At 31.8% G+C, this 48,438-nt stretch carries 42 protein-coding genes and 2 riboswitches; of the genes, 11 read left to right on the forward strand and 31 right to left on the reverse strand.

Annotated features, from left to right (window positions below; all coding sequences use genetic code 11):
- Nucleotides 1-5: 5 nt before the first annotated feature.
- Nucleotides 6-118: riboswitch (SAM riboswitch) on the forward strand.
- Nucleotides 119-208: 90 nt separating this feature from the next.
- The 3 genes from metH to IAI10_RS03225 all read left to right on the forward strand — a co-directional run bounded on the left by metH (nt 209) and on the right by IAI10_RS03225 (nt 5,543).
- Nucleotides 209-3,856 carry a methionine synthase gene (gene metH / locus IAI10_RS03215; RefSeq protein WP_315671853.1) on the forward strand — a complete coding sequence of 1,216 codons (3,648 nt, stop codon included), beginning with the start codon at nt 209-211 and terminating at the stop codon, nt 3,854-3,856.
- Nucleotides 3,857-4,004: 148 nt separating this feature from the next.
- Nucleotides 4,005-4,694: a DUF624 domain-containing protein gene (locus IAI10_RS03220; RefSeq protein WP_315671854.1), complete on the forward strand. Its 690-nt coding sequence runs from the start codon at nt 4,005-4,007 to the stop codon at nt 4,692-4,694.
- Between the two features lie 24 nt (nt 4,695-4,718).
- Nucleotides 4,719-5,543: an AraC family transcriptional regulator gene (locus tag IAI10_RS03225; RefSeq protein ID WP_315671855.1), complete on the forward strand. Its 825-nt coding sequence runs from the start codon at nt 4,719-4,721 to the stop codon at nt 5,541-5,543.
- Between the two features lie 29 nt (nt 5,544-5,572).
- On the opposite strand, the gene IAI10_RS03230 is transcribed toward IAI10_RS03225, so the two are convergent.
- The 9 genes from IAI10_RS03230 to IAI10_RS03270 all read right to left on the reverse strand — a co-directional run bounded on the left by IAI10_RS03230 (nt 5,573) and on the right by IAI10_RS03270 (nt 18,185).
- Nucleotides 5,573-7,855 (reverse strand): glycoside hydrolase family 95 protein, encoded by a 2,283-nt coding sequence (locus IAI10_RS03230; RefSeq protein ID WP_315671856.1) that lies wholly within the window; start codon nt 7,853-7,855, stop codon nt 5,573-5,575.
- 26 nt (nt 7,856-7,881) lie between these two features.
- On the reverse strand, nt 7,882-9,429 hold the full coding sequence (locus tag IAI10_RS03235) for a response regulator transcription factor (protein WP_315671857.1): 1,548 nt from the start codon (nt 9,427-9,429) through the stop codon (nt 7,882-7,884).
- Nucleotides 9,404-11,218: a histidine kinase gene (locus tag IAI10_RS03240; RefSeq protein ID WP_315671858.1), complete on the reverse strand. Its 1,815-nt coding sequence runs from the start codon at nt 11,216-11,218 to the stop codon at nt 9,404-9,406. Before IAI10_RS03240 ends, IAI10_RS03235 begins: the two co-directional genes overlap by 26 nt.
- An 88-nt stretch (nt 11,219-11,306) precedes the next feature.
- Nucleotides 11,307-12,980 (reverse strand): ABC transporter substrate-binding protein, encoded by a 1,674-nt coding sequence (locus IAI10_RS03245; protein ID WP_315671859.1) that lies wholly within the window; start codon nt 12,978-12,980, stop codon nt 11,307-11,309.
- A 62-nt stretch (nt 12,981-13,042) separates the two neighbouring features.
- A complete protein-coding gene (locus tag IAI10_RS03250) occupies nt 13,043-13,873 on the reverse strand; it encodes a carbohydrate ABC transporter permease (RefSeq protein ID WP_315671898.1) in 831 nt (276 codons plus the stop codon).
- A 67-nt stretch (nt 13,874-13,940) separates the two neighbouring features.
- On the reverse strand, nt 13,941-14,894 hold the full coding sequence (locus IAI10_RS03255) for an ABC transporter permease subunit (protein ID WP_315671860.1): 954 nt from the start codon (nt 14,892-14,894) through the stop codon (nt 13,941-13,943).
- A gap of 307 nt (nt 14,895-15,201) precedes the next feature.
- Entirely contained in the window at nt 15,202-16,260 is a 1,059-nt protein-coding gene (locus IAI10_RS03260; protein WP_315671861.1) for a type I phosphomannose isomerase catalytic subunit, read from the reverse strand.
- Nucleotides 16,261-16,387: 127 nt separating this feature from the next.
- Nucleotides 16,388-17,398 (reverse strand): aldose 1-epimerase, encoded by a 1,011-nt coding sequence (locus IAI10_RS03265; protein WP_315671862.1) that lies wholly within the window; start codon nt 17,396-17,398, stop codon nt 16,388-16,390.
- A 37-nt stretch (nt 17,399-17,435) separates the two neighbouring features.
- Complete coding sequence (locus IAI10_RS03270) at nt 17,436-18,185, reverse strand: DUF1189 domain-containing protein (protein WP_315671863.1); 750 nt, start codon at nt 18,183-18,185, stop codon at nt 17,436-17,438.
- 363 nt (nt 18,186-18,548) lie between these two features.
- On the opposite strand from IAI10_RS03270, the gene IAI10_RS03275 reads away from it, so the two are divergent.
- The gene (locus IAI10_RS03275) at nt 18,549-19,286 is read left to right on the forward strand and encodes an NADPH-dependent oxidoreductase (protein WP_315671864.1); all 738 of its coding nucleotides are present in this window, start codon (nt 18,549-18,551) and stop codon (nt 19,284-19,286) included.
- A gap of 64 nt (nt 19,287-19,350) precedes the next feature.
- Entirely contained in the window at nt 19,351-20,139 is a 789-nt protein-coding gene (locus IAI10_RS03280; RefSeq protein ID WP_315671865.1) for a Cof-type HAD-IIB family hydrolase, read from the forward strand.
- 5 nt (nt 20,140-20,144) lie between these two features.
- On the opposite strand, the gene IAI10_RS03285 is transcribed toward IAI10_RS03280, so the two are convergent.
- The gene (locus tag IAI10_RS03285) at nt 20,145-21,002 is read right to left on the reverse strand and encodes a helix-turn-helix transcriptional regulator (protein WP_315671866.1); all 858 of its coding nucleotides are present in this window, start codon (nt 21,000-21,002) and stop codon (nt 20,145-20,147) included.
- A gap of 222 nt (nt 21,003-21,224) precedes the next feature.
- Between IAI10_RS03285 and IAI10_RS03290 the strand changes: the two genes are divergently transcribed.
- On the forward strand, nt 21,225-23,681 hold the full coding sequence (locus tag IAI10_RS03290) for a glycosyl hydrolase 2 galactose-binding domain-containing protein (protein ID WP_315671867.1): 2,457 nt from the start codon (nt 21,225-21,227) through the stop codon (nt 23,679-23,681).
- Nucleotides 23,682-23,776: 95 nt separating this feature from the next.
- A complete protein-coding gene (locus tag IAI10_RS03295; protein ID WP_315671868.1) occupies nt 23,777-24,166 on the forward strand; it encodes a GtrA family protein in 390 nt (129 codons plus the stop codon).
- Between the two features lie 49 nt (nt 24,167-24,215).
- Here IAI10_RS03295 and rpoN read toward each other — a convergent pair whose 3' ends face one another.
- From rpoN to IAI10_RS03310, 3 genes are all read right to left on the reverse strand, one after another.
- Nucleotides 24,216-25,598 (reverse strand): RNA polymerase factor sigma-54, encoded by a 1,383-nt coding sequence (gene rpoN, locus IAI10_RS03300; RefSeq protein WP_315671869.1) that lies wholly within the window; start codon nt 25,596-25,598, stop codon nt 24,216-24,218.
- A gap of 175 nt (nt 25,599-25,773) precedes the next feature.
- A complete protein-coding gene (ptsP, locus tag IAI10_RS03305; RefSeq protein ID WP_315671870.1) occupies nt 25,774-27,390 on the reverse strand; it encodes a phosphoenolpyruvate--protein phosphotransferase in 1,617 nt (538 codons plus the stop codon).
- 23 nt (nt 27,391-27,413) lie between these two features.
- Nucleotides 27,414-27,680 carry an HPr family phosphocarrier protein gene (locus IAI10_RS03310; RefSeq protein WP_315671871.1) on the reverse strand — a complete coding sequence of 89 codons (267 nt, stop codon included), beginning with the start codon at nt 27,678-27,680 and terminating at the stop codon, nt 27,414-27,416.
- Nucleotides 27,681-27,966: 286 nt separating this feature from the next.
- Between IAI10_RS03310 and IAI10_RS03315 the strand changes: the two genes are divergently transcribed.
- Complete coding sequence (locus IAI10_RS03315) at nt 27,967-29,967, forward strand: sigma 54-interacting transcriptional regulator (RefSeq protein ID WP_315671872.1); 2,001 nt, start codon at nt 27,967-27,969, stop codon at nt 29,965-29,967.
- A gap of 56 nt (nt 29,968-30,023) precedes the next feature.
- Nucleotides 30,024-30,123, forward strand: a riboswitch (THF riboswitch).
- A gap of 60 nt (nt 30,124-30,183) precedes the next feature.
- On the forward strand, nt 30,184-30,693 hold the full coding sequence (locus IAI10_RS03320; RefSeq protein ID WP_315671873.1) for a folate family ECF transporter S component: 510 nt from the start codon (nt 30,184-30,186) through the stop codon (nt 30,691-30,693).
- A 19-nt stretch (nt 30,694-30,712) separates the two neighbouring features.
- Here IAI10_RS03320 and IAI10_RS03325 read toward each other — a convergent pair whose 3' ends face one another.
- The 15 genes from IAI10_RS03325 to IAI10_RS03395 all read right to left on the reverse strand — a co-directional run bounded on the left by IAI10_RS03325 (nt 30,713) and on the right by IAI10_RS03395 (nt 43,722).
- Nucleotides 30,713-31,219, reverse strand: coding sequence for an HDIG domain-containing metalloprotein (locus IAI10_RS03325; RefSeq protein ID WP_315671874.1), 507 nt, complete (start codon nt 31,217-31,219; stop codon nt 30,713-30,715).
- Entirely contained in the window at nt 31,212-33,386 is a 2,175-nt protein-coding gene (locus IAI10_RS03330) for a HAMP domain-containing sensor histidine kinase (protein WP_315671875.1), read from the reverse strand. Before IAI10_RS03330 ends, IAI10_RS03325 begins: the two co-directional genes overlap by 8 nt.
- Nucleotides 33,364-34,053, reverse strand: a complete 690-nt coding sequence (locus tag IAI10_RS03335) for a response regulator transcription factor (protein WP_315671876.1) — start codon at nt 34,051-34,053, stop codon at nt 33,364-33,366. The genes IAI10_RS03330 and IAI10_RS03335 overlap by 23 nt, the downstream gene beginning before the upstream one ends.
- 17 nt (nt 34,054-34,070) lie before the next feature.
- Nucleotides 34,071-34,646, reverse strand: a complete 576-nt coding sequence (locus tag IAI10_RS03340) for a hypothetical protein (protein ID WP_315671877.1) — start codon at nt 34,644-34,646, stop codon at nt 34,071-34,073.
- 183 nt (nt 34,647-34,829) lie between these two features.
- Complete coding sequence (locus tag IAI10_RS03345; protein ID WP_315671878.1) at nt 34,830-35,507, reverse strand: LysE family transporter; 678 nt, start codon at nt 35,505-35,507, stop codon at nt 34,830-34,832.
- A gap of 31 nt (nt 35,508-35,538) precedes the next feature.
- Nucleotides 35,539-36,183: an HAD family hydrolase gene (locus IAI10_RS03350; RefSeq protein ID WP_315671879.1), complete on the reverse strand. Its 645-nt coding sequence runs from the start codon at nt 36,181-36,183 to the stop codon at nt 35,539-35,541.
- An 18-nt stretch (nt 36,184-36,201) separates the two neighbouring features.
- Nucleotides 36,202-36,714, reverse strand: coding sequence for a GNAT family N-acetyltransferase (locus tag IAI10_RS03355; protein WP_315671880.1), 513 nt, complete (start codon nt 36,712-36,714; stop codon nt 36,202-36,204).
- A 175-nt stretch (nt 36,715-36,889) separates the two neighbouring features.
- Entirely contained in the window at nt 36,890-37,870 is a 981-nt protein-coding gene (locus IAI10_RS03360) for an ABC transporter permease subunit (protein ID WP_315671881.1), read from the reverse strand.
- Nucleotides 37,871-37,872: 2 nt separating this feature from the next.
- On the reverse strand, nt 37,873-38,796 hold the full coding sequence (locus IAI10_RS03365) for an ABC transporter ATP-binding protein (RefSeq protein WP_315671882.1): 924 nt from the start codon (nt 38,794-38,796) through the stop codon (nt 37,873-37,875).
- Between the two features lie 156 nt (nt 38,797-38,952).
- A complete protein-coding gene (locus IAI10_RS03370; protein WP_315671883.1) occupies nt 38,953-39,945 on the reverse strand; it encodes an ABC transporter permease subunit in 993 nt (330 codons plus the stop codon).
- Between the two features lies 1 nt (nt 39,946).
- On the reverse strand, nt 39,947-40,870 hold the full coding sequence (locus IAI10_RS03375) for an ABC transporter ATP-binding protein (RefSeq protein ID WP_315671884.1): 924 nt from the start codon (nt 40,868-40,870) through the stop codon (nt 39,947-39,949).
- Between the two features lie 33 nt (nt 40,871-40,903).
- Nucleotides 40,904-41,632: a hypothetical protein gene (locus tag IAI10_RS03380; protein WP_315671885.1), complete on the reverse strand. Its 729-nt coding sequence runs from the start codon at nt 41,630-41,632 to the stop codon at nt 40,904-40,906.
- On the reverse strand, nt 41,623-42,324 hold the full coding sequence (locus IAI10_RS03385; protein WP_315671886.1) for an ABC transporter ATP-binding protein: 702 nt from the start codon (nt 42,322-42,324) through the stop codon (nt 41,623-41,625). Before IAI10_RS03385 ends, IAI10_RS03380 begins: the two co-directional genes overlap by 10 nt.
- Nucleotides 42,317-42,691, reverse strand: coding sequence for a GntR family transcriptional regulator (locus tag IAI10_RS03390; RefSeq protein WP_396334335.1), 375 nt, complete (start codon nt 42,689-42,691; stop codon nt 42,317-42,319). The genes IAI10_RS03385 and IAI10_RS03390 overlap by 8 nt, the downstream gene beginning before the upstream one ends.
- Nucleotides 42,692-42,852: 161 nt before the next feature.
- A complete protein-coding gene (locus tag IAI10_RS03395) occupies nt 42,853-43,722 on the reverse strand; it encodes an AraC family transcriptional regulator (RefSeq protein WP_315671888.1) in 870 nt (289 codons plus the stop codon).
- A gap of 162 nt (nt 43,723-43,884) precedes the next feature.
- On the opposite strand from IAI10_RS03395, the gene IAI10_RS03400 reads away from it, so the two are divergent.
- Nucleotides 43,885-44,673 (forward strand): gluconate 5-dehydrogenase, encoded by a 789-nt coding sequence (locus IAI10_RS03400; protein WP_315671889.1) that lies wholly within the window; start codon nt 43,885-43,887, stop codon nt 44,671-44,673.
- A gap of 50 nt (nt 44,674-44,723) precedes the next feature.
- Here IAI10_RS03400 and IAI10_RS03405 read toward each other — a convergent pair whose 3' ends face one another.
- Nucleotides 44,724-45,725 (reverse strand): NADH:flavin oxidoreductase, encoded by a 1,002-nt coding sequence (locus IAI10_RS03405; RefSeq protein WP_315671890.1) that lies wholly within the window; start codon nt 45,723-45,725, stop codon nt 44,724-44,726.
- Between the two features lie 136 nt (nt 45,726-45,861).
- On the opposite strand from IAI10_RS03405, the gene IAI10_RS03410 reads away from it, so the two are divergent.
- Nucleotides 45,862-46,173, forward strand: coding sequence for a helix-turn-helix transcriptional regulator (locus IAI10_RS03410; protein ID WP_315671891.1), 312 nt, complete (start codon nt 45,862-45,864; stop codon nt 46,171-46,173).
- Between the two features lie 598 nt (nt 46,174-46,771).
- On the opposite strand, the gene IAI10_RS03415 is transcribed toward IAI10_RS03410, so the two are convergent.
- Nucleotides 46,772-46,927 carry a hypothetical protein gene (locus IAI10_RS03415; protein WP_315671892.1) on the reverse strand — a complete coding sequence of 52 codons (156 nt, stop codon included), beginning with the start codon at nt 46,925-46,927 and terminating at the stop codon, nt 46,772-46,774.
- A 126-nt stretch (nt 46,928-47,053) separates the two neighbouring features.
- The gene (locus IAI10_RS03420) at nt 47,054-48,235 is read right to left on the reverse strand and encodes a papain-like cysteine protease family protein (protein ID WP_315671893.1); all 1,182 of its coding nucleotides are present in this window, start codon (nt 48,233-48,235) and stop codon (nt 47,054-47,056) included.
- Between the last annotated feature and the right edge of the window lie 203 nt (nt 48,236-48,438).

The following is a 48,438-nucleotide window of genomic DNA, read 5'->3' on the forward strand; positions in this document are numbered from 1 at the left end:
TAATATTCTTATCTAGAGAGGTGGAGGGACTGGCCCTTTGAAGCCCAACAACCTATATTCTTTAAATAGAATAAAAGGTGTTAATTCCAGCAGAAATAATATTTCTGGCAGATAAGAAGAATAGTGTAATATCCGCTATTTTTCTTTTGAAAAATAGCGTTTTTATTTTTATAAATAATTTTTTAACAATTATAAGGGGGCAAATAATTTGAGATATGATATATTTAAACATTTAAATAAAAGGATACTTGTACTAGATGGAGCTATGGGAACCAGTATCCAAAAGCATAATTTAGATGAAATAACCTTTAGAGGAAGCTGTCACTGCCACTCCAATCAAAAAGGCAATAATGATCTCCTTAACATAACAAAACCTGAAATAATAAAGCAAATTCATATTAAATATCTAGAAGCAGGTGCAGATATAATTGAAACTAATACCTTTAATTCCACTAGAATATCTCAAGCAGATTATAATATGGAGGATAAAGTTTACGAGTTAAACTTTCAAGGTGGAAAATTAGCTAGAGAAGCTGCAGATGAGTTTACCCTAAAAACTCCTGATAAACCACGCTTTGTAGCAGGTTCTATTGGTCCTACTAACAAAACTGCTTCTATGTCACCAGACGTAGAAAATCCAGGCTTCAGAAATGTAAGTTTTAATGATCTGGTTGTTAGCTATGAAGAACAGATTAACGGACTTATTGACGGCGGAGTAGATCTTTTACTTATTGAAACCATATTTGATTCTCTTAATGCAAGAGCTGCTATATTTGCGGCAGACACTATTCTTACTGATAGAAATCTAGATATTCCTGTTATGATTTCCGGAACTATTGCTGATAAAAGCGGAAGAATTTTATCTGGTCAAACCTTAGAGGCTTTTGCAGAAAGCATGAAGAATCATAGAGTTGTAAGTATCGGATTGAATTGTTCCTTTGGTGCTGAAGATTTGATTCCATTCATCAAAACTCTTTCTAAAACACAAAACCTCTATATAAGCTTTCATCCTAACGCAGGACTCCCAAATTCCTTAGGTGAATATGATGAACTTCCGGAAATAACGGCTGGTATAGTAAAAAATTTGGCTCATGAGGGTGACTTAAATATTGTTGGAGGATGCTGCGGTACCACTCCAGATCACATAAAAGCTATAGCTGCTGCAGTTTCAAAGGTACAACCCAGAAAGCTTCCAGAAATAGAAAGAGAAAGTGTTTTCTGCGGACTTGAAGTAACTAGAATAAATAAAAGTTCTAATTTTGTGAATGTTGGAGAGAGAACAAACGTAGCAGGTTCAGCTAAATTTGCCAGACTTATAAGAGAAAAAAAATACGAAGAAGCCTTATCAATCGCTAAAGACCAGGTAGAAAATGGTGCTCAAATCATAGATGTAAATTTTGATGACGCCCTTCTGGATGCAAAAGTTGAAATGGACACATTCCTAAAATTGCTGGCCAGTGAGCCCGAAATTTCAAAAGTTCCAGTGATGATTGATTCTTCTAAATTTGAAGTTCTAGAAACAGGTCTTAAAGCAATTCAAGGCAAAGCTATAGTAAATTCAATATCCTTAAAAAATGGAGAAGAAGAATTCATAAGAGAAGCAAAGTTAATAAATAAATATGGAGCAGGTATAATAGTTATGGCCTTTGACGAAAAAGGTCAGGCGGACAATTTTCAAAGAAAAATTCACATATGTAAAAGAGCTTATGACATTCTAGTTAATGAGGTTAAATTCTCACCAGAGAATATAATTTTTGATCCTAACATATTGGCTATAGCCACAGGCATGGAAGAACATAATAACTATGCTGTAGATTTTATAAATGCAACAAAGTGGATAAAGGAAAACCTCCCCTATGCAAAGGTAAGCGGAGGAGTAAGCAACCTTTCCTTCTCCTTTAGAGGGAATAATGCCATAAGAGAAGCTATGCACTCTGCTTTTCTATATCATGCAATCTCTGCTGGAATGGACATGGGAATAGTTAATCCGGGAATGATTCAAATATATGATGAAATTGATAAGGTCTTGCTTGAAAAAGTGGAAGCAGTAATTTTAAATAAGAATGAAAATGCAGCTGAAGAACTAATTGAATTAGCTGAAAAATACAAAAATAAAGAAAATGCTCATGAAGAAAATAAATTAGCCTGGAGGAACACCTCTGCTGAGGAAAGATTGAAATATGCTTTGGTAAAAGGTGTTACTGATTACATTGAAGAGGATGTTGAGGAAGTTAGAAAAAATGTAAGCAGAGCTTTAGAAGTTATAGAAGGGCCTCTAATGTCTGGAATGAATGTGGTTGGCGAACTTTTTAGTGAAGGAAAAATGTTTCTTCCTCAAGTAGTAAAAAGTGCAAGAGTCATGAAAAAGGCAGTAAGCTTCCTTCTTCCATATATTGAGGCTGAAAAGTCTGGAGAAGGTAGAAGCAGTGCTGGTAAAGTGGTTTTTGCTACCGTGAAAGGCGACGTTCATGATATTGGTAAAAATATTGTCTCAGTGGTATTATCCTGTAATAATTTTGAAGTAATAGATTTAGGAGTCATGGTACCCTGTGAAACTATATTAGAGGCGGCAAAACGAGAAAATGCAGATATAATTGCTTTGAGTGGTCTCATCACTCCTTCTTTGGAAGAAATGTGCTATGTAGCTGAAGAGATGGAGAGACAAGGCTTTAATATTCCTTTGATGGTTGGAGGAGCTACCACTTCTAAAACTCATACTGCATTAAAAATAGCTCCGAAATATTCAAGAGGTGTGGTGCATACTACAGATGCTTCCAAGGCAGTAGAAGCTGCTAAAAAACTAGCTAATAAAGATTTAAGAGATATTTATCTTAAAGGAATAAATGAAGAATATGCTAAGGTTAGAGAAAACTATTCTAAGATAGAAAGAAAGTTTCTCCCTTTGAATGAAGCTAGAGCAAAATCTTTTAAAATAGATTGGGAGAAGGTAAAAATAGTAAAACCAAACTTCCTAGGCATAAAAGAATTTGATAGTTATCCTATCAGTGAGCTTAGAAAATATATAGACTGGACTTTCTTCTTTATTGCCTGGGATATGAAAGGCACTTATCCAAAGATAATGGATGATCCAAAATATGGAGAAGAAGCTAAAAAGATTTATGAAGATGCAAACAAAATGCTGGATTTCATTGAGAAAAATAATATACTTACAGCAAAAGGATTGCTTGGAATCTTCCCTGCAAATTCTTCTGGAGATGACATAAAAGTATATGATGCAGATAAAAAAGAACTGCTCACTACCTTCAATCTTTTAAGGCAGCAAGAGATTAATAAGCTCGGTGAATACAGATGCTTAAGTGATTATATTGCTCCAGAAGCTTCTGCTGTAAATGATTATATAGGTGCTTTCATAGTTACCGGAGGCATAGGTGCAAATGAATACAGCCTAAAATTAAAGGAAGCTGGAGATGATTATGGAGCTATAATGGTAAAAATATTAGCTGATAGGTTGGCTGAGGCTTTCTCTGAACTGCTTCATCTTAAATTAAGAAAAGAGTATTGGGCATATGCTGCGGAGGAAGACATTTCTATGCAGGACTTATTAAAGGGTGCTTATAGAAGCATACGTCCAGCTTTTGGTTATCCTTCCTTGAGAGATCACAGCGAAAAGGAAAAACTTTTCAAGCTTATGAATGGAAACAAAATAGGTGTGAATCTCACCGAAAGCTTTATGATGGAGCCTACTGCCAGCGTATGTGGTTTATATTTCGCTTCAGAACATGCAAAATACTTCGATATATACAAAATTGATAATGATCAATTGTCAGATTATACAAATAGATGTAAAAAAAACAATGAAACTGTTAAGAGAAATTTGAAAAACATTTTAATATAGCCATATATAAGGATAATAAGATTTTAAACTTATTATCCTTTTGTTCATACTTTATTAACACCACCTTATATTGCTATTATTGATTATTTAGGCAAAATAAGTTAGAATAGTACTGTAAACATAATTCTATATTATTGGAGGCTTTTATATGTCAAAAGGCAATTTTTTCGACAGTCCGTTGTATACGATAACAAACTATATCTATTATTTTCTTATGACAAATTTAATATTTGTTTTTACAAACATATTGTTTTTTATATTACTTTTATTCGGTACTCCAGGCTTTCTTACATACCTTTTATTATTTATAACTGCAATTCCTTTAGGACCTTCTTTTGCAGCTATATTGTCTGTAATGCATAAGCTTTTAAGACAAAAGGAATTGTCTGTAGCGAAAGACTATTTTTCTGCTTTTAAGCAAAATTTTAAACAAGCTATAAAAATATGGTTATTCCAGTTAGTTGCAGTCACCGTACTTCTTGTAGATTTAAATTCTACCCATCAGAATGCAGGATTTGCTATACTTTATCCTTTCTTTTTGGTAGCTTTTGCATTAGTGGTTCTATTAGGACTTCATGCCTTCCCTATACTTACTAGATTTTACATGAAGACCACAGATATTATAAAAACTTCTTTTTATTTTACTATAAGAAAGTTTAATATCACTATCTTAAATTTGTCCATAATAGTAGTGGTTTTCTTTCTAATAAAGTACTTAAAGATGATAGGCATATTATTCTTTGCCAGCGTAATAGCTTATTTAATAATGTTCTATGAAAAAGATATATTAGCACAGCTAGAAGAGAAAATTAATTCCAATTCTGATAATACTAAATAACATATATGAATTAGGGTGATGGAAATGGGTATGATATTTCCTTTAATTACTGACTTTGAACAAAAGTTGCCGCTTTTTCTTGCGGGAGTTGGATGTAAACATTCTCAAGAAAATGTTTATAGACCCAACGGCTACCCTTATCTGCAATGGATTCAGTGTAGAAAAGGTACAGGTAAATTGATTGTAGACGGCTATACCTACAATGTAAATGAAAATCAAGGTTTCCTACTATTTCCCAATATAGCTCATGAATACTACAGCACATCAGAGCATTGGGAGGTAGATTGGCTTACTATTGGCGGTTACTTATCCTCAGAAATGTTTAAAAAGGCGGGCATGGATAAATCTCAAGTGTTTTATGTTTCTGAACCAGAACTTATTCTTCTCAGAACTGAGAAAATGTTGGACATTTGTACATCCTATAATACATTAAAGAGTCTTGATTGTTCAAAAATACTTTACAGCTTAATAATAGATATCATAGCTTATGCTTCTAAAGATAAATCAGACTTCATAGTTGGGCACTATTCTAAGCTTAAAAATATTTTTGACTATATAGATTCTCATTTTAATAAAGTGATAACTTTAGAGGAGCTTTCTTCTATAGCTGATATAACTCCTCAATATCTCTGTGCCCTCTTCAAAAAGACTACTGGTATGAGAATATTTGAATATATAAACAGCATCAGAATAAAAAACAGTAAAGAAATGATATTAAAGCAGAGGGATATGTCCATAAAAAATATATCTTTGAATTGCGGCTATGACGATGTAAGTTATTTCTGCTCTATATTCAAAAGACTGGAAAAGGTTACTCCTGGTGAATTCAAAAAACTTCATGGAGTTTAATCAATAAAAAAGTGGCTCAAGCCACTTTTTTAATTTTCAGGTATCAACTTGTATTCTTGTCCTATTTCTGTCTCAAATTCTATTATATTTTTCTGATTTGAACGCTTTATAAATATAACTTCATCACCTTTAAGAACAGTTAATTTATCTTCACTGTATAATCTGAAAAGTTTTCCCGCCTTTGATCTTATAGCAGCTTCAGCCAGCTTATTTGAAGCCCAATTTATATCTACCTCGAAGCCTCCTTTTGCACAAAGGCCCGTAACGCTGCCATTTTCCCAAAGCTTAGGAAGTGCTGGCAGAAGATGAATATAGCCTGTATGGCTTTGAAGAAGAATTTCTGCAATTCCTGCTGTACCTCCAAAGTTTCCATCTATCTGAAATGGAGGATGAGTGTCAAACATATTAGGCAATGTAGATTTTCCAAGTAAAGCTATTATGTTATCATAAGCAAGCTCGCTCTCTTCTAGTCTTGCCCACATATTTATTATCCACGCCCTGCTCCAGCCTGTATGACCTCCTCCATAGGATAGTCTTCTTTTTAGAGTATTTTTAGCAGCTTCTGCAAGTTCAGGTGTTTCTCTCACAGTTATTTGATTGGATGGGTGAAGAGCAAATAATTGAGAGATATGTCTGTGACCTGGCTCTACCTCATCATAATCCTCTGCCCATTCCTGAATCTGACCATATTTCCCTATTTGAGGTTTAGGTAGAAGTTCTCTCATAGCAGTTATTTTTTCTTTAAATTCTTTCTCTATGTTAAGTATAGCCGCACCATCAATGCAGGCGGAAAAAAGAGCATATATTATCTGACTATCCATGGATGGTCCCATACAAAGTGAACCTTTTTCCCCATTTGGCAGCATATATGTATTCTCTGGAGAAACAGATGGACATGTAACTAACTGTCCTTTATCATTTTTTATAAGAAAATCCACAAAAAATTCTGCTGCTTCCTTCATAGTATCATAGTATTTTGCTAAAAAGGCTCTGTCCTGAGTAAATTCATAATGCTCCCATAAGTGAAGACATAGCCATGCAGCTCCCATAGGCCATTGAGTGCCAGGCCTCCAAAGATCCTGAGGCGCAGTATCCCCCCATATATCTGTATTATGATGACACATAAATCCATTGCAATCATACATTTTTTTTGCGGTTATCCTTCCTGGCGCCCTCATTCTCTGCAAATGATCAAACAAAGGTTCATGACACTCTGAAAGATTGCAAACCTCTGCTGGCCAGTAATTCATTTCAGTGTTTATATTTATAGTGAACTTTCCTCCCCAAGGCGCCACCATTTCCTCATTCCATATACCCTGTAAATTAGCAGGAAGAGTACCTGGTCTGCTGCAGCTTATAAGAAGATATCTTCCAAATTGAAAGTATAGCTGTACAATTCCCAAATCCTTCTCACCATTACGTATTTTCTCTAATCGTACATCAGTAGGTATATTTTCTTTATAATCCTCATCTATTAAATTTAATTTTACTCTATCAAATAATTTTTTATAATCGGCTATATGCTCTGCTTTTATATCTTCATATTCCAGCTTAAATGCTGAATCTAAATTTTCTCTGCACCACTGCTCAGGATTTTCCTTCCAATAATCTGTTCTAGCAGTAAACAGCAAAGTTACTTCAGTAGCCTTCTCTACTACTAGCTTATTGCCAATAGTATACATGCTGCCATCCTTTACCTTACCCTTTAGAAGTGCGCAAAACTCTATTCCGTATTTGCTGCTGCTTTTTCCATTAAGAATAAGAGTATCTTCTCCCTCTGCTTCCTGCCTATCATAATATCTTTCTCTGGACAATCTCATAATAAAAGATATTTTATTTTTTTCACTGGCAGTTAATTTCATTACCATAACATTTCTGGGATTGCTAGTAAATATTTCTCTGCGGTAATTAATGTCACCTATGGAATATTTAATTCTTACCAAGGCTTTGTCCAAATCTAGTTCTCTTTCATAATTTATGGCTTCTTCTTGATGATTGAAGTCTATGTATATATCACCTAGGGTCTGGTAATGTCTTTGATCTTCAGAGGTGCCAGACATAGCTAGTTCTGTTAATCTTTCTGCCTCACTAATATTACCTTTTGCAAGAAGTTCCCTTATTATAGGTAAGTATTTAAGAGCATCCTTATTGTTTCTATCCCTAGGTCCTCCATCCCAAACAGTATCTTCATTTAGCTGAATATGCTCATTTTTAACTCCACCATAAACCATTCCTCCTATTCTTCCATTGCCTATAGGAAGAGCCTCATTCCAGTCATCTGCCTTAGCCGCCTTATCATACCATAGCCTCATAGTCACATCTCCTTTATTATATTTGATTATAATACCTTATCAATTTTTTTATATTCTTTTGGACTCACACCTACGTACTTCTTAAATTTTTCGTAAAAATAATCTATATTTTTATATCCTACTTTTTCTGACACTTGATAAACTTTTATGTCACTCTCCATTAATAAATGCTTAGCATTTTCAATTCTTATTTTGTCTAGGTATGAGTTAAAATTTTCTCCTGTATGACTTTTAAATAATTTTCCCAAATAAGCGCTGTTATAATTGAAAAGCTCCGCTAGACTTTCAAGTCTTAGTGGCTTATAATAATTTTTCTGTATATATGCTATCATTCTCTTTATTATATTATCCGTAGTGGTATCGCATATATTTTTAGATATATTAATAAGCTCCTGTTTTAAATATTCCATGAGTTTTGAAAGGTTTTCCTTACCATATATATCTTTTATAATATCTTCATAATCACAAATAACGTACTTATCAGTATAATTGGCAGCTATTTTTTTAATTATTCCTATATGAATATTGGAACATATTGTTTTAACCATGGCTTCAGTATCTATATATTCTAACAAATACAGCCTTAAAATCTCTATATTTTCATTTATTTTCTCTTCTTCATACACTTCTATATAGGTATATACTTCTTCTATAAAATCAGATATAATCAATTGACTATTATCATTTATCAAAAGCTCTTTCTCTAAATATTCGCCGCTTATTATATTTTTATCCTCAAAGAAAAATTTTCTTTTTGCAAGGTCTAACGCATTTTTATAGGATTCACTTATTTCTTCCACTGTACATACTTCCATACCCTTTGTTATAAGAACATTTTTAAATAATTTTGCAAAAAGTCTTTCATAAAGCTTTTCTAATATATCCATAGTATCCTCATAATCCAAGCCTTCAAATAAAATAACCATCTTATCAGCAATATAGGCTACTTCTACATCTGATTTATTAGGAATAAAATCATATATTCTTTCTATAAAGCCATCACTTATGTCCACTATTTCTTGCTGATAAAATTCTATGGTTGCTACAGAATACTTGGATACGGATTTACTAAAGCCTAATGCAGCTTTATCCATACTTAAGCCTATGGAGTCTCCTGTACCAGTAATTATATTTTTTAACGCTTTTTCCTTTACATATTTATTGCTTTTTTCAAGCTGTCTATTTATTTCTTCTTCCTTTTCAAATTCATTGTGTATTTTATCTACTATTTCTTCCAGTTCCGTATCATCAATTGGCTTAAGAATATAGGAGCTTACCCCTAAGGAAATAGAACTTTTAGCATATTCAAAATCAGAATATCCTGTAAGAATTATATATTTCCCACTATACCCCATAGAATTTGCATTTTTTATTACATCTAGTCCAGTTATTCCTGGCATTTTAATATCCATTAATACTAGATTAGGATTTAAATTAATTATTTTATTAAGAGCATCCTTACCATCTGATGCTTCACCGCAAACCTGAAAGCCATATTTTCCCCAATCGATAATGCTTTTAAGTCCTTCTCTTACCAATGGCTCATCATCAACAATAAGTACCTTTAATATCATAAAAACCCTCCTCACTTACTGGGATACTGATCCTAACTTTTGTTCCCTGCTTAACTTTACTTACTATGCTCACTCCATAGCTTTCTCCATAATATATCTTTATTCTTTGATTAACATTTCTTATTCCTATACTTTCACCATCATCACTGCCGGAATCACTTAACTTTTCCTTTATATCCTTCAATTTCTCTTCCGAAATTCCAATGCCGTTATCGATTACATCTATATTAAGTATACCATTTTCATTTTCTATTACAATATCTATAGTTCCTCTATCTTCTTTGTTCTCAAGTCCATGTATAAAAGCATTTTCAACAATTGGCTGAAGAAGCAGTGGCAATATCTTATATTCTTCCACAGAACACAATATTTCTATATTGTAATTCACTTTATCTCCAAATCTCAATTTTTGAATAGCTAAATAGCTTTTAGTAAGTTCAATTTCTGATTCTAAAGAAACCAATTTATTTTTTACTTCCAAATTTCTTCTCATTATTTTACCAAGCATCTTAACTATATCCGCAATCTCCTTCTGACCATTACAAAAGGCTTTCATTCTTATAGTCTCAAGAGTATTATATAAAAAATGTGGATTTATCTGACTGGAAAGCATTTTAAACTGAGCTTCCTTTTGTTTATTTACCAGCTGCTCTTTTTGTATTCTTACTACATAGACCTCTTGTATAAGCTGTTCTATGCTTCTCATCATAGCATATAAATCATCATATAGCTCCTTTATTTCATCATTCCCGCCTATATCGGCACTGATATTAAAGTCTCCAGATACTACTTTATGCATTTCTTTTCTAAGAAGCTCTACTCTTCTTGTAAAAATATGAGAAAACACTAATATTAAGATTATAGATAGAATCAAACTTATTCCAGTAATTGCAAAGCCTTTATTTTGTATCTGCACTGATTTTTGAGTTATGTCATCAATAGACATTACTGTGCTTATTTCAAATGTATTATTCAATGCCTTATCGGGCTGAAATTCTTTTAAAATCACATTGGATTTTTCTCCTTTGTAATATATTTTCTTAATGTAATTTTCTTTTTCACCTAAGTATTTCTCATCCTCAAAATTTATTTTTATTAATTCTGCATCGCTTTTATTGCTCATCACCATATTGCTTTTGTCTAAGCTTATAATGGTAGTATAAGGTTCATTATTGATTATTGATCTAATGCTGTCTTGGTTAATATTTATTACCAATACTCCTAAATTAACATTATTAGAATCTTTTACCAGCCTTATTAAGCTTAAATAATTATCATTAGCTATATCATCATGCTTATACATCCAAATTATAGCTCCATTGTTACTATAAGCCTTCTTATACCAAGGCGAGTTTTTAATATTTTCTGTAGCTCTTATAAATGTAGAATTATCAAGCATGGTATCATTATCTACATAAAATCTTATGCTCTTTATTTCGTTGTAAAAATTTAAATATTGATCAAATAAATCTATGGAATCATAGGTTTCAACAATTTGAGATGTACTCTTATATTTTGTTAAAACAATATTGCTAAGAGTACTATTAAAATATAATCTATCAGAAACATAGTTTGCTATCTTAACTATATCGTTAAATCTATCTGATATTCTATCAGTATTTACAGAAGCTTCCTTCACGGCATTTTCAACAACAATATTCTTCATTCCGTTTGTAAGATAAATTCCAACTATTAAAACAGGAAGCACAGCTATTATATATATTCCTATGAGCTTTTTTCTAATCTTCATATTATTGATGATACAATTTGCTTTTTTTAACAGCTTCATATTGTTACCTTCTCACACAAATATTGCTATCTTAGTAAAAATGCTTGACTAAAAAGCATTTGCTTTCAGTCAAGCATTTATTCTTTTATTACTTACTATTCCAAAGTGATATTCTGTCTTTAGTTAACTGTGTCATAGCATCATCAGCCTTCTGAATTCCCATTGACTTTAAGTCACTCTGAATCTTATTCCAAGCAGAATCAAAATCAGCTGGTTTTCCAAGTATAGTCTGTGTTATAGCTTTTTGTACGTAGTCATCAGCTTTTTTCTGTATGATTGAAAGATCACTAGAGCTGTCTATGCTGAATTCCCAAGCTTGTCCATGCTTAGACTGTCCGCCAAGATCTTTTGCTGTTGGGAACAAATCAGTCCAAAGCTTTGCATTATATGCTTTTAAAGTTTCTTTTTCAGCAGTATTGTAGCTTGCTGCAATGTTTTCTTCACTGTTAGTTGTGTAGTAGTTTCCTGTTGAATCCTTAGCTCCATCTCCTTGTTCTGGGAATGGATAAGGGTAAAGACCAACGCCTGTTTTCTTGCTGTAATCTTTGTCTGAGTTCTTCTTAGCAAGTTCATCTGCTGGTATAACTCTCTTGCCATTTTCAACCTTATAGTTAGTTCCTTCAATTCCCCAGTTAGTAAGTACCTGTGCTTCATCAGATGCCATCCAATCTAAGAATTGGAATGCTCTCTCTTTGTTTTTAGAGTTCTTAGCAATTGCAACTCCCCAACCACCGCTGTAACCATAATCCTTAAGACTTGGATCTTTTTTGCTATCATCTACAGTTACTGCTAGAGGAGCATAAGTTCTTTCTGCTTTGTTAGCTGCTATAAGAGCTTTAGTTGCATCACCATAATCCCAGTTAGCATCAGATATTCCCAAAACTCTTCCAGAGGAAAGCTTTGAAATATAAGTATCATACTTTTGTGTAAATGCTTCTGGATCTAATATTCCATCTGCATTCATCTGATTCATCCATTTAAAATAAGTCTTTACTTCTGGAAGCTCAAACTTATAAGTAGCTTTTTGAGTTGAATCATCTATATACCACTGACCATCATCTGGCAATCCTGCTGCATATCCTGCTGGATTACCTACTGTTATAAGCCATCTGAAGGATTCACTTCCAACAAGAGACATACCAATGGTTTTCTGACCATCAATAGTAGGGTTTTTTGCAAGATAGCTCTTGAGAGCGTTTTCATAATCAGCAATAGTTTTTATCTTAGGATAATTCAAATCCTTTAGAACAGCATTTTGAAGCTGCAGTGTACCACTTGTGCTCCAAGTAGCTGTATGAACACCATTTGTTCCTACTGTATATATGGATTTGTCATTCAAGCTATATCTCAGTTTCTTTAACTGATCGCCATATAGCTTCTTTATGTTGTCTCCATCTTTGTTAATGTAATCATCTAATTTTTCAAGAGCTCCAGCATCCACAAGTTTACTTGTATCTCCCTTTGCATAAATCATGTCTGGATAGGTTCCACTGGCAATCATAAGTGGAATTGCTTGAGTATCTCCACCAACTGGATGAGTATACTTTAAGGTTACTCCAGTTTTTTCTGTAATCTTTTTTGCTACTGGATCGGTAAAATCAATGTCTGTAGATAAGTCGGCATCAAAAATTGTCAAAGTAACCGGACTCTTGTCTTTAGATCCCTTAGTGTCTGTGTCTTTGGACTTACTTGAACATCCAACCATTGCAGTTGAAATAAGTGCCACTGAAATCAATAAACTAATAATTTTGACTTTTTTCATGATTTTCCCCCTATAATTTATTTTTATATAAAATAGGATATAAAAATTTATATCCTAAATTATCAACTTTTAACTGCTCCTAAAGTCATACCAGAAACAAAGTATTTCTGCAGGAACGGATATACTATAAGAATTGGAACCGTAGCCACTATTGTAATAGCCATCTTAATAGACTCTGGGTTTGTATTCATCTTATTCGTAGGAGAATTTGGATCCACTTTGTTAAGAGTATTCGCATTATCCAAAATCTTCATAAGTTCATATTGAAGTGTGCTAAGTGAACTCTCCTGTCTGGCATATAAATAAGTATCAAACCAAGCATTCCACTGTCCAACTGCAACGAATAAAGCTACTGTAGCAATAACTGGTAAGCAAAGAGGCAATATTATTTTATAAAATATTACAAAATCATTTGCTCCATCAATCATAGCAGATTCTTGAAGAGCTTCTGGTAAAGCATCCATGAAAGATCTTATTATGATTACATTAAATATGCTTATAAGACCTGGAATTATATAGACCCAAAAGCTATTTATGAGCCCTACATTTTTTATAAGCATGAACTCTGGTATAAGTCCGCCGCTTATATACATGGTGAATACAAATATAGCTGCTACAAATTTATTAAATACATAATCTTGTCTACTTAATGTGAAGGCAAGCATACAGCTGCAAAATACTCCTAATACAGTACCTACCACTGTTCTTAATACTGACATAAAAAATGCATGTGGCAAATTACTGCTTCCAGAAAATATTTGAGAATAATTTGCTGTAGTAAGTTTTCTTGGAAGTATTCCTATTCCTCCTCTTACAGTATCTAAAGAATCATTAAAAGATACTGCGAGTATATGGAGAAACGGATATACAGTGATAATCATAATAAATGTCATAATCAAGTATAAAATAATATCAAAGCCTGTTATTTTCTTAAAAATTTTAGACACTAAAACCCCTCCTTTATATGATTCTTCCTTCTCCGCTTCTCTTAGCTACTTGGTTAGCAAAGATAAGTAATACGATACTAACTACTGATTTAAAAATACCTATAGCTGTACCGAAAGAATATCTAAACATTCCAATACCGTAATCTAATGCGTATTTATCAAGGACCAATGATTTATCAGCTACTATGTTATTACCTAAAAGCCACTGTTTTTCAAATCCTATATTTATAAGATTTCCTATGCTCATTATAAGTAAAACAATTACTGTTGGTCTTATTCCAGGAAGAGTAATATGAATTATCTGCCTAAACCTATTTGCTCCATCAACTTTAGCTGCATCATACTGTTCTGTATCGATTCCAGTCATAGCGGCCAAATATATTATGGCGTTCCAACCAGTTTCTTTCCAAACATCTGAGCCAGTAACAATTCCCCAAAACCAATTAGGCTTGGTCATAAAATCTACAGGTTTAGAAAATAAATGTAGGTGCACTAATATTTCATTTACAGGACCTGTAGTTGACAGCATAGTAGTTACTATATTGGCTACTATTACCCAAGAAACAAAGTGTGGAAGATATGATACTGTTTGTACAAGTCTTTTAAACTTTACTCCTCTAAGTTCATTCAGAAATAATGCAAAAACTATAGGTATTAAAAAACCAAATATAATTCCTAAAATACTCATGGCCAAGGTATTTATCATTACCTTAGGAAACATATCATCTGAAAATAATTGTTTAAAATATTTAAGTCCTACCCATGTTTGATCAAACATAGATTGTCCAGGTTTATAATCTTGAAATGCCATGCTCCATCCTGCTAATGGCAAATATTTAAATACAATTACCCATATTACAAAAGGTATCGACATAAGCATAAGATAACGCTGATCTTTTAATTTCTTTAGGGTTATCTTTTTTTTCTTGCTAGTATTGACTGCTTGGATTTCTGTAGAAACGTTCATATTATACCTCCATTTATATATTGTATAAAGCAATCGATTTCAATCTCTAAGTAGATAATATTACATCCTGGAGAAAACCTATACCCACAAAACTGTATATGTTTTCATAGAAAAATAGAGATGTTTGTCTTTTTTTATTTTTTTATGCCATATACTATATCTTTCTTAGTACATATATCTAATTTCTAATGTATTTCATGTAAATTTTTTGGGGTATTTAACAATAAAATTTAACCATATAAAAAAAGAAAAGCCCCTTATAGAGCTCTTCTTACATAAATTATTAATTTTCAATTATTATTTAAAACTATGCAGTTACCACTTGGCTAAGCACTTCTTCTTTTGAATATCCTGCTTTCTCTAAAGGAGCTATAACATCTTTCTCTAAATTAGGAACGCAAGACTTTACAAGCTCTAATTTTCCGCTTATTTCATATTCCCCTAAAGCTGCAGGTATAAGAATTGATTGACCTCTCTTTATAGTTTCTTTTCCACCATTAAAACTTATTTCTCCTTCGCCATCAAAACAAGTATAAGTGAAAAATCTTTCTCCATCTGCATTTTCTTTAATAGTTCCATCTATAGAATACTTTTCTACTGAAAAATATTTATTTGCAACTAGGTACTTCTTACTGCTCTTATCATCTAGCTTAATTTCTAAAGGCTTCAATTTTCCTTTCACATTGCAGTTTTCAAAGTTTATTACATCTAAAGCCTTTTCTATATGAAGTGGTCTCTTATTTCCATTCTTATCTGTTCTATTATAGTCAAACACTCTATAGGTAGTATTTGAATTCTGCTGGATCTCAGCAATAAGTATTCCAGCTCCTATAGCATGAACAAGGCCTGCTGGTATATTAACTGCATCTCCAGTCTTTACTTCTATGTAGTTAAGGCAATCTTCTATTCTGTCTTCTTTTACAGCTTTAGCAAAGCTTTCTCTAGTTGTACCAGGTTTAACTCCATAAACTATCTTAGCGCCTTCTTTAGCTTCAACTATGTACCACATTTCATTTTTGCCGTATTCTCCATTTTCATGGACTTGAGCATATTCATCTTCAGGATGAACTTGCACGGATAATCTATCATTAGCGTCAATTAGTTTTATAAGAAGAGGAAATTTTTCTACATCTTTCTCTTCCAACTTATACCCTACTAAATCTCTTCCTAATTTTTTTATTAAAGCTGTTAAGGATATTCCCTTATATTCTCCATTAGCAACAATTCCTTCTCCGTCTGGATGGCCTGATATTTCCCAGCTTTCTGCAACTATGCCTTCTGGTAAATCTTTCCCAAACTTTGCAAGCTCTCTGCCGCCCCAAATATAATCTTTATATACCGGTTCAAATTTTAATGGATATAACATTTAAATTACCTCCCACAAGATGTATTTACACGGTTATTATATCACTACACATGAAATTTTCATAATTAAAAAGTTTATTCCCTACTTAGAAAAACATTGATGTAAAACTTCATTTATCAATATTCTTTTAAACCGCAGCCTTCTTTAAATATATCTTGCTTTGTTCGCTCCATGTCTCTCCAGGAGAAAGCATTCTGAAACCAGTTTCTTCTGCTGGCAAATTAATATTAGGAGCATTTATTGCCCAAGTTTGTGGCTCTGGGCACAAAAAATCAACAGTTTTTTCCCAGTTCCATACTGTCCAATCCTTATATTCATCTCCCACTTCATAGAATAGACTTATATTCTTATGTATGTCTGAAAGTATTGCTCCATGATACTCTTTTCCTGAAATATTCAATTTATTTACAGTATAGGGGGTATCTAGTGATATAGCAAAAGGCATCATTCCTTCTTCTCTATATTTCTTTTCCTCCTCACTTAAAGGAAGGTATTTCCCAGTAGGAAGCATCCTAGAGTTTACCTCCCACTTCTTATCAACTGATAATTTAAGCTTGTATTCCTCTTTTGAGCTTCCTTGGCAAAATGGGGTATTAAAAGCAGTATGGAAACCTAATCCAAAGGGCATTGCTTCTTTACTTTTATTTATGAAGCTTACCTTGTGGGTCAGGCCTTCTGAGCTTAATCTATAATTCAATTTACATTGAAATTCATGTTTAAAATAGCTATATATTGCATCATTAAATCTATTACTTTCAAAAACAGCTTCTATTTCCACAGCCTCTTCTTTTTCCAATATCTCCGCCTTTGTTACTGCAAATTGCTGCCTTATCAAAATCCCATGTATGTGGTTATTATTATTCACCTCATTTATTGGAAATTTATATTCCTTTCCTTCAGCAGAAAATTTTCCATCTTCAATTCTGTTTGGTGGAAATAAAATAGGTATTCCATAGGCTTGAGGCATATCTGCTAAATCTTCATAACTTTTAGGAGTTCTAAATATATCAACTCCAAGCTTTTTATTTTTAAGCTCAACTATATTAGCTCCCCAGCTTGGAAGCATAAGTGCCTCATATCCTCCAGCCTCGAAATATAATGCATCGTTTCCTAAAAATTTTCTTTTTTCTATATTCATTTTCTTCCTCCTTCAATGGTTTAAAAAATATCCTAATTTAAAAATCATTCTTTCCAAGCGCTCTTATAACATAAACTGCCGCAATCATATAAATGTAAAAATAGTAATACATGCTTATGTTTATAAAAGGAAATAAAGATATTATACCTATTACTGCAATAGGCAGTGTCAAAGAATAAACAGATATTCTATAGGTCTCCTTAAATTTTAGTTTTGAGGGTCTCATTTTTTTAAATATTAATCCTATTGCTCCAAACAATAATGAATAAATAAAGCTAAGACAAATAAAAATCACTAAAATTATTGCTGATAAAAGCAAAATAAAATATGGTATTGATCCTACTACATTTCTTGCAGCTTGCTTATCTGTGTCACTGTTAAACATATCCCTATAAGGTATATTCATAATACTATTACCAGAGGTTTTTATTATCATACCATCCTCAGTCATAGCAAAAGCTTGTTTATATTTTTTAACTAAACTGTCACTTGATTTAACAGATGAATCAACTATTACTCCAACCCCATTTACCTCAGTAACTAATTTTTCATTATTGTTAGTGCTAAGCTCACCATTTTGAATTTTAAATTCTGGCATTTTAGAATCATATACCTTAGGAATAGCTGAGAGCACTGTCATATATTTTTTCTGAAATGACAGGGAAACAAATAATCCAAAAACCACTGTAAGCAATAATAGATATCCTATTACCCTAGTCATTCTATATTTAACAACTTCCTTATAATGCTTAATATTCGTTATGCTGCCAATAAAATCATTTATCATTATATTCTCCTTCCAAAAATCAGTAATAATTAATTGTACTATTGTTGTTAACCAATGCAATCATAAAATAAAATCCTTTACAAGCTATTATACATTATCTAAAATTTGTTTTCCATATCAAGCTGCAAGCTTACTGGATAATTTCATTTTTATATACAAAAATGAATTAAAAATTTGTTATTTGTTATAATAGACATGAATTGTGCGATTCTATTCACTTCCTTTAAATCATTTCGCCTGCATATGAATATTGTAAAATTAAATTGCATTCAACTTTTTTTCATTAAACTATTTACTTTAAGTAAAATTATATATTATAATATATTTGATAATAATTATTAAATAATAATTGGAGGAAATAAAATGAATGATACAATTAGATTGATACAAAATCATAGATCAATAAGAAATTATTTAGATAAAGATATTCCTGAAGAGGTATTAGATGAAATATTAAAAGCTTCTCAATCTATGCCGAATTCCATAAATGGTCAGCAGATCTCAGTTATAGTAGTTAAGGACAAAAAAAGGAAGAGCGAAATATCCGCTGCTTCTGGAAGTAACCCTTGGATTGATCAGGCTCCAGTATTTTTAATTTTTGTAGCAGACTTTTATAAAACTAATATAGCTGCATTAAAATCAGGTAAGAAACAAGTTATACAAGAAAGCGTTGAAGGTACTCTAGCTGCTACTTTTGATGCTGGTCTTGCTATGGGAGGAGCTATAGTAGCCGCTGAATCTTTAGGGCTTGGTATTGTTCCTATAGGCGGCGTGAGAACTAATCCTGAAGAAATCATACGTCTCTTAGAACTTCCTGAGTATACTTTTCCTTTAGCTGGTCTAGTAATAGGCTATCCAGCTGATAACTCTGCTCTTAAGCCAAGACTTCCTCTAGAAAGCTTTGCTCACGAAGAAACTTACAATAAAGAAAAAGTTAAAGAAGCTATAGATACTTATGATAAGGCTATGGAAGAATATTATACTAAGCGTGGAGACAAATCAACTAATTGGAGCAATCAAGTTTCCAGCATATATCAATTTGTTTACTTTCCAAAAGTATACCCAACTATGAAAAAACAAGGTTTTTTGAATGACAAATAGTAACATTGACAAGCTATTGCTCTTTATAGTACATTAGCCTTATAAAATAGAAAAAGGTGATGCTATGATTAAACTTATTGCTTCAGATATGGATGGAACTCTATTAGATGAAAATGGTAATCTTCCAAAAGATTTTTTTCACATCTTTAATATGCTGAAATCTAATGACATAATTTTTGCTGTAGCAAGCGGAAGGCAGTATGCTACATTAAAAAAGACTATGGATTCCATCAAAGATGACGTACTATTTATAGCAGAAAACGGCAGTTTAGTAGTTTACAAAAATAAAGAATTGTACTCTTGTTATATTGATAAAGAAAATGTTAATAAAATTATAGATGTATCTAGAAGCTTAGATTCAGTTGAAGCTGTACTTTGCGGAAAGTATTGTGCATATACAGAGGCTAAAGATGAAAAGTTTATTAAAGAAATGAAAAAATATTATGCTAGTCTTGAAATTGTAGATAATCTAAAGCAGGTTAAGGCTGACATAATAAAAATAGCTGTTTGTGATATGAATGATCCTTATTCCAACTCTTATCCTGCATATTTTAATAATTTAAAGGACCAATTAAGTGTTGTAATTTCAGGTGCTATATGGGTGGACATAATGAATCCTAAAGCTAATAAAGGTGAAGCTATTAAATATATACTAGATAAATTCAATATATCTTCAGAGGAGACTATGGCCTTCGGAGATTACTTTAATGATGTTGAAATGCTAAAAATAGCTGGACATAGTTATGCCATGGAGAATGCTCCAGAAGGAGTAAAAAAGCATGCAAAATATATAGCTAAAAGCAATATTGAAAATGGCGTGCTGTCTGCTATAAAAGATAAGATATTAGCTTAATAAATTTAGTTAAGAGGAGAATTAAAAGCTCCTCTTCTTAAATTTAATGGTGAAACATTATATTTTCTTTTAAACATATGATAAAAATGGCTTAAGTTCTCAAAGCCTGATTCCAAGGCTATATAGGTGACATCCATATTGGTGGTAAGCAATAAATGCTTTGCGTGTTTTAGCTTTAAATCATTAATATATTCCACTGGAGTACAAGCAAGCACTTTTCTAAAAACTCTATTTACATGTCCTATACTTTTACCTGATAATTCATATAGCCTTGTAATTCCTAATATAAAATTCTCAGATTTCTGCATATTAATAAGCAATGTCTCCATCCATTCAGGCATTTCTTTTTTATTCTTATCTCTATATTGCCAAAAAAACTTAAGAAGTATATCTACAAGAAGGCCTCTTCTTTGAATATCCAACAACTCTTTATCATTTAATGCTAAAGCATTAATTTTATCAAGTCTTCCTACAATTTCATCAATTTCTAAAGAGGATAATATGGTTATTAAAGGCAGTCTTGCTTCTAGGAATCTTTCTGGCTTAAATGCACTTCCTATAAATTTAAAGGTTTCTGAAATGCACTCTCTTGTGTAACATATATTTATAAATTTACAATCATATTCCTCATAATTTTCATAGCAATGTACATCTTCAGGCCTCATAAATACTAAACTTCCTTCAGATAGATATTGCCTTTCTCCATTTACCTTATGTATTGCCTTTCCTTCCGTGATAAAAAAGATCTCAAAATAATCATGAGTATGCATTGGAGATGCATACTTTAAGGAGCTCACAGTAAAATGATGAGATTGTATTCCTATTCCTATATTATTTTCTGCCATATACTTAGTTAATTCCATAACCAACACCTCATTAAAAATTATTCTTTATATAAAGGTAGTTTTAAATCAGTATAAAAACCAGCACTGATTTAAAACAGCACAAAATGTTAAAATAGCACATTAACAATGTTAATTAAAGACAAGTATTAAATAATTGTATTGCTATAATTATATGGTAATGATATTTAAAATTCAATAGAATTAAAAGTTTAAATACTACAATACAAGGAGGATATTTCTATGAAAATACTTGATCTTAACGGCAGTTGGAGAATGAAAAGAACTGATGAAGCTGAATGGCTTTCAGCTTCCGTACCTGGTTCAGTTTATAGTGATTTATTAGCTCTAAATAAAATTGAGGATCCTTTTTATAGAGATAATGAAGAAACAGTAATGAAACTATCTGAATATGATTTTGAATATGAAAGAACTTTTGAGGTAACTGAAAATTTCTTTGAATATGAAAAATTATTTTTGCTCTGCGAGGGCTTAGACACTTTAGCTAATATCTTTGTTAACAATATTTCTATAGCGAAAACGGATAACATGTTTAGAAGTTATGAATTTGATATAAAAAGCTGTGTTAGAAAAGGTACTAATACAATAAAAATAGTATTTAGCTCCCCACTTAAATATGCCACAGAAAAATATAAAGAAGTCCCTACTTTCTCTGCTAATGGAGTTCCAGGCTTTCAGCATATAAGAAAAGCTCACTACATGTTCGGTTGGGACTGGGGTCCTAATTTACCTGATATAGGCATTTGGAAAAATATATCCATTGTTGCTTTTAATTTTTCCAGAATCGATGAAGTTTATGTAACTCAGCACCATGAGGATTCTAAAGTTTCTTTAGATATTAAAGTGCTGAAAAAAGAATATTTAAAGGCTCCAATAGATATTAAAATAACTTTAATATCACCAAAAGGTGAAAAAGCAGAAAAAATTGTGAAGAATTCTAAACTCGAAGAGCATATAAATGTGAGCATTGAAAATCCTGAAATTTGGTGGCCAAACGGATTTGGAGAACATCCATTATACACCTTAGAAACCGAACTATTATACGAAAATAATGTAATAGATTCTAATAAGCTTAGAATAGGTCTAAGAGCTATAACAGTCACTCAAAAGGAGGATGAGTGGGGCCGCTCCTTCGCTTTTAATGTTAACGGAGTTGATATATTTGCCATGGGTGCAGATTATATTCCTGAAGATAATATTATAGCAAGATGTAATAAGACTAAAACAAAAAAACTTATTGAAGATTGCGTTGAAGCCAATTTTAACAGCATCCGTCTTTGGGGCGGCGGTTATTATGCAGAGGATTATTTCTATGACCTCTGCGATGAATATGGTTTAATAATTTGGCATGACCACCTATTCGCCTGTGCAGTATATGATTTTAATGATGAATTTAAGGAAAATATAACTGAAGAAATTATCCAAAATACTAAAAGAATACGCCACCACGCCTCACTTGGTTTATGGTGTGGAAATAATGAAATGGAAACTGCTTGGGTAGATTGGGGAATAAACGATCCATTAAAATTTAAGGCAGATTATATAAAACAATTTGAAGTGCTTATGCCTGAAATATCAAAAGCTGTTGACCCAAATACTTTCTATTGGCTGGCTTCTCCTTCATCCACCGGAAGCTTTGATAAACCAAATGATGAAAATTACGGGGATATGCATGATTGGAGTATCTGGCATGGCCGCAAGCCTTTCACAGATTATAGAAACAGATTTCCAAGATTTATGTCGGAATTCGGTATACAATCTTTTCCGAGTAACAAAACCATAGAAAGCTTCACATTGCCTGAGGATAGAAATTTATTTTCCTATGTTATGGAAAATCATGAAAAGCAAAATGTAGGTATTGAAATAATAGTTAATTATATATCTCAGTATTTTAAATTTCCAAAGGATTTCTCTAACTTTGCATATGTGTCTCAGCTAATACAAGCTGAAGGTTTAAGATATGGAGTAGAGCATTGGAGAAGAAATAGAGGCAGATGCATGGGAGCTATATATTGGCAGTTAAATGATTGCTGGCCGGTTATCTCTTGGGCAAGCATAGATTATTACGGAAGATGGAAAGCTCTTCACTATGCTGCTAAAAAATTCTTCTCTCCTGTTTTATTGTCTGCTTGTGAAGAAGGTACTAAGGTATCCTTGCACCTTAGCAATGAATCTCTAAATAAAGTTTCAGGAAAAGTTGTATGGAAGCTAAGAGATTCTCACTCAAATATATTATGTCAGCATGAACAATCAATCCATATTGAGGAACTTACTTCAAAAGAAATCGTAAATTTAGATTTTGCCAAAGAATTAAATTCAAAGGAAAAAATGAGAGAGCATTATTTAGAGTATTCTTTATTTATTGATGATAAAAATGTAAGCTCCGAAACAACTTTATTTGTTCCTGCCAAACATTTTAATTTTAAGCCTGCTAAAATCTCCTACAGCCTAAAAGAATTGGAGGATAGATTTCTTATATCCCTATCTTCAGATGCTTTTGCAAAATTTGTTGAATTAGACTTTAAATCCTTGGATGGAATATTCAGTGATAATTATTTTGATTTATCTGCTAATGAAATGAAAAACATTGAAATATTAAAAAGTAAATTATCTAAGGATATTTCTATTATGGAGTTTGAAGAGGAATTACAAATAAAAAGTCTAGTAGATAGCTACTAATTTAACTATTTTTTATAAAAATTATGAACTTGACACCAAAATGTAATAAAAATAAGATATACTAAGATAAATAAATTTTATTTTTCGAGGTATTTATGGTTGTAGAATTATTTAAAAAAAACAAACAATTTATCAAATTTGCCATAGTGGGAGCTTCAAATACTTTAATAACCTTGATAGCTTATAATATACTAATTAAGTTTGGGGTCAATTATATATTAGCTAATATAATAGGTTATTTCGTTGGAATGCTTAACGGATTTGTTTGGAGTAAGAATTGGGTGTTTGATGCTACAGAAGCTGCAAGTAAATTATTTTTCAAATTTGTTTTAGTTAATTTACTTTCCTTAGGTTTTAGCACCTTAGCTTTATCATTTCTTGTGAGCAGCTTAACAATTAATAAAACCATAGCTCAGCTTATAACCACCGTTGGAACGGTATTGATAAATTATGTCTTAAACAAAATTTGGACATTTAAAAAGTAGGACCATGTTTTTACATAGTCCTATTTTTTATATAGTAAAAACTAGCTTACTAAAAGACTTTTCTCTTGCTGGAAGCTCCTATTCCTAACTCTTCTCTGTATTTTGCCACAGTTCTTCTTGAAATTTTTATTTTCAATTTATCTAATTCTTCAGAAATATCTTGATCTGACAATGGTTTTCTTCTGTCTTCATTATCAATTAATTTTTTAATTTGAAGCTTTACAGTATTAGATGACATCCCCTCCTCAGATTGGTCAGATATTGCATTAGTAAACAGATTCTTTAATTTCACTGTCCCATAATCTGTATTTATATACTTATCTCTAATAGCCCTGCTTATAGTGGACTCATGCATATTCAAGCTTTCCGCTATATTGGCTATAGTCATTGGCTTTAAATATTTATTTCCCATTAGGAAATAATTCTTCTGAAGCTCAACAATTTTTTCTAATATCTTATATATTGTATTTCTCCTGCTTTCTATTCCTTTTATAAGATACATAGCTCCATTTATTTTACCCTTTACATAATCATTAAGCATGGAATCCTTTTTATCTCCGTTTAATGCTTCACTATAAATAGTATTTATAGTGAGCTTCGGTATGGATTTGTCATTCATTATTATATGAAATTCTTCTCCTATGCGTCTTATATATGCCTCAGGAACCACATAATTGGCAGTATCGCCTGTAAAAAACCCCCTTGACGGTTTAGGTTCAAGCCCCTTTATTATATTGCAGTATTCCTGCACATCCTTTACATCTATTGCTAACTCTTTACCTATATCCTTTAATCTATTTTCTGCTATCTGCTGCAAATAATTTTCTGCTATCTGATAAATATATTTATTTTCTATCCCGTTGTTTTTCAACTGAATAGTTAAGCATTCCTCTAAGTTTCTTGCAGCTATACCAGAAGGCTGAAATCCTTGAACTATTTGTAAGGCATGTTCAACTTTTTCAATGCTTGTATTAAGATACTTAGATATTGCTTCTACGCTCTCTCCCAAATATCCCCTATCATCAATGCTTTCTATTATATAGTAACATATTCCATTTATGGAAACGTCTTCTTTTAAATCCAAAACCTGCTCCCTTAAGAAGTCTCTAAGGCTTTTAGGCGTTGCGACAAAATTTATAGGATCTACATAATCATTATCATAGCTTTTACTTTCATAATCGTAATTTTTGCTATGGCTAATATCTTGATAATATTTTTCATACACATCTTCATAATTTTCACTTATTTTGCTGTTGTCTATCTCTAGTAAAGGATTTTCTTCAATTTCCCTATGGATATCTTGTTCTAAATCGTAGGCGGTCATTTGGAGTATTCTCAAAGACTGCTGCATTTCATTAGTAAGTATTAATTTTTGTTCTTGCACCATCCTCTGTAAAACATTCATGTCCATCTGAATATCCACCTCCTTCATATCTACTATCCTAGGCTTGTGATTATGATAATTAATATCTATGTTAAGTATAACTTATATCGTATATAAAGGTAAATATTTTTTTATTTCCATTTATAGATTTGACTAAGAATAAAGTATAAAATAAATATACCAGTGCACTATCATTTGCACTGGTATATATTTCAAGCTTAATTTATTTATCCATTATAATCTGCTTAGCCTTTAGTATGGAAGATGCACTCATAGAGAATTCATCTAATCCATATTCTAATAGTGTAGGAATTGCTTCTTCATCTCCTGCCATCTCTCCGCACATTCCGCACCATTTTCCTTCTTTGTGAGCTGCTTCTATAGTCATCTTTATAAGTCTAAGTACAGCTGGATGCATAGGATTATATAAATAAGATACATTTTCATTCATTCTATCAGCCGCCAAAGTATATTGAATTAAATCATTAGTTCCTATACTAAAGAAATCAACATGCTTTGCAAATTCATCAGCCATAACTGCTGCTGCCGGTATTTCTACCATTATACCTGTCTCTATATCCTTGTTATACGCTTTTCCTTCAGCTGTTAGCTCGTCCATACAAGACTTCAATATATCTTTTGCTTTGAAAAATTCATCCAAGGAGCTTATCATTGGAAACATTACTGCAATATTTCCAAAAGCAGATGCCCTTAAAATTGCTCTTAACTGCGTTTTAAATATATCCTGCTTATCCAAGCAAAGTCTTATAGCTCTATAGCCTAAGAAAGGATTCATTTCTTCTGGTAAAGGCAAATATGAAAGTTTCTTGTCTCCGCCAATGTCCAAAGTTCTTATAACTACAGGTCTTCCCTTCATATTCTCAGCAGCATATTTATATGCTTCAAACTGTTCCTCTTCTGTTGGAAGGCTGTCTCTATCCATGTATAAGAATTCAGTTCTAAAAAGTCCTACAGCTTCCCCGCCGTTTTCTAATACTTTTGCTACATCCTTAGGGGAACCTATATTTCCTGCTACTAAAACTTTCTTTCCTTCTTTAGTTACAGTTTCTTTATTTATAAGAGCCTTAAGCTTATTTTTTTCTTCTTCAAAATCTGATTTTTTCTTTTCATATATAGATAAAGTTTCAGCATCAGGATTGATTATAATTTCTCCTTCAACGCTGTCCACTATTATTTCATCACCATTTTTAACTCTAGACGTTATATCTTCAAGACCAACTATAGCTGGTATTTCAAGTGTTCTAGCCATTATAGCACTATGTGAAGTTCTTCCACCTATATTAGTAAGAAAAGCTACCACCTTATTTTTATCAAGCTGTGCAGTATCTGATGGAGTTAGATCGTGAGCTACTATTACTGTATTTTTAGGTAAATCATCCATGGAAACTCCGCCATTACCTGATAATATTCTAAGTATTCTGTTTCCTACATCTTTTATATCTGCAGCTCTTTCCTTCATGTACTCATCTTCCATTTCTGCAAATATCCCAAGATACATTTCAACTACTTCGCTGAGAGAAGCTTCAGCGCTTACACTTTTTTCTTCTATTGTAGATACTGCAGTTCCAGTAAATCCAGGGTCATCTAAAAGCATTAAATGACTTCCGAAAACCTGAGCTTCGCTTTCACCTATTTCTGCAATTGTTTTTTCTTTTAATTTACTTAATTGTTCTCTAGCAGTTTCTATAGCACTTTCTAATCTGCTTTTTTCTTCTTCTACACTTATGTTAGTTTTTTCTTTTATTACCAATTCCTCGTTTTCTTTTAAGAAAACTTTTCCTATGGCATAACCTTTTGAGGCAGGAATTCCTTTTTTCATTTTATTTCCTCCATTCCTCAATATTATTCTTCGCCAAATTTTGATTCAACTAATTTGACTAATGCATCTACAGCTTCCTTTTCATCTGCTCCATCTGCTGTTATTGTTACTTCACTTCCGTTTGAAAGGCTAAGTGCTAATATATTTATAAGAGATTTTGCTGAGCCCTTCTTTTCTCCCTTATTTATAGTTATATTAGATTTGAATTTACTTGCAGTTTGAACGAACATTGATGCAGGTCTTGCATGTATTCCAGTTTTATTTGTTATAGTTACATTTTTTGATATCATAAATATAATCCTCCTCGAATTTATCTCAATTTATTATTCACAAATATATAAAGCAAATTTCATGCCAACATGTTTATTGTGTCATAATAAGTCTAAAAATATACTTGAGTCAAAGCCAGAATACACAGATAAATTCAACACTTACCACATATTCAATAAAATTTTAAATTATAAGTAGAATATAATTTTACTTTAATATATAATATATACATTGATAAATTTTATCAACGAGTATCAGCAATCTGATATATTTTATCAACAATTACATTTTAACAGGAGGTTAATAATGTTTAAAAGTACTGTAATGGTAAGTGCCACAGAAGGAATACATTTAAGAATAGCGGCAGAAATAGTACATAAATCTGACATTTTAAAAGATAAATATGATATAAATTTATATATAAAAAAAGTTACAGATCCCTCTCCTATCACTATAAGTATTATAGCACTTATTTCTCTAAAAATTCTACAAAATGATATGATAGAAATCTCCTGCCTGGAAGACACAGTTGCAGGGAAAAGAGCAGTATTAGAGCTATGTGAATTCATAAATGAAATTATGGAAAATAAAAATACTAATATGAATACTATAGACAATTTAATCGAGCAGACTAAGATAGCTCATGAGCAAATATTAGAAAGTATTTCTCTAGGTATAGTAGTTGTAGATACAAATTCTTCTGTAGTTTACTTAAATAATTATGGATATAATTTGATAGGTAAGGGAACCAGTGAAGTCATAGGAAAAAATGTCCTAGAGGTGATACCTACATCAGATCTTCCTGATATTTTAGATAAAAAAAGGATGCAGATAGGAAACATTCAACACATAAATGGCAAGGTGGTTATAGTTAATCGCTCTCCTATTTTTTCTGGAGACACTCTCATAGGTGCAGTAGGAGTATTCCAGGACATATCTGAATTAGTTGGTATGAAGGAACTTAACGAAAAATTTCAAAAAATTCTCTCAACCTCTGGAGATCTCATCTGCTTCGTTGACGAAAACAGAAAAATAACCTACATAAATCCCGCTTATGAGGAAAATCTTCCAAAATCAAGCCACAAAATACTCGGTAAAGATTTAATTAATGTATCTCCTAATGGATTGCGGCTTAAGGTATTTAATTCAAAAGAAAAACTTGATAATTACCTTCATCAAAAAGAAGGTTTGGATATGCTCTCCACTGTAGAGCCTTTATTTATAGATAATGTTTTTAAAGGTATAATTTCTGTATCAAGACCTGTGAATCAAATTAAGGACTTGCTTAAGAAGTTAGAGAAATCTCAGGAAGAATTAGCCTATTATAAAGAAGAACTTCAGAGACATGCTCCTCTAGCCGGTTCTTTCTCAGATATAATTGGTTCTAGCGGAAGTCTTAGAGAAGCTCTTTTTATGGCAGACAGATCCTCAAAGTCAATATCCACTGTTCTAATAAGGGGAGAAAGCGGCACAGGTAAAGAACTTATTGCAAAAGCTATCCATAATAACAGTGACAGAAAGGATAAACCTTTCGTAAGAGTAAACTGCGCTGCTATACCAGAAAATCTTTTAGAGAGTGAACTTTTCGGCTACGAGAAAGGCGCTTTCACTGGAGCTGTAAGAAGCAAACCAGGTAAATTCTCTATAGCTAATGGAGGCACCATTTTTTTGGATGAAATAGGCGATATGCCTAAAGCTATGCAGGCTAAGCTTCTTAGAGTCCTGCAGGAAAAAGAATTCGAAACCGTTGGCGGCATCGATACCCAAAAAGTAGATACAAGAGTAATAGCAGCTACCAATAGAAATTTAGAAGAGATGATCGAAAGCGGTGAATTCAGGGAAGATTTATATTACAGACTTAATGTTATGACTATAGTTCTCCCTCCATTAAGACATAGAAAAGAAGACATAACATTATTAGTAGATCATTTTATAAAAAAAATAAATAAAAAAATTGATAGAGACATAGACGCTATAGATGAAGACGCTCTGCATTTTCTTCAGGACTATAATTGGCCTGGAAATATAAGAGAGTTAGAAAATGTTATAGAAAGAGCTGTTAATATGTGTGATGGTAAAATAATTACTTATCTAGACCTTCCTATGTACATAACAAGCATAAAACCTAAAAATCCTGGTCTCATTAATCTGATAGACGGTGAACTTCTTCCTATGGAAGAATACGAAAAAGAAATTATTACTATAGCTATGAAAAAATATAAAAGTTATAATAAAGTCGGCAAGGTCTTGGGGCTTACCCATAGAACTGTAGCATTAAAATGTCAAAAATACGGAATAAATAATTAGTTGATATTGTTTTTTTATGCAAATTATTTTATACTATGTTTATTAATAGAATAAATGGCAGAGTAGATTCTTGTGCGTTAAGTGTCAGTTGGACGGGAAGTTGCCACTGAACGAAAAATTTTGTAATTTGCGGTACATGAATCGCATTCCGCTGCCACACGAGAGAGTGATACTCCTTTTGTGGTGTTTTTTGCCATTTAAAAAGGAGGTATTTTTTTGAAAAAAACCAGAAATTTAGTGTTTTTATCCCTGCTTATAGCTCTGAATATCATTCTAACTAGATTTGGATCCATTCAAACACCTATAGTAAGAATTGGTTTTGGATTTCTTCCACTAGCTCTAGCTTCCATGATGTTTGGTCCAATTTTAGGAGGTGCTGCTGCTGCTATATCTGATATTCTTGGAATGATGATCTATCCTAGCGGAGCTTATTTCCCTGGATTCACGTTAACAGCTTTCATTAGCGGTGCCTTATATGGAATTTTTCTATACGAAAAGCCTAAATCTATTCCCCGTATAATATTAAGTGTTTTAACAGTTACTATTGCAGCTGATATTATTCTTAATACTTTGTGGCTAAATATGATTACAGGGAAAGCTATCTATGTTCTGCTTACTACTAGGCTTGTTTCAAATTCAATCATGCTGCCAATAAAGGTAATAATAATTTCTTTAGTATGGAAAGCTCTATATTCCTTTACTAAGCCTATATTTTTAAGCAGATAAAGAGCAGAGTCTATCGCAGCTAGCGATAGACTCTATCCTTTTTATTTTTCTTATAGTGATGTGCTATTTCTTTTACAGCACAATATTTGTCAACACAGCTTATAATAAAAGCTTCTCCATACTTAGGAGGCACCACTGTCAAAGGCCACATATGCTTCTTTATTATATCCTTTTCCACCGAATTTAGCATAAATGTTTTTTCAGCATTTTCTAAAGCTATGGCTGGATGCCTAAAGGCATGTTTTCCTTTTTCAAGCTTAGTTATCCTCCAATCATACAAAAACATGTCATGCAAAAGTGCTCCCCTAGCTGCAGACTTATAATCCAATCTGCACGCCTTACATATTTTGTAGCTGTAATAAGCCACGTTTATGCAATGCTGAAAACAATTAATATCACAGTGCTGCCTGAATTCTTTCATTTTAAGCACATCTTCGTGCTCTATAAGATCTTTAACACATTCATAAAACTTCAAATCTATATTCTCTTCTCCATCTATTAAAGCTGATTCATGTATTTTATTCAATAAAATTACCCCTCTTAAAAAACTCTACTGTTACTTTAAATAAATCTCCATCTATATCGATATGCATACTTCCATTCTCAAGCTCAACTATGCTTTTAGCTATAGATAATCCAAGACCTGAACCTTCAGTGCTTCTTGCTTTATCTCCTCTTTTAAATCTATCAAAGATTTCATCTACATCGAAGTTCATTTCATAGGATGCCATATTTTTGATAATTATTATAACTCTATCCTCTAAATTTTCAAGCTCCACATATACCCTGGAATTAGGCTGAGAATATTTTAATGCATTACTTATTAAATTTTGAAACACTCTCCAGGTTTTTTTACCATCCAATATTATAAATATCTCTTCTGCAGGTATTTTTTCTCTGAAGGTTAAATTTGACTTTTCAATTTTTTCATTGAATTCTCCTAGTGACTGTCTTAAGAGTTCAGAAATATCAACCTTCTCCATTTCCAATTTAACTGATCCACTGGACATTTTAGAAGCTTCAAAAAGATCTTCAATAATTATCTTAAGCCTTTGAGATTTTTTATCCAGCACTTCAATATATGCTTTCTTTTCTTCCTCGGCAACATTATCATTTTTAAGTAAGCTTACATAATTTATTATAGAAGTCAGAGGCGTTCTTAAATCATGAGATACATTAGTAATAAGTTCGGTCTTAAGTCTCTCGCTTTTAAGTTCATTCTCCAGAGATTTTTTGAATTGATTTCTCATATTGGTAATATCGCTTCCAAGCTTAGCTATATAACTTTTTCCTCCATAATGTATCTTATATTCCAAGTTCCCATTGCTTATTTCTGAAGCTCCCTTAATTATTTTTCCAAAGTCGCTAAGTTTTTTGAGCATATATATTGGTACTATACTTACATATATAGATAAAATTATACAAATAAGTATTCCTGCCCCCTTCGCAGAAACTTTAGGTAATTCCGCTAAAAGCATCCCAAAAATAATTGAAGAAAAAATCACCAGACCGACCTTAACTAGTATTTTTTTATAACTCATGCAATGCATGATAAGCTTAGAGAATGTTACTATATTGCTGCCCTGAATTTCTTTTTTTAAACTTTCTTTATTCACAATAAATGTTCTGATGTAATCTGCATTAAACAGCATATATGCCACGAAAACAGCTACCACGGTAATAGTATAAATATGCCCTACATTAAAAGGCACATAAAAAAAACTTCTCCCTGACAAAAAAATTCTCATGAAGCTAAAAATAATTAAAAGCATTATTGCTCTTATATCCAAGGGAATCTTTTTATACAAAATTTTAAGCTTATCTTTGCAATAATAATGTATTTTTAATTTACTTATTACTAATGTAGCCACTAATCCTGCTGATAAAAAAACAATAAATAATACAGCCTCTTCCTTTATTCTATTGTTTATAGAATTATAATAATTATAATCCCTAAAATACTGATTGTTTTTTGTGGGAGCCAAGTACATAAACTTTCCTTGAAAGCCATTTGAATTAAACCAATAATCTATATAGTTTAAATCAACATCTTTAGAACTAGATGTACCAAAGCTTTCTATATGAATAGCTTTATTTTGATAATAATTAACTGAAAAACTATCCTCAATATTAGTATAAACTTTATCATTTTTAGTGTCTTTTATATAATATTTTATATAATCTGCTGAGCTTATGCTATTTTTTATATTTTTATAGTCATTGTCTTTCATGGCTACTATATCTTTTTTCTTTTCACTTAATTCCTGTTGAGAGCTTTTTTCAAGACTATTAATATCACTTTCTTTTTCCTTAATTAATAGCTCTATTTGTTTAACATCATTGCTCTTTTCGGCCTTAACCATTTCATCCATATATTTATTATCAATTTGTTCCCTTTTTTTAGCAGTATCATCATTGGCCTGCTGAATAATCCTTTGCATATCATCATTGCTTATTTTTTCATCATCCGTTTTAGTGTCGTAGTCGTTATATTCTGTCATAACATATCTCAAATTACTAAAATAATTCTCTAAATTGTAAACATAACTTTCACTTTTGAAATAAGGTTTATCACTTAAGTATTTTTTATTCTTAACAAAATCTGATATGCATAGTATAGAAAATGCAAAAATATATAAAGTTACAATACATAATACACCTTTTAAAAACTTACTTTTCAATTTTGTATCCAATTCCCCACACCACCTTTAAGTATTCAGGTTCTTTGGGATTTATCTCTATTTTTTCTCTGATTCTTCTTATGTGTACTGCCACTGTATTTTCTCCTTTAAAAAACTCTTCATTCCATACCTTTTTATATATTTCTGAGCTAGAAAAAACTCTTCCCTTATTATTCATCAATAATTCTAATATTCTATATTCAATAGAGGTAAGATTAATTTCTTCTCCATTTATGTAAACCGCCTTAGTAGCCTTATTTAACGTCAAATTTCTTACAACTATTTCATCATTATTATTATAGCTGCCAAAATCTACATATCTTCTAAGCTGGGATTTTACTCTAGCTACTAACTCTAGAGGATTGAAAGGCTTTGTAACATAATCATCCGCTCCCATATTAAGTCCAATTATTTTATCAGTATCCTCTGATTTTGCCGACAGCATTATTATAGGTATATTTTTATTTTCCCTGATTTTAAAGGTGGCCTTTATGCCGTCCATTCTAGGCATCATTATATCCATTATTATAAGATGAATTTCCCTTTCTTCCACAGCCATAAGAGCTTCTATTCCATCTTTTGCTTTTATAACATTAATCCCTTCATTTCTAAGGTATATCTCAATAGCTTCTGCTATATTAATATCATCATCTGCTACTAATACATTATATTGTCTCATAATTGTCCCCCTAGCTATCACTCCATAAAGAAGCTAAAAGCATCTTTTTTTATATTTTTAATATATCCTACATCTTTAACATTTCTAGTGTGATATACCATATTTTCATAATCTTTAGCTTGATTATCACAAACGTAGGCATATCCATAGTCTCCCTCTTTTGCCCATTTCATAAATATATATGTATGACTTGGAATACCATCTTTGTTACCACTTTCATCAGTAGTAAAGCATATATCTCCAGGCTTAAGCTGTTTATAGTCAGTGTTTTTCTTCCAGCCTTTATCCTTTAAATATGAAATAAGCTGTGATGTATTGCAGACACTTCCAGGTATATTAACATCATTTTTTCTGAGCACCTCTGATACAAAGTATACACAGGTATTAGCAGAACTGTTTCCATTTAATTTAACAGCAGAGTTATAAACATTAATTCTATTCCCCTTATTACTCAAATAATTATACATATCATTTCTTAATTGATTATTGCTGCTGCTTATAAAATTCTTCTTTATAATTATAAGCACCATAACAAGAATACTTATAGTTAAAATAGTAAGCAGCTTCACCTTTAATTTATTTTTACCTCTCATAACCCCTATACCCCCAAAATTATTTTATCCTGAAATGAATTTTGGTCATAATCTCTTAATGTTAATTATACTAATAACTTTTTAAAAATTCATATTTTATTTCTTAAAAAATTCTTAACATTCATATTTATAATGTCTGCAATGCAAAATAAGGCGGTGATTTTCCACCGCCTCAATATATTTCTATAAATTTATGTAGCTTCTAAGGGTTACTAGTTTAAATATACCATAAGTAAAAAATATAATTCCTAATATAGCTATCCCATAAGCCAGCAAGTCAGCAAATTTGCTGCTATTGCTCTGCTTAGCCACTTTCTTCCCTTTTGATGCTAAAATATTTATCATGGTAAGGCATATCATTATGCCGCTAAGCATTGATACTACAAAAGTTACATAAGCACCGAAGCTTATGTGTCTCCATACTGCTATAAAAGTTGTGCTAAAGGCAAGCCAGGAAAGGTGCGTCATTGGATAAGTAATATTGATTATAAAACCTGTAAACAGCGGCAAAGATTTTACCTTATCACTTACTTCCGTTTCTTTTGGTTCTTTTAATACTTTTTTACTTTCCATTATCGCTCTTATACCTATAAAAAATGTTACTGCTCCAGAAACTATCCAAAATATAATTTCTAAGGTTTTATTAGTTTTTATCCAATTCAATAATCCAAAATTAATCAAAACCACGTCAAAGGTATCCGCAATTACTGAACCTACAGCAACCCAAATTCCTTTTTTAAACCCTTTACTGATAGTCCATCTTACTGATTCTATCCCCGAAGGACCTATTGGTATAGCTATAATTATTCCTGTAACAAGCCCAATTATTAAAGCCCTGAACAATAAAATATAATTTACCATAAGCTCTCCTAATCCTCATCTTTTATTTAAATTAATCAAAGTACTTCAATAATTGCTGAAATTCATCTATATAATATTTATAGTTTTTAACCTCTCCAAATCCATATCTTGCATATATAAAAGGAATCTCCGCTTCTTCAGCAGAATCAGCGTCCTTCTGAGTATCTCCTAGATAAACTGCGTTTTTAATATTGTTTCTTTCCATTACGACTCTTATATTTTTTGCTTTGGACAGACCAGTTCTCCCAGGACATTCAAAATCATCAAAATAATCTTCAAAGCCATGAGCTTTAATAAAAGCCTCTATATATCCATTTCCGCAGTTGCTTACAACAAATAATTTTACTTTTTCATGTAGTTTCTTTAAGGTACTTTCTAAATTAGGATAAAGAATAGCTCCCTGCTTTTCTAAAATAACATTTTGATAATCGCTGCATTCTTCAATTATTTTTAATCTTTCAGCCTCTTCTATGTATCCCATATGCCTTCTTGCTATCTCATCAAGCTGTAATCCCATGTAGCTTTTTAAAAGCTCCTTGGTAAGTGGAGTGGTTACATTTTTATGAGAATCCATTACATGCTTCCATGACTGAAAAGTAGTCTCTGTAGCGTCCCAAAGAGTTCCGTCTAAATCAAATATCACTGCTTCCATATCTACATTAAAATATTTTTCCATTGTATACTCCTATAATAATTATTCTTCAGTTGGATTTTTAGGTCCAGACAAATTAAGCTGATAAAATACTAAATCCAGCCATCTGTCAAACTTATAACCAGCTTTTTCTATTGTACCAACATGCTTAAAGCCTAGCTTTTCGTGCATAAGCAAACTTCCTTTGTTAGCTGAATCTATTCCTGCAACTATTATAGCATAGCCTTCTTCCTCAGCAGCTTTAATAAGCTTTTGCATCAAAGCTTTAGCAATTCCTTTGTTTCTATAAGCCTTGTGAACATATATGGAATGTTCAATGGAATATTTAAAGGCTGGCCAAGGTCTAAATTGTCCATAGGTTGCAAAGCCTACAGCTTTTCCATCTTCTTCATACACAAAAACAGGATAACCTTCTTTTTTCTTTTCATTGAACCACTCTGTTCTCTGCTCAATTGTATGTGGTTTATAAGAATAGATAGCTGTAGTATTTAATATCGCATCATTGTATATCTCCAAAATATCTTTTATATCTTTTACCTGAGCTTCTCTTATCATGTTATTCTCCTTTTTAAACAATATCCTTACGAAAGCTATAAATAAGTGTTTATTTTACACTTATTTATAACAATCTATATTAAAATTATACATTGTTTGAAGAAGCTTTACAATTCACTGAAGCTGTTACTTAGAATTTATAACTTGCAATTTACAATTGGAAATTGCAGATTGATTATACATCCCTTTTTCTAAATATAAAATATCCCAAAGCACAAATTATTATGCCGTATATCAATGAAGATATTAATGCAAAGCTCATATTAATTCCATAAATACGAGAACCATTGTTCACTAACCCAGAAAAATCATTAGCAATAAAAGGAAGATATTTTCCCCAGCTAAAATATAAGGCTAACATCTGTAAGATTTGTACTCCTGCAAGAATCATAAAGAGTGAAAATCCTGTAGCTATGGAACGAGATCTCGTAGCGGCTGATAGAGTAAGAGTAAGTACTACAAATAAAAGTATTTGCAAAAAATCTAAGAGATAAAGTATAAGCATTTTTAAAGCTGCAGGCATATATATTATCTTACTAGTAGTCCAAAACATATCCTTAGCTCCTACACCATTAAAGCCGAACAATATGCCAACTAGTACAAAAGTTAGTACAAACGCTGCGGCCATAAGCTCCAACCCATATATTATAGTAGCCACAAATTTAGCACTTAGCAATTGTCTTCTGGAATAAGGTCTTGAAATCATCATTTTCATAGTTCCTTCAGTAAATTCCCCAGCTACTAAAGTAGCACAAGAAATAATTACAAATAATGCAATCAAACTATTCATATTAAATTCTGACATCATATCCCATACAGTACTTTTTTCATTTGGTTTTATATTATTATTTATTCTATATTCTGCTTCAGCTATGCTTTTTTTCAGACCGCCCAGCTGAATTTTAGCGCTAGCGTCACCTGAGGCTTCCAGCTGTTTTTCCTGAAGCTTTTCTTGATTTAATTCTTCCTTTAAGCTTTCCTTCCAAGTATCTTCCACTTTAATAGTATTGGATTGATGAGTACTCACTTTATGATATTTATATATGCCTGTTGCTAACAGTAAAATAAATATTAGCATTCCCAGCATAACCTTTGTAGATATTCTCTTCCAAAGCTTAGTATTTTCTATTGAAACAAGTGTAAAAAATCCCCTCATGACTATTTTCCCTCCCCTGTAAGTTCCATAAATACATCTTCTAAAGATTGAAGCTGCTTTTTATTCATGGCATATATACCGATATTGTTGTTTACCAATGCTTTAACCATATTAGGGACCTGATCTTTATCTATTTCTGCATGAATTCCATCTCCAAGTAATTCCCCTTTTATACCCATATTTGAAAGAAGTGAAAATGCTTTTTCGTTGTCATCAGTTTCTAAAATTAGAATGTTTTTGTCTCCTGCGTGAGACATGTTAACCAGCTCCTCCACTGATTTTACTGTAACAATTCTTCCTTTATTTATTATCCCTACTCTATCACACATTTGCTGCATCTCTGATAATATATGGCTAGAAACAAGCACTGTAAGTCCAGTTTCAGAAGAAAGCTTTCTAAGCAGCTCACGAATCTCTTTTATTCCTGCCGGATCAAGACCATTAGTAGGTTCATCTAATATAAGAAGCTTAGGATTATGCAGAAGTGCCTGAGCTATACCAAGTCTCTGCTTCATTCCTAAAGAATAGGTTTTAACCTTATCTTTTATAGCCCTTTCCAAATCCACAATTTTAACTACTTCTTTTATTCTCTTTTCATCTACGTCATCATACATCTTTGCAAAAAGTTTTAAGTTGTCCATTCCAGACATATATTTATACAAATCGGGATTTTCAACGATTGCTCCAGTATGCCTCATGGCATTTTTAAAATCCTCCTTTACTGAATATCCGTTTATCTGTATATCCCCTTCAGTTATTGAGGATAATCCCACTATCATTTTAATAGTTGTAGATTTTCCTGCTCCATTTGGTCCTAAGAATCCAAATATCTCTCCTTTTCCAAGCTCCATAGAGATATCTGAAACAATAGTACGTTTGCCAATAACCTTTTTTAACCCTTCAACTTTTAATATAGCTTCTCTCATAATTTACCCCCTATTAAAATTATTATCAGTATGAAGTGTACTATGTCAACTAGTTCACTAGTACACATGGTACACCATTTGAATAATATTGTCAATAGATTTTATATAAAAAAGCAGCCCTACAAAAGAGCTGTTTTCCTTTAATTTATGATTATTCTAGATATCTCTCTTCCTAAATCCTATATATCCTATTATCGCCATAACTATGGTATATATTAAAAATGATACAATTGAGAATCCTAAACCAATATCATATATGGTACTTCCCTGAGTTACCAATCCCGAAAAATCGGTAGAAGCAAAAGGAAGATATTTACCCCAGCTAAAATATACGGCTAGGAGCTGAATTATGCCTGATCCAAACAAAAGCATAAACAAGGAGAAGCCTGTAGCTATGGAACGGCTTCTTGCTAAAGTAGAAATAGCAAAAGCTAATATTACAAACATTATAACCTGAAGAAAATCTAGAGCAAATACTATGAGTGTACTTAATATCCCAGGCATATATATTATTTTGCTTGTTGTCCAAAGCATCTCTTTCGCACCAAGTCCATTAAAGCCAAAGAATATGCCAAGCATAATAAAGTTTAATAGAAATGTTATTAACAAAAGTACAACTCCATATAGTAAAGTTGCTATAAGTTTTCCGGTAATTATCTTACTCCTTGAATATGGTCTTGAAATCATCATCTTCATGGTGCCTTCTGAAAATTCTCCAGCTACCAATGCTGAGCAAGCTATTATAAGGAATAAAGCAATAACTCTTCCATAGCCTGCATTGCTGTCAAATTTAGTTACCATTGTCCATATGCTAGTCTTACTTTCTGGCGCTATATTATTATTTATTGCATATTCATCTTCAGCTATTTGCTTTTTAAGACTCCCTATAGTCATTTTTGAGCTCTTGCTGTCAGACTGCTCCAGCTGCTTCAAGCTTTCTTTCTCCATTTGAAGCTGTTTGCTTAAATCTTCTTTCCAGGTAGCAGAAACGGTATTAACAGTAGAAAGTTTGTTGGACGCAGCGTAATACTTATATATACCTGTAGCTGCTAATGTTATAAGTACCAATATACCTATCATAACCTTTGTAGAAGTCCTCTTCCAAAGTTTTATATTTTCTACGGAAATTAATGTTAATATATCTCTCATTTTACTTTCCCTCCCCTGTAAGCTGCATAAACACATCTTCTAAAGATTGAAGCTCTTTTTTATCCATAGCATACATACCTATATTCTCATTTACTAAAGTCTTAACCATATTAGGCACTTCATCTCTCTTAATTTCTACATGAATGCCATCCCCCATATTTTCGCCTTTTATACCCATACTTGAAAGAATTGAAACCGCCTTCTCATTATCATCAGTTTCCAACACAATAATATTTTTATCATCTTTGCCAGACATATTTATAAGTTCATCTACAGTTTTTACGGTGATAATCCTGCCCTTGTTGATTATTCCAACTCTGTCACACATCTGCTGCATTTCACTTAATATATGACTTGATACCAAAACAGTAAGTCCTGTGGTAGTAGAAAGTTGTCTGAGAAGCTCTCGAATCTCTTTTATTCCTGCTGGATCGAGACCATTAGTAGGTTCATCCAGTATTAGCAGCTTAGGATTGTGCAATAAGGCTTGAGCTATACCTAACCTCTGCTTCATTCCCAAGGAATAAGTTTTAACCTTATCATTTATTGCTCTTTCTAAATCAACTATTTTTACAACTTCTTTAATTCTAGCTTCATCCACATTTTCATACATTTTGCCAAATAATCTTAAGTTGTCCATTCCAGACATATATTTATACATATCAGGATTTTCTACTATTGCTCCCACATGCTTCATAGCATTTCTAAAATCGTCTTTTACTGAATACCCATTGATGCTCACATCACCTTCAGTTATGCTGGACATACCAACTATCATTTTGATAGTTGTGGACTTTCCTGCACCATTGGGTCCTAAAAATCCAAATATCTCTCCTTCCTTAAGTTCCATGGAGATATCGGAGACAATGGTTCTTTTTCCGATAACTTTTTTCAATGCTTCTACTTTTAATATTGAATTTCTCATAATTTACCCCCTAAATTTAGTATTTATAAATTTCTACTTAAGGTTTATTTTTTTCTCAAGCAGATATGAAATGACAATAAATATACCAATCAGTGCCATAGCATCAATAATAAAGCTTAGAACAAAAGCTGGCGTTGAAAATTGTATAATATAATTGCTATCTACAAAGATACTTGTTCCCTTTTTATATACCAAAAAATATATTAATGAAATAAGTTCAGTAGCAAAATAAGTAACAACCCCTATAACTACTCCGAATTTTCTCCAAGGAATGAGCTTTGATACGGATATAGCTAAATAGATTCCCAGCAGAGATTTCACAGAAGTTATAATATAATTAACACCAAAAATTATGCTTGTCTGCTTGTTGTGATTAAATATGCTGAAAATATATTTAATATCTTTGGGACTATATATTTCGTTGAAAACTACAAAGGATATGGCAGATATTGTTGCAGCTATTGCTATCCAAGTTATAGCAGATATGAGTTTGGATATGAGCAGACTTCTTCCCTTTACGGGCAATGTAAACATCAGATATCCTTGATTTCCATAGAAATTATTATTATATCTATTGAACAAGGTTATAAGGGTCAATACATTTATCGTGATTATACCAATCGTCATAAATATTTCATTTAATTCGCTATTGCTGCGAAAGAATAAAATAAAAACCAGCCATAAGAGGATGTATATAGAAAACATCATAGCAAATTTCAAATAATTAGCTTTAAATTCATATTTCAAAAGTTTTAAAAGCATCTAAAAACCTCCCTAAAAACTTCATTGATAGATTTTCCATATTTTATTCTTACGCTGTCTACATCATCATCTAAATACACTTTTCCTTCTTTAAGAATTATGATTCTATCAAAGGCTCTTTCAATGTCCTGTATTAATTGAGTAGATAAAATTACAGAACTATCTTCATTATAATTTTTAAGTATAGTATCAATAATGACATCTCTGGAAGCGGGATCTACTCCTCCTAATGGCTCATCCAACACATAAAGCTTGGCTTTTCTTGACATAACGGTAATCAATTGAACTTTTTCATAAGTTCCTTTTGATAATTTAGACACATCGTCCGTCAAATTTATATTTAAAAGCTTAACTAATTCTTTAGCCTTATTCTCATCAAAATCCACATAAAAATCATTAAAAAAATCTAATACATCCTGTACCTTCATCCACTGGTTAAAATAAGGTTTATCTGGTAAATAGGATACTATTGATTTAGTGTGAATTCCCGGTTTATGATCATCTATTAAAACTTCACCTTTATAATCCTGAAGCAATCCTGCAATAATTTTCATCAAGGTAGTTTTACCTACACCATTTGGTCCAAGCAGTCCTATTATACTTCCGCTAGAAACCTGTAAAGATATATCATCTAAAATTATTTTTGATTTATATTTTTTGCATAGATTTTTAATTTTAAGCAGTTCACTCATCACCATATTCCTCCAAAAACTTCTTGAGAGTATCTAATATGCCTTCCTTAGAGAAACCCGATTTATACATAAGCTTAATAAAGTCTGTTACGTTTTGCTTTACGGAATCCCTTTTGATTTTTTCTATAAGACCATCGTCTATAGTAATAAATCTTCCGGTGGTTCTCTCTGCTTTAAGCAAGCCTTCTCTCTCCAGCTCAGAAAAAGCTCTTTGAACTGTATTAGGATTAACTCCCATAATATTAGCAAGCTCTCTTACACTTTCTATCTTTTCTCCCGGTCTTCTCTCACCATAAACTATCTGTCTCTTTATCTCTTCTATAATTTGAATGTATATAGGTAAATTTGAATCAAATTCATATTGCAAAATCCTCACCTCTTGCAGGATGTATTATTGTATTAAGCGATTAATACAATAATACATTTTTCAACTTTATTTGTCAACAAGAATAGACTCTGCCTTAAAAGAATGTTGCCATAACATTTTAAAACAGAGCCCAAAATAAAATAGCAATTTATATTTCCCGCTTAAATAATTTTCACCATATTACTCTTTCCATATTTTTTAGGAGATGTTCCTACCACCTTGTTAAAAACCTTTATAAAATTGGCATAATCATTAAATCCGCTTCCCTCACAGGCTTCTTTCACAGAGCATCCGTTAGCCAGCATAGATTTTGATAAGCTAATTTTTCTTGCTGTGATATATTTGTTGATAGTAGTACCTGTTTCATTTTTGAATACGCGGCAGGCGTAGGAGCTGCTTATAAAAAGTTCTCTCGATATCTCTTCTATGGTAACTGAATTTTTTATATTTTTGTTTATATACTCCAATATATTTTCTATGAGTTCATTGTTAGGATACTTTATGTGCACATTATTCTCTTTATTGTGTTCTATAAACAATTTATTTATATATATGAGCAGCTCTATAAAGGTTGAATCTTCTATTAAGTCAGCTCCAAAACCTTCTGCCACAACAATTTTATTTACCAATGAACTTATATAATTCAATTGATAGTTATCCGCTGCAGTTTTATGATTTGCTATTATATCCCTTCTATTGAAACATTGGCACAAATCAGTATTTGAAGAAGACAATTGTTCCAAATACTTTGGATAAATAGAAATAACTATTCTCTCATTATCATCACCTTTATCATGAAGCAAATAATGGCTTTCATATTGATTTATGGCGAATATATTTCCTTTTTCCACATCATAGCTTCTATCATCTATAAAAAAATGTTTGCTTCCTGAAAGGGATATATATATCTCAAAACAATCGTGAATATGCATGTCCAAAGTTTTTTCTTCATTTGATAAATGAGCAATAGAAAATCTTTTTTCCTTAAGACAGTAATCTATAGATTTTTTACAGGATGTAAATAATTTCATAAATGCCACCTACTTATTTATATTCAGGTTTATTTAGTTCAAAATATGCAATATTTTAATCAATATATGACAAGTCCTCGTAATTTTTATCTGCTATAATGTACTTATATATTACATATCCATATTTGTCAATATAAATACTTATTTATGGAGGTTATAACTATGGAAATATTAAAAGATTTTTCTCTTGATGGCAAAATTGCTTTGGTAACGGGTGCTTCCTATGGTATTGGTTTAGCTATCGCGACCGGGTTTTCCAGTGCTGGTGCAACTATAGTTTTTAATGATATTAATCAGGATCTAGTAAATAAAGGTCTTGCGGCTTATGCAGAAGCAGGCATTAAAGCTCATGGCTATGTTTTCGACGTAACAGATGAAGATCAGGTCAATAAGGCTATTGATAAAATTGAACAAGAGGTTGGTACAATTGACATCCTTGTTAATAATGCTGGAATTATTAAACGTATTCCTGCTCTTGAGATGTCTGCAAAAGATTTTAAGCAGGTTATCGATGTAGATTTGAACGGACCATTTATAGTATCTAAAGCTGTGGCTCCCGGTATGATAAAAAAAGGGCACGGAAAGATAATAAATATCTGTTCAATGATGAGTGAATTAGGACGTGAAACTGTTTCAGCTTATGCTGCTGCCAAAGGCGGACTAAAAATGCTCACTAAGAATTTGGCTTCCGAATGGGGTGAATTAAACATTCAAGTTAACGGTATAGGACCTGGGTATATTGCTACACCTCAGACAGCTCCTCTTAGAGAAGAAGGCCATCCTTTCAATAATTTTATAATAGGAAGAACTCCAGCTGCTCGTTGGGGAACTACAGAAGATTTAATAGGACCAGCTGTATTTCTAGCTTCCAATGCTTCAGATTTTGTTAATGGACATGTTCTTTATGTAGATGGCGGAATACTTGCATATATAGGAAAACAACCTAAATAGCGAATTATAAATTAAGGGAGAAAGCTTTTTAGTTTTCTCCCTCTTATAATTTATTTGAGAATTTCCATAGCATTTTTTGCCCAATTTGAATCCTTCAATATAGCTCTTGCGACACCTAGCAAATCTGCTTTTCCTGAAGAAATAATCTCTTCTGCAAGCTCAGGCGTGGTAACCCCTCCTGCCACAATAACAGGTATGGAAACTAGCTTTTTTATCTCATAAGCATCTTCGGTAAAAGTACCATATTTATGCTCTCCAGGTACATTATATCCGCAGAAACCTCCTGAAATATCCAATATGTCTACTCCTGCCTTTTCAAATTCTTTAACTGCTAGTTTGCTGTCCTCTAAAGTTAAACCGCCCTCCGTATAATCGGAAGCTCCAAGTCTTAATAAGATAGGAAAATCTTCTCCTACAGCTTCTCTTACAGCTTTTATGACTTCAATATGGATTCTTGATCTTCCATCTATATCTCCGCCATATTCATCTGTCCTTTTATTAGATAATGGAGACAAAAATTGACTTAAAAGATATCCATGAGCAGAATGAATCTCTACACCATCAAAGCCTGCTTTCTTTACCCTTAGAGCTGCTGCTTTAAATTCTTCTACTATATTCTTTATTTCTTCCCTGGTAAGTTCTCTAGGCAATTGTGATTGGTTTTTCTTCCATAAATGCTGGACAGCTGATGGTCCAACTACTTCAAGTCCTGTAACTTCACTGCTTGCTGCACTTCCTGCATGATTTATCTGCATTACTGCCTTTGAACCATTCTTATGTATAAGTTCACTTAAAGCTTTTAGCTTCTCAACTAATGAATCTTCAGCAATAGAAAGCTGATTATTGCTTGCCTTTCCCTGTTTAGTTATAAAGCTATGTTCTATTATTATAAGTCCTATATATCCTCCCTTAGATTTTTCATCATAATAATCTAATACGGATTCGCTTACTCTTCCATCCGATTCAGCCTTTGCAGTAGCCATAGGAGGCATAACCAATCTATTTTTTAAATTTAGTTTGTTTGTTTCTAAAGCTTGCTTTAAATATGCCATTATATCACTCCCTAATATAATTAATCGATTTTTCTCGATATATAGATATTACCACTCACCTATTTATATGTCAATAATTCTTGTTTTAGTATTCACTTAAATTTGACTTATATGAAAAATAGGCTAAAATGAATATATGGATTACGTAAAAATTTTTAAAGCATTATCAAATGAAACTCGTTTAAATATTTTAATATGGCTAAAGGAGTCTGATAAGTATTTTCCAGTGCAATCCCACTCTTTAGAAGAAAGTAACTTTACTAAAGGGGTATGCGTTGGCTGCATTAAAGAAAAATCAGGATTATCACAATCTACCACTTCAGAATATTTATCAATGCTTCAGCAGGCTGGTTTATTAGAATGCAAAAGAATAGGTCAGTGGACATACTTTAGAAGAAATGAAGCTTTTATAAAGAATTTTTTTGAAGAGATTGGAAAGGAGCTTTAATTAATTACAAATTATTTTTGCTGTAAATAAAAAGTTGTCTGAGAATAAAAATCCTTAGACAACTTTTTTTATTAAAAGCAATATTGATTTTACACTTATAAAAACCATAACTCTTAACAACCTAAAGCGGTTTTAATTATAGTTTATTATAGTAAGCTAATAGTTCCTCAACAATATCTTTATCGATGTAGTAACAAGAACTGGAACCATCATTAAAATAAAATAGTGTAGTACTTAAAAAGGAAAGATTCATCACCTTACCATTTGAATAGGTTATATGTAAACCACAACCTATTCCATAATACTCGTTTTTACATTTTCCTTTAGTTTTTACTGTATTAATTAGAGCTTCAATCTTTTTAATATCATTTTTATCCTTAACTTCTTTACATTTAGTACTTGAATCGTAAAGCTCAATTTTTTTTATGTTCTCCGTTTTAATTGGCAGAGGATTGGTGTCTTTTTTTGAAGCACACCCACAGAAGAGTATCGCAATACAGAGAGAAATAAGTAATAATTTTTTTAATTTTATAATAATGAACTCCTTTCAAAATAAATTTTATAATCGATTAATAATTTAATATTAGTATAAATTCAATTATTTTACTGTATCATCTAAGGCTAAGAAACCAATCGAGTCTGGCTTTATAACGTGATCAAAGTAGAAATTTAAATAATTAATGCAATTGGCATCATTTAAGAAGTTGTATAAATCTACATTTATGGTTATAATATGGTTAGTTGAATATGTCATAATTCTCACCTTTGTTGTATTTTAGTGTGATAACTTGCATTTAACAGATGTTTGAGAATTATGCTATATTTATTTTTTGCCAACTATACAAATTCAGCTTAGTTTTTGTATAAGTTTAATTATTATTTAAAAGTATACAGCAGTTTCTCTCCAAACAAATCTATTATTATCCATAACATAATAGTATGATCCATTTTGGGCATAGGCGGCTTGATACGTGTCAAGATTTGGATTCATCATACTAATTTGGATAAATCCATCACCAACCATATACCCACGAATTACTGTAGCATGTGGACCTATATCACTGTGTGTTCCCATAATTATAGGCGCATTAAAATTAATATATGTTTCAATCTCGTTGTCGGATAAAATTCTATCCAATCCTCTAGCATTGCTATCACCATAATGCTTAAGAGTATCACTTATTTGATATATATTTGCACCTTTATTATAATCCATATGCATGTCATCAGCTATCTGAGTAGGTGTAAGATTTGTGCAAAGTCTATAATTTAATACTGATGCACAGCTTGCTGCCCAACATAAACCATATTGATTTCTAACTATTGGAACAGGTAACCAAGTAGATGAAAGAGATAAATTATTTAATTTAGATGAGTTTAAAGCCAATGACTTTGATGTATAAGTATCATCTGATTTTTTAGGTGTAGTTTTAAATTCTTTTTTTACATTTATAAGAGAACTTTTAGGAAAGGATTTCTTTATTTTATCTAGGTATTTATTATATGAACTTTTATCAAAGCTTCGAAGCTTGTCCTTATTATCTTCTGAAACTATAAAGGAACCTAATTTATTTTGAGCATATATGTTAGAATCTGAACTAATTAACACAAATGAACCACCATCATTGTAGGTATCTATAATATATTGTAATCTATCAGCAAAATCTTTGCCAATTGTTGAATATATCCCTCCTTTTTCATCTAATCCAACAGTAAAAATTGCTACAATTTCATCGTTATATAATATTGGATAATAATATATTGATTGATTTTGTAACACATTGAGTCTATCTTCAAAAATATTAAAAGCATTTCCTAGATACAGTTTTTCTGTCATTGCCTTTTGTATACCATAACTTTCTGGAGATTCTTTTATACCAGCAATCAATGTTTGAAAATTAAGACTTGCAAAGGACGAAATTTTATCTGGAACTATAAGTGAAACTATATCAGTATTATTGTGATATTTTGTAATGGTATCTGCCGAAACTTTAATTGTGGAGTAGCCGCATAGTGTTAAACAAAGAGTTAAGAATAATGGGATAATTTTTTTAATTTTCATAATGTTCCTCCTTAATAAATAATAATATTTTTTGGTTCTGTTTTAAATCAGTGTTGATTTTTACACTGATTTAAAACTTCCTTCAGTTCGGGAGGCTATTCTGAAAACCAATTTTTAGGGTCAATTGACCCTAAAAAAAGAAAAAAAGAATAACCACTAAATTATCCATGAATAATTTTTAAAAAATGGATAATAATTAAAAT

The organism is Clostridium sp. 19966 (assembly GCF_032335695.1).
Lineage (GTDB): Bacteria > Bacillota > Clostridia > Clostridiales > Clostridiaceae > JACTOJ01.

Bases quoted from the DNA above. Each gene is read 5' to 3' on its own strand.
- IAI10_RS03220 (WP_315671854.1), top strand. From the start codon at position 4,005: ATGTCAAAAGGCAATTTTTTCGACAGTCCGTTGTATACGATAACAAAC.
- IAI10_RS03350 (WP_315671879.1), bottom strand. From the start codon at position 36,183: ATGGAAAAATATTTTAATGTAGATATGGAAGCAGTGATATTTGATTTA.
- IAI10_RS03315 (WP_315671872.1), top strand. From the start codon at position 27,967: ATGTTTAAAAGTACTGTAATGGTAAGTGCCACAGAAGGAATACATTTA.
- IAI10_RS03400 (WP_315671889.1), top strand. From the start codon at position 43,885: ATGGAAATATTAAAAGATTTTTCTCTTGATGGCAAAATTGCTTTGGTA.
- IAI10_RS03230 (WP_315671856.1), bottom strand. From the start codon at position 7,855: ATGAGGCTATGGTATGATAAGGCGGCTAAGGCAGATGACTGGAATGAG.
- IAI10_RS03345 (WP_315671878.1), bottom strand. From the start codon at position 35,507: ATGGTAAATTATATTTTATTGTTCAGGGCTTTAATAATTGGGCTTGTT.
- IAI10_RS03335 (WP_315671876.1), bottom strand. From the start codon at position 34,053: ATGAGACAATATAATGTATTAGTAGCAGATGATGATATTAATATAGCA.
- IAI10_RS03410 (WP_315671891.1), top strand. From the start codon at position 45,862: ATGGATTACGTAAAAATTTTTAAAGCATTATCAAATGAAACTCGTTTA.
- IAI10_RS03250 (WP_315671898.1), bottom strand. From the start codon at position 13,873: ATGACATTTATTATGATTATCACTGTATATCCGTTTCTCCATATACTC.
- ptsP (WP_315671870.1), bottom strand. From the start codon at position 27,390: ATGAAAAAAGGAATTCCTGCCTCAAAAGGTTATGCCATAGGAAAAGTT.
- IAI10_RS03385 (WP_315671886.1), bottom strand. From the start codon at position 42,324: ATGAGTGAACTGCTTAAAATTAAAAATCTATGCAAAAAATATAAATCA.
- IAI10_RS03275 (WP_315671864.1), top strand. From the start codon at position 18,549: ATGAATGATACAATTAGATTGATACAAAATCATAGATCAATAAGAAAT.
- IAI10_RS03405 (WP_315671890.1), bottom strand. From the start codon at position 45,725: ATGGCATATTTAAAGCAAGCTTTAGAAACAAACAAACTAAATTTAAAA.
- IAI10_RS03270 (WP_315671863.1), bottom strand. From the start codon at position 18,185: ATGATAAATGATTTTATTGGCAGCATAACGAATATTAAGCATTATAAG.
- IAI10_RS03285 (WP_315671866.1), bottom strand. From the start codon at position 21,002: ATGGAATTAACTAAGTATATGGCAGAAAATAATATAGGAATAGGAATA.
- IAI10_RS03375 (WP_315671884.1), bottom strand. From the start codon at position 40,870: ATGAGAAATTCAATATTAAAAGTAGAAGCATTGAAAAAAGTTATCGGA.
- IAI10_RS03225 (WP_315671855.1), top strand. From the start codon at position 4,719: ATGGGTATGATATTTCCTTTAATTACTGACTTTGAACAAAAGTTGCCG.
- IAI10_RS03340 (WP_315671877.1), bottom strand. From the start codon at position 34,646: ATGAGAGGTAAAAATAAATTAAAGGTGAAGCTGCTTACTATTTTAACT.
- IAI10_RS03255 (WP_315671860.1), bottom strand. From the start codon at position 14,894: ATGAACGTTTCTACAGAAATCCAAGCAGTCAATACTAGCAAGAAAAAA.
- IAI10_RS03310 (WP_315671871.1), bottom strand. From the start codon at position 27,680: ATGATATCAAAAAATGTAACTATAACAAATAAAACTGGAATACATGCA.
- IAI10_RS03355 (WP_315671880.1), bottom strand. From the start codon at position 36,714: ATGATAAGAGAAGCTCAGGTAAAAGATATAAAAGATATTTTGGAGATA.
- IAI10_RS03260 (WP_315671861.1), bottom strand. From the start codon at position 16,260: ATGTTATATCCATTAAAATTTGAACCGGTATATAAAGATTATATTTGG.
- rpoN (WP_315671869.1), bottom strand. From the start codon at position 25,598: ATGAAGGAGGTGGATATTCAGATGGACATGAATGTTTTACAGAGGATG.
- IAI10_RS03420 (WP_315671893.1), bottom strand. From the start codon at position 48,235: ATGAAAATTAAAAAAATTATCCCATTATTCTTAACTCTTTGTTTAACA.
- IAI10_RS03265 (WP_315671862.1), bottom strand. From the start codon at position 17,398: ATGAATATAGAAAAAAGAAAATTTTTAGGAAACGATGCATTATATTTC.
- IAI10_RS03370 (WP_315671883.1), bottom strand. From the start codon at position 39,945: ATGAGAGATATATTAACATTAATTTCCGTAGAAAATATAAAACTTTGG.
- IAI10_RS03365 (WP_315671882.1), bottom strand. From the start codon at position 38,796: ATGAGAGAAGCTATATTAAAAGTTGAAGGGTTAAAAAAGGTTATTGGC.
- IAI10_RS03415 (WP_315671892.1), bottom strand. From the start codon at position 46,927: ATGACATATTCAACTAACCATATTATAACCATAAATGTAGATTTATAC.
- IAI10_RS03380 (WP_315671885.1), bottom strand. From the start codon at position 41,632: ATGCTTTTAAAACTTTTGAAATATGAATTTAAAGCTAATTATTTGAAA.
- IAI10_RS03280 (WP_315671865.1), top strand. From the start codon at position 19,351: ATGATTAAACTTATTGCTTCAGATATGGATGGAACTCTATTAGATGAA.
- IAI10_RS03290 (WP_315671867.1), top strand. From the start codon at position 21,225: ATGAAAATACTTGATCTTAACGGCAGTTGGAGAATGAAAAGAACTGAT.
- IAI10_RS03235 (WP_315671857.1), bottom strand. From the start codon at position 9,429: ATGATATTAAAGGTACTTATTGTTGATGATGAGCCATTGGTAAGAGAA.
- IAI10_RS03295 (WP_315671868.1), top strand. From the start codon at position 23,777: ATGGTTGTAGAATTATTTAAAAAAAACAAACAATTTATCAAATTTGCC.
- IAI10_RS03245 (WP_315671859.1), bottom strand. From the start codon at position 12,980: ATGAAAAAAGTCAAAATTATTAGTTTATTGATTTCAGTGGCACTTATT.
- IAI10_RS03360 (WP_315671881.1), bottom strand. From the start codon at position 37,870: ATGAGGGGATTTTTTACACTTGTTTCAATAGAAAATACTAAGCTTTGG.
- IAI10_RS03240 (WP_315671858.1), bottom strand. From the start codon at position 11,218: ATGAAGCTGTTAAAAAAAGCAAATTGTATCATCAATAATATGAAGATT.
- IAI10_RS03395 (WP_315671888.1), bottom strand. From the start codon at position 43,722: ATGAAATTATTTACATCCTGTAAAAAATCTATAGATTACTGTCTTAAG.